The sequence below is a fragment of the Methylobacterium sp. C25 genome (genome assembly GCF_021352225.1).
Taxonomy (GTDB): domain Bacteria; phylum Pseudomonadota; class Alphaproteobacteria; order Rhizobiales; family Beijerinckiaceae; genus Methylobacterium.
In genome coordinates, this window is sequence record NZ_JAAUVI010000014.1 from 53,277 (window position 1) to 103,594 (window position 50,318).

General features: G+C 65.4%; 41 protein-coding genes and 1 tRNA gene (1 of these 42 only partly in view). 20 read left to right on the plus strand and 22 right to left on the minus strand.

All coding sequences use genetic code 11. From position 1 onward, the window contains the following. The 4 genes in view from ada to HCU64_RS22555 are tightly spaced (at most 44 nt apart) and all read right to left on the minus strand, a layout consistent with a single transcriptional unit that may run on beyond the window. Positions 1–840, minus strand: partial view of a bifunctional DNA-binding transcriptional regulator/O6-methylguanine-DNA methyltransferase Ada gene (gene ada / locus HCU64_RS22540; protein WP_233386538.1) — the 5' portion only. Its footprint begins 255 nt before the window's first position; the window shows 840 of its 1,095 coding nt (coding positions 1–840); the start codon lies at positions 838–840; the stop codon falls past the left edge of the window. Between the two features lie 44 nt (positions 841–884). Then, positions 885–1,916 carry a DNA-3-methyladenine glycosylase family protein gene (locus HCU64_RS22545; protein ID WP_233386540.1) on the minus strand — a complete coding sequence of 344 codons (1,032 nt, stop codon included), beginning with the start codon at positions 1,914–1,916 and terminating at the stop codon, positions 885–887. Further along, positions 1,913–2,926: a histone deacetylase family protein gene (locus tag HCU64_RS22550; RefSeq protein ID WP_325170010.1), complete on the minus strand. Its 1,014-nt coding sequence runs from the start codon at positions 2,924–2,926 to the stop codon at positions 1,913–1,915. Before HCU64_RS22550 ends, HCU64_RS22545 begins: the two co-directional genes overlap by 4 nt. Before the next feature lie 38 nt (positions 2,927–2,964). Then, positions 2,965–3,417, minus strand: coding sequence for a DUF3617 domain-containing protein (locus HCU64_RS22555; protein WP_233386541.1), 453 nt, complete (start codon positions 3,415–3,417; stop codon positions 2,965–2,967). Between the two features lie 210 nt (positions 3,418–3,627). Between HCU64_RS22555 and HCU64_RS22560 the strand changes: the two genes are divergently transcribed. Continuing rightward, positions 3,628–4,083 (plus strand): ester cyclase, encoded by a 456-nt coding sequence (locus tag HCU64_RS22560; RefSeq protein WP_233386542.1) that lies wholly within the window; start codon positions 3,628–3,630, stop codon positions 4,081–4,083. A gap of 629 nt (positions 4,084–4,712) precedes the next feature. Here the strand turns inward: HCU64_RS22560 and HCU64_RS22565 are convergent. After that, positions 4,713–4,967 carry a hypothetical protein gene (locus tag HCU64_RS22565; RefSeq protein WP_233386543.1) on the minus strand — a complete coding sequence of 85 codons (255 nt, stop codon included), beginning with the start codon at positions 4,965–4,967 and terminating at the stop codon, positions 4,713–4,715. Between the two features lie 600 nt (positions 4,968–5,567). On the opposite strand from HCU64_RS22565, the gene HCU64_RS22570 reads away from it, so the two are divergent. Continuing rightward, positions 5,568–5,861, plus strand: a complete 294-nt coding sequence (locus HCU64_RS22570; RefSeq protein ID WP_233386544.1) for a hypothetical protein — start codon at positions 5,568–5,570, stop codon at positions 5,859–5,861. Positions 5,862–6,453: 592 nt separating this feature from the next. On the opposite strand, the gene HCU64_RS22575 is transcribed toward HCU64_RS22570, so the two are convergent. Beyond that, a complete protein-coding gene (locus tag HCU64_RS22575) occupies positions 6,454–6,798 on the minus strand; it encodes a hypothetical protein (protein WP_233386545.1) in 345 nt (114 codons plus the stop codon). Between the two features lie 165 nt (positions 6,799–6,963). Further along, entirely contained in the window at positions 6,964–7,818 is an 855-nt protein-coding gene (locus HCU64_RS22580) for a DUF1206 domain-containing protein (RefSeq protein ID WP_233386546.1), read from the minus strand. 365 nt (positions 7,819–8,183) lie between these two features. On the opposite strand from HCU64_RS22580, the gene HCU64_RS25345 reads away from it, so the two are divergent. Together HCU64_RS25345 and HCU64_RS22585 are read left to right on the plus strand one after the other, a co-directional pair. Then, positions 8,184–8,318: a hypothetical protein gene (locus HCU64_RS25345; RefSeq protein ID WP_267922597.1), complete on the plus strand. Its 135-nt coding sequence runs from the start codon at positions 8,184–8,186 to the stop codon at positions 8,316–8,318. A gap of 290 nt (positions 8,319–8,608) precedes the next feature. Continuing rightward, positions 8,609–9,103, plus strand: coding sequence for a MucR family transcriptional regulator (locus HCU64_RS22585; protein ID WP_233386548.1), 495 nt, complete (start codon positions 8,609–8,611; stop codon positions 9,101–9,103). 264 nt (positions 9,104–9,367) lie between these two features. Here HCU64_RS22585 and HCU64_RS22590 read toward each other — a convergent pair whose 3' ends face one another. After that, positions 9,368–9,601: a hypothetical protein gene (locus HCU64_RS22590; protein WP_233386549.1), complete on the minus strand. Its 234-nt coding sequence runs from the start codon at positions 9,599–9,601 to the stop codon at positions 9,368–9,370. Between the two features lie 346 nt (positions 9,602–9,947). Next, a complete protein-coding gene (locus HCU64_RS22595; RefSeq protein WP_233386551.1) occupies positions 9,948–10,130 on the minus strand; it encodes a hypothetical protein in 183 nt (60 codons plus the stop codon). A 175-nt stretch (positions 10,131–10,305) separates the two neighbouring features. Here HCU64_RS22595 and HCU64_RS22600 point away from each other — a divergent pair, with 175 nt between their 5' ends. Next, positions 10,306–10,647, plus strand: coding sequence for a hypothetical protein (locus HCU64_RS22600; protein ID WP_233386552.1), 342 nt, complete (start codon positions 10,306–10,308; stop codon positions 10,645–10,647). Positions 10,648–10,834: 187 nt separating this feature from the next. Here HCU64_RS22600 and HCU64_RS22605 read toward each other — a convergent pair whose 3' ends face one another. The 6 genes from HCU64_RS22605 to HCU64_RS22630 all read right to left on the minus strand — a co-directional run bounded on the left by HCU64_RS22605 (position 10,835) and on the right by HCU64_RS22630 (position 15,797). Further along, positions 10,835–11,047, minus strand: a complete 213-nt coding sequence (locus tag HCU64_RS22605) for a DUF6894 family protein (RefSeq protein WP_233386553.1) — start codon at positions 11,045–11,047, stop codon at positions 10,835–10,837. A 531-nt stretch (positions 11,048–11,578) separates the two neighbouring features. Continuing rightward, positions 11,579–11,836 (minus strand): DUF6894 family protein, encoded by a 258-nt coding sequence (locus HCU64_RS25670; protein ID WP_233386554.1) that lies wholly within the window; start codon positions 11,834–11,836, stop codon positions 11,579–11,581. Between the two features lie 82 nt (positions 11,837–11,918). Beyond that, positions 11,919–12,173 carry a DUF6894 family protein gene (locus tag HCU64_RS22615; protein ID WP_233386555.1) on the minus strand — a complete coding sequence of 85 codons (255 nt, stop codon included), beginning with the start codon at positions 12,171–12,173 and terminating at the stop codon, positions 11,919–11,921. 1,304 nt (positions 12,174–13,477) lie between these two features. Continuing rightward, positions 13,478–14,056 (minus strand): hypothetical protein, encoded by a 579-nt coding sequence (locus HCU64_RS22620; protein WP_233386556.1) that lies wholly within the window; start codon positions 14,054–14,056, stop codon positions 13,478–13,480. 169 nt (positions 14,057–14,225) lie between these two features. Then, on the minus strand, positions 14,226–14,474 hold the full coding sequence (locus tag HCU64_RS22625) for a hypothetical protein (protein WP_233386557.1): 249 nt from the start codon (positions 14,472–14,474) through the stop codon (positions 14,226–14,228). A gap of 927 nt (positions 14,475–15,401) precedes the next feature. Then, the gene (locus HCU64_RS22630; RefSeq protein WP_233386558.1) at positions 15,402–15,797 is read right to left on the minus strand and encodes a hypothetical protein; all 396 of its coding nucleotides are present in this window, start codon (positions 15,795–15,797) and stop codon (positions 15,402–15,404) included. A 260-nt stretch (positions 15,798–16,057) separates the two neighbouring features. Between HCU64_RS22630 and HCU64_RS22635 the strand changes: the two genes are divergently transcribed. The 12 genes from HCU64_RS22635 (at position 16,058) to HCU64_RS22690 (ending at position 32,041) form a co-directional block, all read left to right on the plus strand. Next, positions 16,058–16,339, plus strand: coding sequence for an iron chelate uptake ABC transporter family permease subunit (locus tag HCU64_RS22635; RefSeq protein ID WP_233386559.1), 282 nt, complete (start codon positions 16,058–16,060; stop codon positions 16,337–16,339). Further along, positions 16,339–18,081: an ABC transporter ATP-binding protein gene (locus tag HCU64_RS22640; RefSeq protein ID WP_233386560.1), complete on the plus strand. Its 1,743-nt coding sequence runs from the start codon at positions 16,339–16,341 to the stop codon at positions 18,079–18,081. The genes HCU64_RS22635 and HCU64_RS22640 overlap by 1 nt, the downstream gene beginning before the upstream one ends. Before the next feature lie 159 nt (positions 18,082–18,240). Then, entirely contained in the window at positions 18,241–20,901 is a 2,661-nt protein-coding gene (gene aceE / locus HCU64_RS22645) for a pyruvate dehydrogenase (acetyl-transferring), homodimeric type (RefSeq protein WP_233386561.1), read from the plus strand. 108 nt (positions 20,902–21,009) lie between these two features. Next, positions 21,010–22,299, plus strand: a complete 1,290-nt coding sequence (aceF, locus tag HCU64_RS22650; protein ID WP_233386562.1) for a dihydrolipoyllysine-residue acetyltransferase — start codon at positions 21,010–21,012, stop codon at positions 22,297–22,299. A 53-nt stretch (positions 22,300–22,352) separates the two neighbouring features. Next, the gene (lpdA, locus tag HCU64_RS22655) at positions 22,353–24,185 is read left to right on the plus strand and encodes a dihydrolipoyl dehydrogenase (protein ID WP_233386563.1); all 1,833 of its coding nucleotides are present in this window, start codon (positions 22,353–22,355) and stop codon (positions 24,183–24,185) included. A gap of 259 nt (positions 24,186–24,444) precedes the next feature. Next, positions 24,445–25,764, plus strand: coding sequence for an MFS transporter (locus HCU64_RS22660; RefSeq protein ID WP_233386564.1), 1,320 nt, complete (start codon positions 24,445–24,447; stop codon positions 25,762–25,764). Positions 25,765–25,913: 149 nt separating this feature from the next. Continuing rightward, positions 25,914–27,035 (plus strand): ubiquinol oxidase subunit II, encoded by a 1,122-nt coding sequence (cyoA, locus tag HCU64_RS22665; protein ID WP_233386565.1) that lies wholly within the window; start codon positions 25,914–25,916, stop codon positions 27,033–27,035. A 36-nt stretch (positions 27,036–27,071) separates the two neighbouring features. Then, entirely contained in the window at positions 27,072–29,072 is a 2,001-nt protein-coding gene (gene cyoB / locus HCU64_RS22670) for a cytochrome o ubiquinol oxidase subunit I (protein ID WP_233386566.1), read from the plus strand. 5 nt (positions 29,073–29,077) lie between these two features. After that, positions 29,078–29,707 (plus strand): cytochrome o ubiquinol oxidase subunit III, encoded by a 630-nt coding sequence (gene cyoC / locus HCU64_RS22675; RefSeq protein ID WP_442786003.1) that lies wholly within the window; start codon positions 29,078–29,080, stop codon positions 29,705–29,707. Next, positions 29,704–30,093 (plus strand): cytochrome o ubiquinol oxidase subunit IV, encoded by a 390-nt coding sequence (gene cyoD, locus HCU64_RS22680; RefSeq protein ID WP_233386568.1) that lies wholly within the window; start codon positions 29,704–29,706, stop codon positions 30,091–30,093. The genes cyoC and cyoD overlap by 4 nt, the downstream gene beginning before the upstream one ends. 13 nt (positions 30,094–30,106) lie before the next feature. After that, positions 30,107–30,856, plus strand: a complete 750-nt coding sequence (locus HCU64_RS22685; RefSeq protein WP_325170012.1) for an SURF1 family protein — start codon at positions 30,107–30,109, stop codon at positions 30,854–30,856. Positions 30,857–31,309: 453 nt separating this feature from the next. After that, entirely contained in the window at positions 31,310–32,041 is a 732-nt protein-coding gene (locus tag HCU64_RS22690; protein ID WP_325170014.1) for an SGNH/GDSL hydrolase family protein, read from the plus strand. Between the two features lie 68 nt (positions 32,042–32,109). Here HCU64_RS22690 and HCU64_RS22695 read toward each other — a convergent pair. After that, a tRNA-Val gene (locus HCU64_RS22695) sits at positions 32,110–32,184 on the minus strand. Positions 32,185–32,462: 278 nt separating this feature from the next. Here HCU64_RS22695 and HCU64_RS22700 point away from each other — a divergent pair. From HCU64_RS22700 to HCU64_RS22710, 3 genes are all read left to right on the plus strand, one after another. After that, complete coding sequence (locus HCU64_RS22700; protein ID WP_233386572.1) at positions 32,463–33,767, plus strand: UDP-glucose dehydrogenase family protein; 1,305 nt, start codon at positions 32,463–32,465, stop codon at positions 33,765–33,767. A gap of 447 nt (positions 33,768–34,214) precedes the next feature. After that, positions 34,215–41,627 (plus strand): type I polyketide synthase, encoded by a 7,413-nt coding sequence (locus HCU64_RS22705; protein ID WP_233386573.1) that lies wholly within the window; start codon positions 34,215–34,217, stop codon positions 41,625–41,627. Then, a complete protein-coding gene (locus tag HCU64_RS22710; RefSeq protein ID WP_233386576.1) occupies positions 41,624–43,000 on the plus strand; it encodes an aminotransferase class I/II-fold pyridoxal phosphate-dependent enzyme in 1,377 nt (458 codons plus the stop codon). Before HCU64_RS22705 ends, HCU64_RS22710 begins: the two co-directional genes overlap by 4 nt. An 89-nt stretch (positions 43,001–43,089) precedes the next feature. On the opposite strand, the gene shc is transcribed toward HCU64_RS22710, so the two are convergent. The 6 genes from shc to HCU64_RS22740 form a co-directional block, all read right to left on the minus strand. After that, the gene (gene shc / locus HCU64_RS22715; protein ID WP_233386577.1) at positions 43,090–45,105 is read right to left on the minus strand and encodes a squalene--hopene cyclase; all 2,016 of its coding nucleotides are present in this window, start codon (positions 45,103–45,105) and stop codon (positions 43,090–43,092) included. A gap of 39 nt (positions 45,106–45,144) precedes the next feature. After that, the gene (gene hpnE, locus HCU64_RS22720) at positions 45,145–46,464 is read right to left on the minus strand and encodes a hydroxysqualene dehydroxylase HpnE (RefSeq protein WP_233386578.1); all 1,320 of its coding nucleotides are present in this window, start codon (positions 46,462–46,464) and stop codon (positions 45,145–45,147) included. Beyond that, positions 46,464–47,315: a presqualene diphosphate synthase HpnD gene (gene hpnD / locus HCU64_RS22725; RefSeq protein WP_233386579.1), complete on the minus strand. Its 852-nt coding sequence runs from the start codon at positions 47,313–47,315 to the stop codon at positions 46,464–46,466. The genes hpnE and hpnD overlap by 1 nt, the downstream gene beginning before the upstream one ends. Continuing rightward, positions 47,312–48,211, minus strand: coding sequence for a squalene synthase HpnC (gene hpnC, locus HCU64_RS22730; RefSeq protein ID WP_233386580.1), 900 nt, complete (start codon positions 48,209–48,211; stop codon positions 47,312–47,314). The genes hpnD and hpnC overlap by 4 nt, the downstream gene beginning before the upstream one ends. Further along, on the minus strand, positions 48,208–49,242 hold the full coding sequence (hpnA, locus tag HCU64_RS22735) for a hopanoid-associated sugar epimerase (RefSeq protein WP_233386581.1): 1,035 nt from the start codon (positions 49,240–49,242) through the stop codon (positions 48,208–48,210). Before hpnA ends, hpnC begins: the two co-directional genes overlap by 4 nt. A 100-nt stretch (positions 49,243–49,342) precedes the next feature. Next, the coding region (locus tag HCU64_RS22740; protein WP_325170013.1) for a transketolase C-terminal domain-containing protein at positions 49,343–50,318 on the minus strand (976 nt) is incomplete at its 5' end.

The following is a 50,318-nucleotide window of genomic DNA, read 5'->3' on the forward strand; positions in this document are numbered from 1 at the left end:
GCCGCCGATGTCGAGCGGCAGGTCGAGGCCGCGGCCGGGTGCCTCGACGAAGCCGATGACTTCCGCCACCCATCGCTCGAACGCCTCGTCACCTCCGGAAAGCTCGGCCTTCGGGAAGCGGTCCTGGAGGTCGCGAGCCAGGGCGTCGGGATCGTCCCCGAGAAGGATCGCGCAGACGCCCTTCTCGGTCGCCGCGACCAGGATCGAGCCAAGCGAGCACTCGGCGGCTGCGAAGCGGATGCGGGTGCCGGCGCCACCCTTGCGGTAGGCGGTCGGGGTCATGCCGAGCCGCTCGGAGGCGTTCGCGTAGAACCGGCTGGAGGAGTTGTAGCCTGCGTCGAACACAGCCTCGGTGATCGAACCCGCATCCTGAAGGCCCAAGGCGACGCGGCTGGCGAGGCGGGCACCGGCATAGGCTTTCGGGGTGATGCCGGCGACCTTCTTGAAGATGCGATGGAAGTGGAACGGGCTCATCCCGGCGACCTCGGCGAGATCGTCCAGCGCGGGCATCGTCTCGGCCTCCTCGATCATGCGGCAGGCGCGGGCGACAGCCTCGGCCTGCCGCTCGGCCAGGGCGGGCTCGTTCGGGCGGCAGCGCTTGCACGGCCGGAAGCCAGCGGCTTCCGCCTCGGCACAGGTCGCATGGAAGGCGACGTTCTCGGGCCGGGCCGGGCGCGCCGGACAGCTTGGGCGGCAGTACACACCTGTCGTCCGCACCGAATAGACGAAGCTGCCGTCGGCCTGGGCATCGCGGGCCTTGAGCGCGGCCCACTTGGCGGGATCGTCGGCCGGCGGCGCTACGGGCGCCCGCGGCCGGCGGGTGAGTTCGGCGATCTGCATCGCGGCATCTCCTTGGCTTGGTCGGGGTACCCTGCGGCGCCCGTTCATGGAGAGACCTTCGCCCGGGTGCCCGGGGCCCCGCACCCTGCTCCTTGCTCCGGAATCGTTTTTTTCGATTTCCGGAGTTTCGAGGGCCGCGGCGGAGCCAGCGCAAGTCGGGCGGCGTCATGTGCCCAGAGGTGCAACACGGCGTAGGCCCTCCAAGGCCGCCAAGCCGCCGAACGCACTTCCAGCGCTTTCGCGGTCGGACGTCCTGCCTCGTCCTCAAGGGCGCGCAGCAAGCCGATGTCGCCCGTGGGCAGGGCATCCGCCTCGCGCAATGCCCGCATGGCGATGTAGTGGGCGGTCCAGTCGCCGATCCCGCGCAAGGCCTTGAGGCGCGCCGTGGCTGTGGCGATCCCCTGGCCCGGATCGAAGAGATCCGGCTCCGAGAGGACGGCGGCAGCGACGGCCCGGATGGCGGCACCCCGGGCGCGTGGCATGTTGAGGACGAGCGCCACGTCGGCATCGACGAGGGCGGCGGGCGACGGGAAAATGTGGGTTAGGCCCGATTCGGCGACGTCCCTTGCCATCATCAGTGGTGTGCCGAAAGCCGCGACCAGTTTGCCGGCGAGGCGCGTGGCGGCCGAGACCGAAACCTGCTGCCCGAGGATGGCGCGGACCGCGAGTTCGAACCCGTCCCAGGCCCCGGGCACCCGCATTCCGGGACGGGCCGCCACGAGCTCGGCCATGAACGGGTCCGCCGAGAGTGCGCGCCCGATCTCATTGGGGTCTGCGTTGAGGTCGAACAGGCGCGCGGCCCGTTCGGCGGCGGCGTGGATCGTCCCCGCGACGGTGAGGGCGAGGGCATCGTCGCTCGCGCGCTCGACCCTGACGATCCCGTGCGCCCCACCCGAGGCGACGGTGCGGGCATAGAGACCTCGCCGCGCGGTCTCCACGCCCGGGATGGCGCGGGCGGCGAGATAGGCGTGCACCCCGTCCCAATCGAAGGGCGCCTCGAACGGGAGCCGAAGCGCCGCGGTTGCCTGGATCCGCTTGTCTCTGTCGCTGGCCGGGGGTCGATCCAGAGATGTCATGCGACGCTCGCGGCGAGCGTCCGAACGTGGGCCGCTGTTAAGCGCGCGAGCGCGTCGAGGACGTAGCCGCCCTCAAGCATAGACACGATGCGACCTTCGCAGTGGCGATGGGCGACCTCGGCGATGCGCGAGGTCACCCAGGCGAAGTCGTGATCGGTCAGCCGAAGGCCGCCGAGCGGATCGCCCTCGTGCGCATCGAAGCCGGCGGAGACCAGGATGAGGTCGGGTCGGAAGGCGTCGAGGGCCGGCAGGATGCGCCCCGTCCATGCCGTTCGGAACGGCCCGCTTCCGTCGCCCTCCTCCAACGGCGCGTTCCAGATGTTGCCGGCCCCGGTCTCGGCCATTGCGCCGGTGCCGGGGAACCACGGCATCCGGTGCGACGAGCCGTAGAAGAGATTGTGATCGGACCAGAATATGGCCTGGGTGCCGTTGCCGTGGTGGACGTCGAAGTCGACGACCGCGACGCGCTCCGCGCCGTGCCTCGCCTTTGCGTGCAGGGCCGCAATGGCCACGGCGTTGAACACGCAGAAGCCCATCGCCCGCTCGCGCTCGGCATGATGCCCCGGCGGCCTGACCTGGCAGAAAGCGTTCGCGACGCCGCTGCCGCGGTCCATCACCGCGTCGACCGCGCGCATGCCCGCCCCCACCGCCCTAAGCGCCGCTTCCCACGTGCCCGCCGAGACGATCGTATCGGCATCGAGGCGGACCGGGTAGGTGACGGAGTTCGCCGCCGCGGCTCGGATGCGGTCGAGGTGAACCGGGGTGTGGGCGCGTAGGATGGCGGCCTCGACATCGTTCCGCAGCGATGCCTCCTCACGCCTGAGGGCCGCGAAGTCCGGTCCCGCCAGCGCCTCGTCGATGACGCGCATCCGGGCTGGTCGCTCGGGATTGCCGAGGCCGGTCTCATGCTTGGCGAAGGCTGGGTGGGTGACGAGCAGCGTCCGACCGGCCGGAGGCTCGGCGGCCGTGCCTGGGGTCGCCGTCGCGGCGAGGGCCAAACCACCCGCCACGACCGTCCGCCGGGTCGGTCGGCAAGGATTGGGCGCGCTCACAGCGCCGGCGGCTTGCCGGCGTCGCAGGTTCCGGTCCGGCGGCCGGCCTGGACTTCGGTCATGGTCATGTTCTTCCCGCCCATCTGCATGGCGATGCGACCACGGAAGGAGGCCGGGGCCAGCTGGTAACGCGCGCTGGCATGCGCCGAGTTCTTGCCTTCGCAGGCGATGTCGAAGGTGAGTTCGTTCCCTTCCTGGCGGACGTTCGAGATCGGACAATGGGCGAGCGGGTTGTTGTCGCTCAGGACCGCGATGCCGTGGTTGTTGCCGTTCGCTTCGGAGGTCAGGCAGAGCCGGACCACCTTCTTGCCGGTCATGTCCTCCAGATGGGGCAGTTCGAGCTTCACCTCGATCTCGTAGGAGCCGCCTTCCAGCATCGCGGGCTCGGCCGCCAGGGCCGGCCCGGCAAGCAACGCGGCCAAGCACCATCCAACTCGGATCGACGGCATCGAAACCTCCCGTTTCCGGGGATCAGAACATGGGCGGCCCGCAGAGGCACCCCGGTTCTTGCTCCCGTATCCGCATGTCCCGCGCGCCGCCGTCCGAGTTCGGTCGCAAGAACCGAGGTGCGGCGGGTTTCGGGATGCCTACCCTCCCGGATGACCCAACGCCCGGTGACGCCGGCTTGGGAGATTTCGCAACCGAGAGAGGAGCCCCGCATGTCGAAGGAACAGCAGAACAAGGATGTGGTCGGCCGCTGGTTCAAGGAATACTGGGGCAATCCCTGGAACCCCGGCGTGGTCGACGACCTCGCCGCCCCCGACATCGTGGTCCATTACCCGCTTCACGGCCCGTGGAAGGGCCCGGAGGTCGTCAAACGCAAGATGACCGAGTTCCGCGAGGCATTCCCCGACCTCAACTTCTGGGGCGTGGGCGACCTGATCGCCGAGGGCGATTTCGTGGTCGGCCGCTGGGACGGCGGCGGCACCCATACCGGCCCTGCCTTCGATGACATCGCGCTCGGCTCGCTTCCCGCGAATTCCGGGAAAAGCATGCGCTTCACCGGCACCACCGTGTTCCGGCTGCAGGACGGCAAGATCGTCGAGGAGATCGGCGAGGAAGGAGCCCTCACGGCCCTTCAGGGCCTGGGCATCGTTCCGAAGAAGGCCGCTTGAAGCATGGCCGGCATCGGGAGACCTTTCCGATGCCGATTCTCGGTCCGCGGCATGCGGATGAGGGGCGGAATGAGGGGGCGCGACGCGAAGTCGGCTGGTGTGGGCTGGAGGTCCGACCTGCTCCCGTCGCCCGCGGGCCCCGATCCGGACAGGAGGGCCGTCCGGGCCGCGCTTGACGGCCTAGTCGCCGCGGGATGTGCCGAGTGGCGCTCGCTGGCAGGAGGGGCGACCGAGATCCGTTTGGCGACGGGGCAGCGCTTTCGGCTGGACGACGACGGGATTACCCGTTCGCATTAAATATTTGTGGCTGCTTCCGGCCAGCTTCGGCCTAACGTCCGCTTGAAGATGCTGGCGCTCGAAAGCGGACCGGCAAATGTCCACCCGATTCGGTCGCACAAGCGTGGCCGCGCGGTCCCCGAAAGCAGAAAGAGATTCTATGTGTGCGCCGGTGACAGGGCACCCGTCTTGGAGCCCGAGATCGGCATCGCTGTTGGACAAGTCTTTATCGTACCAGTGCATTTGGCGGCCTTGGCTGCCGGAATGCTGGTAGTCTACCTGATCAGGCTGCCGGGGCGGCTGCGGGGTTTGTTCCGGTTCTGGCCGACGGAGTGAGATGTCGACGGTTCGGCCTAGCCCGACGCCCAGACAAGTCTCAAATCCTCACCGGGACGCGCGTAAGCCGTCAGAACGATCCCCCCGCCATCCTCGTGAACGAACACCGTCGTGAGAGGAGGAGAACACCCGCGCGCCTTCTGCCGTGTCTGAGCTTCTTCGACGAGTTGCTGCACGCGGCGCTCGATCTCGGCGCGATCGGCAAATTCGTAACTGGTTTCTCCCCACTCGATAGGTCCATCGTCGTGAACGTCGAAAATGAAACGGGACACGGCGACACCAGAAGGCTCACACAGCGCGATGCGAGCGGCCTCCTCGCCGGTCGTGGCTGTGGCTAAAGTATACCTTAGGTCGGCCGGGATTGTTCCTAACGCAAAAGTGCCGGGACAGTTTCAGACACCAATCCTAACTCGGAAGTGCTCGATAAACCGCAGGCCATCCCATAGTTCGACGACGTTGCTGCCGCCGGCGGCTTGAGCCAGGGCCATTGCCTCATCATCATCACGAGCAGTGATTTCGCGAACTTCAAGAACCGTCTCGTCAGGTCGCGAACTACGTTCGGTAGCCCGGCGCTTCAGTCAGGGGTTGGGGGCCATCCCACATGAATTCGCTGCTCTCCCATCAGGCAGGAGCACAGTCGTGTCTCTCAGTCGCCGAAGCCCAAGGTTCCTGTACAGCGATGCGAATAGGCTGCGCCTCCAAAGCAGCGCTAGCAACCCCCGGTAACGCTCACGTGATCGCAGTGTGATTTCGCCGTTTAGATCGGAAGCCGTCGCACGGGCGGTAAAGGCTTGTGGAGGACTAAAATCTTTTTTGAACATCTGTTGGCGCGGTCGGTTCTTCCGACATCCCCGAACAAAGGAAAACGCAATATGCGCCTCACGACAATCGCGCTTGCCTCGACGCTCGCCCTCTCGCTGAGCGGAGCCGCCTGGGCTCAAGCCTCGGCGGGCAGCAACAACAGCATGGGCAAGACCAATAGCCAGGAAGGCACCGTCAACAATCCCGGTAGCGTGAACGGCAAGAGCGAGGCCGGCTCGTCCTCGACCGGTTCCATGGAAAAGGGCTCCGGTAAGATGATGAAGGGCGACGCGATGAAGAGCGGAGCCGGCATGCAGAAGGGCGGCCAGACTGGCGGTCCTGCGGAACCGACCCCCGGCCGCTAATCCAAAGCTACGCTAAGGAGAACCGGGCTTCGGCCCGGTTTTTCTGTACCTGCCACACTTGTGGCGAGACGATGGTTTTTCCCCGGAAGCATGTTTGATTGACGTTTGTTTAGCGCCAGGCCGCCGGGTGAGTTTGCGACCGAATTCCGTATAACCGCCAAAAACAAACCCACCGCGACGATCCGGCTGGCAGGAGTGTGCATTGGGGGTCCAATGCTCATTGATGTCTAGCGGATCACCGCAGCGAAGGAAGTAGCAGCCAAGACACAACAAAGCCCGCTACGGGAGCGGTCCGCAGCGGGTTCTGAAGTCAGGCGGAGCAGCACGCACACACCCGAGATCCGGCAACCTGGAACCCTAGCGATTGTTCAGACACAACAAAGGCCGCCCATGTAAGCCAACGGAGCGGCCTTTGAAGCCGGACCCTAAAGGAGAAACGAGCCCAGGCCCGATGAACCGAGGGCGCCGCTGAATGTTCAGCGCAAAAAGAAACCCGCCGCGGCAAGCCGGGGCGGGTCGGAGGGGTGAACGCGCTTGGGGGCTGAATACGTTCTGAGACGTATACGCGTGAGAACGGCTAAGGTTTCAGCGCTCAATCCCTTTTCCGCTTCAAGGCGCTGAGGAAGCGCTTCACGCCTTTTTCATCGCCCCGCTGACCCTCCGCGACGGGCGCCTCGACCTGGATAGGGTCGTCAACCGACTGGTCCGCGTCATTCTCTGCGTCAGGTTCACGAGCCAATTCGTGTAGGACTTGCTCAAGGATAGGTGGCCAGGCCTCGCCGCGGTCGTGAAACAGCCTCGCAGCCTTCGCCAAGGCGTGAACCTGCTCGTCGGTGACCCCGCGTCCCATCATATGGGCATGCAGGATTGCATTGGAGAGCGAGGTCGTGAGATCCGCGACCTCATCCATTCGGTTTGAGGTTGGCTCGGAGGTCATGGCTGCTTCAAAGATCCCTAAGACGTTCTTACGCGCCCGCAGGTGATCACTATGGATATGAAACGCTTAACCCTTTGCGCTGTTGCGGCTGTTGGCTGCATCACCGGGCCGGCGCTAGCCGAATGCAGCGGGCTAGCTGGGCCAGTTACCGAAACATCCGAGAACTCAGCGGCTCATCACTCTGGCAACAGTTTGCTTGAGCTTTGACGTGGCTTCTTCCGCATCAGGTGCATCGATGTGGCGATAGCGAGCCTGCACTAGCCCAAACACCCCGAAGGCAAAAAGTCCCGCAGCCGTCACGGCCAGCAGGACCCAGCCGTAGGGTTGCTCACGCAGCACCTGCAGGGCACCGGCAAGGCCTTTCACTTCAGCAGAGCTGCTATGCACAGCGGCAAGGATCAGAAAGGCGCCGACCAAGCCAAAGACCACACCACGAGCAGCAAACCCCAGCCGGCCCACAGCTACAGCCCACCTACGAACTTCCGCGGGCAAAGAAAGCCTCTCGAGCACATCACCCTTCCAGCCCTTGCGGAGGAAAGCCACGCCGACACCAATGACGACCAAGCCAATCAGTCCGGTCAGCCACTGCCCAAGGGGTTTGCTCAATAGCCACGCCGTCCAATCTTGGATCGCGTTATCATCGCCGCTCTCGCCTCGTTTGCCGAGTGCGAGCTGAGCTGCCGTTAGAGCCAAGCCGCCATAGACGATGCCGCCCATGATATGACCCGCGCGTTGTGCCAAAGCCGTGGCCGAGCTTCCACAACGATCGGCATCCGTGGCGCCTTCAATAATGCGCCAGAGGGCAAAGCCGACAAGGCCAACTGCGATGAGCCCAAGCCAGAGACGTCCATAGGGCTGATCGAGAAGGGCAGCCAACGCACTCTTGTTGCCGCCCGCCTGCCCACCTGCTCCGACCGCTGCGAGAACGGCTAAGCCGCCGACGAGGCAATAGACGACACCTCGCGCTCCGTAGCCAGCGCGTGCCAGCATCTCGAGGGTGCGTCGCTCAAGACGGAACATGGCAGTACTCGGAACCGATAGCCTGACGCCAATGAGAACGACTAGCCGCGAGGGACGTTCCGGCACCGCGTTGGGCCCAACCTTGGCCCGGCGCTGTCCTGATCGCTGAGGCTCCGCCCGAGTGCTCGTACACGCTCGGGCGATAGCCCACTCTGGCCGAGGACCAGCACCGCCATGGTCTGCACGAGCACGCGCTGAGCCGACGCCTCGGCAAACCGCTCCACTGTTTCCTGATTGATTCCCATCAGCACCACCTACCCTTGGGCGTGGCCATGCCCGATCCAGCCTCACCCTGGCAACCGCCCCGGATCATCCGGGCTTTTCGTCCGTTGCTCACCGGCCCTCGAAGAGTCAGGATTGCCACGATGCCGAACCGCTTGGCCCAGACCGAATCGACGCTCGCCACCCCCGACCGCCTGTGGCGGCCCGAGATCAAGCGGCACTTTGGACCCGATGGCGTGCTGCTCCACGGTTTCGGTCATGACGCAAATGGGTCGTAAGGCACGGAACTTCGATCGACGCACGAGGCCCGCCAGCGCGCGATCGTCGAATGGCGGCACGAGCGACGTTCTTAGTCGTGCGTCTTCGTCTCGGCCCTACCGACTATTTAGGGCGACGAGCGACCTGTCACCGTTGATGGGAATAGCTTCAGGAATCGAGAACTTGCAATCCTCACACTCGCGTAGGGAATGGCCGGATGGTTGTGAAAAGTATTTTTTCGGCGCATGGGCTTTTCATGGGGAAGTGCAAGCTCATCTGAGCTTCTAGTTAAACTGACGGACAGTCTAAAATGACAGACATTACGACCGCACAGGCCACTGACGCTGTTTCGCTCGCGGCCAACATCGTTGCGGCATACATTTCGAACAACTCGCTTCCGGCTGGCGATCTGCCCGCGATGCTCGTGAACGTACACCGGGCAGTGGCTGCAGCGGCAGGGAGCGGCGCGACTGACTCTGTGGCCGCGGCACAGCCGGACGAGGTCGAGAAGCCGTCTTCGGCTCAGGTCCGCAAGTCGATCACGCCCGACGCGATCATCAGCTTCATTGACGGCAAGGCCTACAAGACCATGAAGCGCCATCTCGGCACGCACGGGCTCGATCCGCATTCCTACCGCCAGCGCTACGGCCTGCCGAGCGACTATCCGATGGTCGCCCCGAATTATGCCGCCCAGCGCTCCGCGCTCGCCAAGTCGATCGGCCTCGGCCGTCCGGGCGGCCGTCTTCCGGAGGAAGAAGCTGTTGCCGAGGAGCCCAAGGGGCGCGGTCGGCGTAAAGCTGCTTGAGGCAAATCTAGAAGGTCGCCCCGGCTGGGCGGACCAGGCTGGCCAATCTTCGCTCGCAGCGAGCTAAAGCGACGCTGTCCTGCGGTAGGCGGCAAGCCAGCGTCGGCGAATGGCGTCCCGAGATCTCGACAGTATCTCCGCGATGCTATCGACGCCCTCCGCCACCTCAGCCGAAGTGCTTTGTCTCGGGCAAGCCGATCACGTAGGGAGCGCGGCAGCCCTGTTTCTGGCCATGCGATCGACGGTCAAGCTGTTCGCCGGCCATCAATCCCAATGCTGGCTGTCGAGTGAGCAGGCACCCTGCATGTGAGCCTCGATCGCAGTCATCACCGCGTCGAGCGTGAGGTGTCGATGCGAGATGCCCTCCAGTTTGCTGGTTGGCTCAGGCTCGATCTCAAACCCGCTTTCGCGCTTCACGCTCCCGAGGTTTCGGCCAAGCCGGTCCTTGAGGCTCCAGGCATTTCCCTGGGATCCGATCGGCGTGAGAACCACGTCCATAATTTGGGGTGCTCCAACGCAAGATTAAGTCATTTGTCCTGCGTTCAAAACGATGCCTAATTTCCGGCAAGCCGGACAGTCTGCTTGTGAACAAGCCTGCTTGTTCGCGGGTCCACGAGCATGGGACCGCGTTCTCTTCCGCCGCCTTACCGTCCGTCTCGCGCTCAGAGGTAGACCGGCTTGATCGCGGCATAGGATTAGGCGACCGGCCGACGGATGACCTAGAGCGGCACATTGGCGCCCCAATCGCGGCCCCGCCGCCCGATCTGATCGCGGGCTGGCGAGGCGCGTCCGATGTTCGCAGCGGACCGGGGCAATGATGATCCGCTACGGCGCTACGCGCGTCCTATAGTTGCTCCGACAGGTTGGCGTTCGCCGCTACGAGCGGTCCGTCGTCGAGGTCGTTCGGCGGGTCGCCGGGCGCCTCCTCACCTTCCGGCCTGGGCTGATCATCGACCGGTTCGCGGCCTTTGTCGGCCGGCTCCTGGATCGGCTCTTTATTGTCGGTACCGTCGGGAAGATTGAACATCAGGCTCTCCGGTTCGTAGGACAACTCCGCGCGAGCCGAAAATGTGCCGTCGCTTGTCAGGGTATGGACGCCCTCATGGCCCGCCGCGACAAAGCCGCCGGCATCGAGGTCGTGAAGGTCGAGGTGCAGGCGCTGACACGAACGTTGGAGGGCTCGGAATCTTTTTGAACATCTGTTGGCGCAGTCGGTTCTCCCGACATCCCCGAACAATGGAGAACGCAATATGCGCCTCACGACAATCGCGCTTGCTTCGACGCTTGCTCTTTCACTGACTGGATCTGCCTGGGCTCAAGCCTCGGCTGGCAGCAACAACGGCATGGGCAAGACCAACAGCCAGGAAGGCACCGTCAACAATCCCGGCAGCGTAAACGGCAAAAGCGAAGTCGGATCGTCCTCGACCGGCTCCATGGAAAAGGGCTCCGGCAAGATGATGAAAGGCGACGCGATGGAGAAGGGCGGCGCCATGAGGAAGACAGGTCAGGAGCCTTCGCCGGCCAACCCGACCCCGAACCGCTGACAGCGACCTGCGCTTAAGAGAACCGGGCTTCGGCCCGGTTTTTCTTTGCCTGCCACACTCATGGCGAAACGATGGCTTTTGCCCGGAAGCATGATTGAGTGACGTTTGTTTAGCGTCAACGCCTGGGTGAGTTTGCTACCTAATTCCGCAAAGCAAACTCGGCCGACCGGAGAGCAAGCTGGTTGCGCTAAATCGAGAGCCGAAGAAGTTTTGTATTCCTGTCATCTCGAACAACGATCGTCCAACCTTCGGCTTCGCCCAACTTCAAGGTCTCTCTTAGCTCCTCAAGCCCGAGCTCTGCCTGTTCTACTATTTCAGAAATGTTATCAGCTTCGACGCCACACTCATCTCGAATGACTTCGCCGTCCTTTTCTGCGTCAAAGTAATATCGCGATGTCACGGTGCTCTCCCGATTTTTACCTTCACGTCACTCGCAAATCCGAATTCAATTACCGGAAATATCGAAGCCGGCTCGTGAAATGCCTCCGAGAGTCAAGCCAAGTTTCCACAGCTTACGTAGTCAATGTTCGCTTGCTATTCCGACAAATTGAGGCGTACAACCATGGGCTTCTGGGGGAGTAAGTCCGTGATCCATTTAAGTGTCGGCAAACTTACGACTCCTCCCGTGCCTGCGAATGCAGGGCAAAACGCGGTACGAGACCACATTCGTAAGGTTTTGCAGAAACTTGCGGTCCATATTGCCGCAGAGCGAGTCGCCAGAACGTCTTAATCCTGGCGTCGCAATAGTTAATTTTTTTTGAAGAGCGAGCCGGCGCCATCCCAAGAGCCGAAGCTCAAGCCCAATCTCGGGGCCGAAAAGCTCGCACTCGTCATGCTCAGCTTCAAGCCCTGGGCGCTCTTGGTCTGTGACATGCAAACCAATGAGCTCAGCGGCATCCCTATTCGATGATGCGGACGGGTCGGCCGTCCCTCAATCAGGCTTAGGCAAGTCGCCGACCCAGAGGCCAGAAAACATCAACGTCGCCGTGTAGACCGTGACGTTGTGCTCGTTGCGGACAAGCACCGTGTAGGCTTGCTGGTCGCCATCCTTGGGGATCTCGTCCCGTGCGACCTGAGGCAGCGTTTCCATGGCCTCTCGGCGTATAGCAGCATAGCTGCTGCACTCTTGGCCCTCGTCATCTCGCATCAGCGAGTGACCGTCATGGATGTCGAAGAAATGGCGTGGCACCGGAACCTCACGTCAACCAGACCGAGCAACTCTCCGAACCGGGTTAGGTTACGGGTCGTCAGCTGCTTGCGCGTCTGAACAGTTAGATCGGCCGCCAACGCACGCGTACGTCGCCGTTCCGCCACCCATGGGCGCTCATGATGATCGAGCCATTCTCGCCGTAGACGATTACAGTCGCAGCAAGCGCGGCGCTGCCACGAGCTATTTGTCTCGCGCCGGCTTCATTGATCAGCTTCCGGGCGTGGTGCTCTATAGAGACACGGCCCTCGCAGTCGAACTCTTCGTCATCCCAATCGGACGAGTCGCCCTCGTTCACATCGAAAACATAGTGCTGCATGGCGCCGCTCCCGGCGGTAGGCGGGAGCACACGCATCTCTCAGCCGTTGGCGCCTGAGTCGGATGCCAACGATGGTTGCGACATTACGGCATTGTCGATTGCAGACAATCCATTGGGGATGAGGCTACACCTAGCGCGGGCGGGCAGGCGTCGAGGAGCGCCTCCATGCCGGAAACTTGTCCTTGAGACAGGCTCCCGCAGAACGGCGCGGAGCGGACGCGCGCGAAGAGGGTCGCCCGATAAAGCGATGCGGTCATGGTCAAGTCCTCGTGATGGAATGTCTGTTGCCGAGCAGTGCGATTTTACCGCGTGCACCTCCGTGCTTAGGCTGCGGTCAGGATCGACTTGCGAGGCACAAATGCTCGCCAGATTGCTGTCCACCTTCGCTCAGCCGAGCCCGGCCGAGACGGCGGTCGACATTAGGCTCGACGACCTCCCGAAGATGAAACCGCTCTTGCCACCGGCTGCCGTCAACGATGAGGCCCTCGCCGGATTCATTCTGCCACTGGAGCAGGAGCTTGAGGCAGCTGGTTATCTTCGAAAGACCGGGTAACGCATCGATGAGCGCTCGGCCTCATCCAAACGGCCGATCAACCAAAATGCGAATAGAGAATTCGACTACGTAGATTTACGGTTTTTCAGTCATCGACTCGCCTCACGAGGTTGATGACGGCGAGCCGAGCAGTGCCCTTCCCGGAATATCGTTGTTCGGCCCGCTTGAAGATTGATGTCGCGTGCGGCGATCGAGCCGCATGTTTCGAGTTGCTCTGAGGGGGCTCTGGAACCTTTCAGGGCAACAGCGGGTCGGGTGGCCTCTCGACAATGTTGCTCGACCCGCATGAGTTTCCGAGTTGCCCCGGCAGGTAGCCCCAAGCGCCGCGGAGCAACAGCGGGTCGGGTGGTATTGCGAGTCCTGCCCGACCCGCTTGATTTGCGGAGTTCCCCGAGATGCGTCCCCTCGCTTCCTCGGGCGTATAGCGGGTCGAGCGCCTCTTGCAGTCCGGGCTGCTCGGCCCGCTGGCAACTTTGAAGAGCACTCGGCCTCACGCGGCCGGCTGAGGTCTCAGAAGAATTCCGGAAACACGCGGCGGCTACGAACGAGCACCGTCAGCTTCTGCTCGATCTGACGGCGACGGACCGGGCGATGACGTTTCCCCCCAAGCATCGCTCGGCCCGTCAACCATTGATCGCCCAGGGTCGCTGTCTGCATCCGAAGCCGGATGGCCACGCGCTGGCTGTTCAAGTCGATCAGCGTATTGAATGCGCCGAATTCGGCCGCTTAGGTCGGGGACACCCAGCGCTGCTTAGCTGCGACCGCCCCCTCGCAGCGGCGCAGCCTCTTCCCATTCTCGATCGCGTTCCTGCAGAAGACGGGCCCGCTCCTCGTAAATCCTCGACTCCGCCGCGGCAGGATTTTCCTCGGTTGGCCGAGCCGGCTGCGCCTGACGAGGCATGTTCTCCAGCATGAAGTCGGCGAGCGCAGCGACTGCCCTGTCGAGTTGCCTGGTCGTAACCATTCGCGTCTTCAAGCACTCGCGCCGATCTCGCGTGGCGAACGTCGCACAGGTCGCGCCGGTGAGACCCAGTGCCTCCAACGTCTCTGAATTAAATGGGAGCCGATCCGCGGGCATGGCCTGGAGCCTCTGCATCCGGCGCGCTGTGGTCTCCCCCGCCGAATGGAAATCACGCACCCCCGGGTAACGCCTCGCGAGGTCCATCCAGACGTGATTACGGATCGTCGTGATCCGGGCCGGGCCGATTTTCCTCGCCTCGATGAGTTCGACCGGCGTCGCAAGCGCCAGAGCGGCCATGTCCGAGAAGCCGGCCTTTCGCAGGCATCCACGCACGTAGCCGGTCAGCAACCGTCGACCGAACCCGGCCATCACGAGGTGCTCCAGGGCTGCCCCGGAAAGCTCCTCGAAGAGTGGCAGTCGCGCGGCGATCTCGTCAAAGAGCACTGGACCTGCCGCTCTCATCGACAACGGTGCCGCCATGGGCGTCGTCGAAAGCGGCTTCCAATGCTGCAGGGGCGATTGGCTGCGACCATGCCGATCAGTGGAGCTCGTAGCAGTTCACGACGACGCGCTGTGCTCGCGTCACATCGAAAAGAGATGAGCACTGAACGAGATAGTTCGCGTCCTTCTTCCGAAACAGGATGAGCGAGGTGCGGACGTCGAGGTTGCCGGAATAGGCTGCGACCTCCCAGCCGTCGCTCAGAAGGCGCTCGATCGTTGGTGCGTTGCCGGCGGCGGATGCGGCGCATGAGCTCAGGAGGCAGGAGGCGAGACCGATCCAGCGCATCAAATGCTCCCGTTTGTGAAGGATCCGAGCTCGACGAGTTCTATAAGATTGTCGGTTGGCGCGCCTTATCCCGCGGAGCCCTGACGGATTTGCGAATCTCCCTCATGCTTCAGTGCGAACAATGCCGAGAATGAGGAAGCTTTTCAGCACGACATTTGCCCGCGCTGGCCGTCAGCCGCTTCCGCAGCGGTCTCGATCCCGAATAAGAGCGGCTGGGAGAAGCTGCCCGAGCCATTGGCGCGGTAAGTGTCTGTCCAAAGGGCGCCGGCCTGCCTAGAGCATCTGGGTTCGGCGCAAAGCGGACGAATGCGTCCGGCTCAATGAGCTACGTCTCAATCCGGCAGCCGCTTGATCCGGGACAACGCAGCCATTTTTTGAGACAGAGATTTGATCCCCTCTCTGTTATCTCCGCGTTGTCCTCAGGGTGAGGTTCGGGGTGCACCGAAGCGTTATACCGACCGATTTCGGGACAGCGCACTCCGGCGATAAATCACGACGGACAACAGTGGTTTGCGCTGTTCCGGCAATCCGAGGCAGCACGCATGTCGGGAACACACTTCAACAAAATCAATGGTCTGCGTGGGCTTCCCAAGCTGAATGTCGTCGGTTCGATCCCGATCGCCCGCTCCAACTTGCCCGTTGAATGAGCAGCAGTTCCAGCGCCCTACTGCTCATCTCGTGTCACCTAAAAATGCATCGCGTTTTCCACGGTCTCGGTCCAGATCCGACCAAGAGACCACATTAGCCTCTCTGACCGTTCATGAAGAGAGGCTATTAGGAAATTTACTTGATAGGCCGTGAGGCTCGTAAAAATATTGTCGAATATAATATTCGGCAAAATCAATATTATGTGCGAATCTGGTTGTATGGCTTGCGTATTTTTAATGCCGATATAGCTAAATATGTAATCGAGTTTATAGAATAAGATCAATTTCCTATTGATTTGCAGCCGCCGTAGGCAATTTCAACATTCGCGCGCGTCTGGGGATCCAATGTTGCGCGGGCAAAGTTAAATTTGCTTAGATCTATGGTAATGAAGTAAATTCCATTTTGACATTTGATTGAATTCTTCGGCCCATTCTCATTTAGTCGCGGTTTTATTTTTTGACATTCATAAAATTCAGTTTTTCCGGCGGAAATAAGATTCAAATAATCGTCGTTCCAGACTAATGAAAAACGACGTTCTGCAATGGCATTCACAAGAGAGCCATCTGCGGCGGTGTGTTCTTTTAATTTTATTGCAATATCTTCAGAGCACAGGAGCGCATTCTTTAATTGAGCATGCGCGTGCGTTGATGACAGCAACGCAAGTGCAATGCCCATGACAATTCTCATCTGATCACCTGGCGGAGGCGCGAGAGGAGTGAATAGTCAAGTCTACGTAGTTTCCGCCACGGTTGGCAGCCGAAATTTTCGTCAGGTCCACGAGAAAATGATGACACGACACTCCTGCCGTGTCGGTGCGGGTCGCACGTTACGGATCGGCCACTCCGCTCCGGGCCTCGTGGGGGCCGCATGTTGCTCGGCGGCATCGCCCTGGACCCGCCGTCGGGCACCTGTCTCAACGCGATCATGAGCCCGCGATGATCCTCGCCTGGATTGACTGCACCTCGGTGCAGGTCCCGCACCTCGCCGGCTTGGCCCGTGTCGGTGCAATGGCGGCTTATCTGGCGCACTTCGTTGGCTTCGCGCGGGCGCAGAAGCGTCTCCCCGGCTCGATCCTGATCGGCTGCGGCCTCATGGCTGCCGCAGATCTGCTGTCCAGGCTGCTCTTCTACCCCTATCAGATGCCCGTCGACCACTTCGCCTCCCTGGTCGGCGCACCGTATCTGGTCTGGGCTGTGATGCGCCCCTCGAGTTCGTGATGCTGAAGGCCTTCCTCGCCTATTACCGGCCGCACAGGACGCTGTTCCTGATCGATTTCGGCTGCGCCGTGCTGTCGGGCCTGCTCGAACTCGGCTTCCCGCTCGCCGTGAAGGTCTTCGTCGACCGGCTGCTGCCGCAGCAGGATTGGGGATTGATCGTGCTCGCCGCGGCCGGATTGGCGCTGCTCTACGTCGCCAATGCCGGGCTGATGGTGGTCGTCACCTATTGGGGCCACGTGCTCGGCATCAACATCGAGACGACGATGCGGGCGCGGGCCTTCGACCATCTGCAGAAACTGTCCTTCCGTTTCTACGACGGCCAGAAGACCGGGCATCTCGTCGCCCGCGTGACCAAGGACCTCGAAGAGATCGGCGAGGTTGCCCATCACGGTCCCGAGGACTTCTTCATCGCGGTGATGACGCTGGTCGGCGCCTTCGCGCTGATGATCTGGGTCCACCCTCCCCTGGCCTTGATGACGGCGGCGATCCTGCCGGTCATAGCCTTCGTGACGCTCCGCTACGGCGGCCGCATGACGCGCAACTGGCAGTCCCAGTACGGCCGCGTCGGCGCCTTCAACGCGCGCATCGAGGAGAATGTCGGCGGCGCCCGCGTGGTGCGCGCCTTCGCCAACGAGGCGCATGAGCGTGCGCTCTTCGCGGTCGACAATGCCCGCTACCGCGCCACCAAGCTCGAAGCCTACCGGATCATGGCGGCGAGCCTGTCGATCAACTACCTCGGCATGCGCCTCGTCCAGATCATCGTGCTGCTCGGCGGTGCCGCCTTCGTGGTGCGCGGCGATCTCTCGGCCGGCGGCTTCGTCGGCTTCCTGCTCCTCGTCGGCGTGTTCTACCGGCCGCTCGAAAAGATCGGCGCGGTGGTCGAGACCTATCCGAAGGGCATTGCCGGCTTCCGGCGCTACATGGGCCTGCTCGGCACCGAGCCGGACATCGTCGATCGTCCCGATGCGATCGTGGTCTCGGGTCTGCGGGGAGACATCCGCTTCGAAGGTGTCTCCTTCGGCTACAGCCCGGACCGGCCGGTGCTGCAAAACCTCGATCTCGCCGTCGGCGCGGGCGAGACCGTGGCTTTGGTCGGGCCTTCGGGCGCCGGCAAGACCACGCTCTGCTCGCTGATCCCGCGCTTCTACGAGGTCGAGGCCGGCCGCGTCACGGTGGATGGTCACGACATCCGCGACTGCACCCTCGCCTCTCTGCGCGGGCAGATCGGCATCGTGCAGCAGGACGTCTTCCTGTTCGCCGGCACGATCCGCGAGAACATAGCCTATGGCCGGCTCGATGCGAGCGAGGACGAAGTCCTGGACGCCGCGCGGCGCGCCCGCCTCGGCGAGTTGATCGCCGGCCTGCCCGAGGGGCTCGACACGGTGGTGGGTGAGCGCGGCGTGAAGCTGTCGGGCGGCCAGAAGCAGCGCCTCGCCATCGCCCGCGTCTTCCTCAAGAACCCGCCGATCCTGATCCTCGACGAGGCGACCTCGGCGCTCGACACCCAGACCGAGCGCGAGATCCAGGGCGCGCTCACCGAGCTCGCCGTCGGCCGGACCACGCTGGTCATCGCCCATCGGCTCGCCACGGTGCGCCACGCGGATCGCATCGTCGTCGTGACCGAAAACGGTGTCGTCGAGCAGGGGCGTCACGACGCGCTCCTGGCCGCAGGCGGATACTACCGGCGCCTGCACGCAGCCCAGTTCGCCGCGGACGAACAGCCGCTCACGGCGGCCGAGTAGGCGCGGATCCCGGGGTTCGAACGCGCTCGAAGGTTGCATTCACGATCGGATGCGCGGGGAAGTTCGTTTCACTATCCCGTTGATAGGCCTCGCATTGTCGGGATCGCTGCCGTAACCTCTGTTAAACCGCCCATCCGAAGGGCGACAGGGAGGACACCGATGGAGCGCAGTCGCGACCTTGATCCGGTCGAGACCCGAGAGTGGCTCGAGTCTCTGGATGGCGTGCTCGATGTCGAGGGGCCGGACCGAGCGCATTTCCTGATCGGGCAGGTGGTCGAGGAGGCCCGCAAGCGCGGCGCTCCGGTGCCGTTTTCCGCCAACACCGCCTATCTGAACACGATTCCCGTCGACAAGCAGGACCCGCATCCGGGCGACCGCCAGATCGAGCACCGAATCCGCTCGGCGATCCGCTGGAACGCCATCGCGATCATCCTGCGGGCGAACAAGGAATCCTCGGAGCTCGGTGGCCATATCGCGAGCTTCCAGTCGTCGGCGACGCTCTACGACACCGGCTTCATGCACTTCTGGCGCGGTGACAACGACGAGCATGGCGGCGACCTGATCTACGTACAGGGCCATTCCTCGCCCGGCATCTACGCCCGCGCCTTCCTCGAAGGGCGCATGACTGAGGAGCAACTCCTCGGCTACCGCCAGGAGGTCGACGGCAAGGGCATCTCCTCCTATCCGCATCCCTGGCTGATGCCGGATTTCTGGCAGTTCCCCACCGTGTCGATGGGCCTCGGCCCGCTGATGGCGATCTATCAGGCGCGCTACCTGCGCTACCTGCATCATCGCGGCCACGCCAATACCGACGGCCGCAAGGTCTGGGCCTTCATGGGCGACGGCGAGATGGACGAGCCGGAGAGCCTCGGCGCCATCTCCATGGCGGCGCGCGAAAAGCTCGACAACCTGGTCTTCGTCATCAACTGCAACCTGCAGCGGCTCGACGGACCGGTGCGCGGCAACGGCAAGATCGTCCAGGAGCTGGAGGCCGATTTCCGCGGCGCCGGCTGGAACGTGATCAAGTGCCTGTGGGGTTCGGGCTGGGACGCGCTTCTCGCCAAGGACACCACCGGCATGCTGGCGCGCCTCATGGAGGAATGCGTCGACGGCGAGTACCAGGACTTCAAGTCGAAGAACGGCGCCTATATTCGCGAGAACTTCTTCGGGAAGTACCCGGAGACCGCGGCTCTCATCAAAGACTGGTCGGACGAGGACATCTTCCGCCTCACCCGCGGCGGCCATGACCCCTCGAAGGTATTCGCGGCCTATTCCGCCGCCTCGAAGCACAAGGGCCAGCCGACGCTGATCCTCGCCAAGACCGTCAAGGGCTACGGCATGGGCGAGTCGGGCGAAGGCCAGAACATCACCCACCAGCAGAAGAAGATGGGCGAGGCGGTGCTCCGGCAGTTCCGCGACCGCTTCGGCATCGAGCTGACCGACGACCAGATCAAGGAGATCCCGTTCATCCGCTTCCCGGAAGGGAGCCCGGAGATGAACTATCTCAAGGCCCGGCGCGCCGCGCTCGGCGGATCGCTGCCGGCCCGGCGGCGCAAGTCGATCAGCCTGGAGATCCCGCCGCTCTCCGCCTTCGGGGCACAGCTCAAGGAGACCGCAGGGCGCGAGATCTCGACGACCATGGCCTTCGTGCGGGTGCTGAACACGCTCCTGCGCGACAAGAACATCGGCAACCGCATCGTGCCGATCGTGCCGGACGAGAGCCGCACCTTCGGCATGGAGGGCATGTTCCGCCAGTTCGGCATCTTCTCCCAGGTCGGCCAGCTCTACCGGCCGGAAGATGCCAACCAGCTCATGTACTACAAGGAGGACGAGAAGGGTCAGATGCTCCAGGAGGGCATCAACGAGCCCGGCGCGATGTCCTCATGGATCGCGGCGGCGACCTCGTACTCGACCTCGAACGCGCCGACGATCCCGTTCTACATCTACTACTCGATGTTCGGCTTCCAGCGGACGGGCGACCTCGCCTGGGCGGCCGGCGACATGCGGGCGCGGGGCTTCCTCGTCGGCGGCACAGCCGGGCGCACGACGCTGAACGGCGAGGGCCTCCAGCACGAGGACGGCCACAGCCACCTGATGTCGGCGACCATCCCGAACTGCGTCTCCTACGATCCGACGTTCTCTTATGAAGTCGCGGTGATCGTTCAGGACGGCCTGCGCCGGATGTATGCCGAGCAGGAGGACGTCTTCTACTACCTCACCATCATGAACGAGAACTACGAGCATCCCGGCATGCCCGAGGGTGCCGAGGCCGGCATCATCAAGGGGATGTACCTCTTCAAGGAGGGCAAGGGCCGCAAGGACGGCCCGCGGGTCCAGCTTCTGGGCAGCGGCACCATCCTGCGGGAGGTGATCGCAGCGGCCGAGATGCTGGAGACCGAGTACGGCATCGCCGCCGACATCTGGAGCTGCCCGAGCTTCACGGAGTTGCGCCGTGACGCCATGGCGGTGGAGCGCTGGAACCTGCTCCACCCCACCGAAACTCCCAAAAAGTCGCATGTCGAGACCTGCCTCGAGGGCCGCGCCGGTCCCGTGATCGCGTCGACCGACTACATGCGGCTGTTCGCCGACCAGATCCGGCCTTATGTGCGCGGCCGCTACCGCGTGCTCGGCACCGATGGATTCGGCCGGTCGGATTACCGTGTGCGCCTGCGCGACTTCTTCGAGGTCGACCGGCGCTGGGTCACGGTGGCGGCGCTCCACAGCCTCGCCGCCGACGGGGCGATCCCCATGACCAAGGTGGCGGACGCCATCAAGAAATACGGCATCGACCCGGAGAAGCCCGGCCCCTGGACGGTGTGATCGTCATCGCCCGAACACGTCCCGGACGCCCGTCCGGGACGGACCACCTGAAAGCGCTCAGATAGATCCCAGGGTCCGATAGAGACCCGTCGACGAGGGAGATTGCACGTGGGTATCGAGGTCAAGATTCCCGACATCGGCGATTTCGCCGATATCCCGATCATCGAGATCTTCGTGAAGGAGGGCGACACGATCGGGCCGGACGACCCGCTGGTCTCGCTCGAATCCGACAAGGCGACGATGGACGTCCCCTCCCCGCAGGCGGGTGTGGTCGAGAAGATCCTGATCAAGATCGGCGACAAGGTCAGCGAAGGCGCGCCGATCCTGCTGCTCAAGGGCGAAGGCGCTGCTGCCTCGGCCCCGGCGGCGGCCGATACCGCGGCCGTCGCCGCCAAGCAGGAGCCGGCTCCGGCCGCTGCTCCGTCTCCGGCTCCCGCAGCGCCGGCAAGCCAGGCGCCGGTGTCGAGCGCGCCCGATTTCTCGAACGTCCATGCCAGCCCGGCTGTGCGCCGCATCGCCCGCGAGATGGGGGTCGACCTCAACGCGGTGAAAGGCACCGGCGAGAAGGGCCGCATCACCAAGGACGACGTGAAGGGCCAGCTCACCCGCTCGGCCGGTCCCGCCGCTGCCGGCGGCGGCGCGGTCATGGCGTCGGGCGGCATGGGCATCCCCGAGATCCCGGCGGTGGACTTTTCCAAGTTCGGGCCGATCGAAACCAAGCCCATGGCGCGGATCAAGAAGATCTCCGGGCCGCACCTGCACCGGTCCTGGCTCAACGTGCCGCTCGTCACGCATACCGACGAGTCTGACATCACCGACACGGACAAGTACCGCAAGGAACTCGACGCGATCGGCAAGGAGAAGGGCTACCGCGTCACGCTGCTGGCCTTCCTGATCAAGGCCGCCGTCTCGGCGCTCCGCCAGCATCCGGAATTCAACTCCTCGCTGAGCCCGGAGAAGGACGCGCTGATCCTCAAGAAATACTACAATATCGGCGTCGCGGTGGACACGCCGGACGGGCTCGTCGTGCCGGTGATCAAGGATGCCGACCGCAAGGGCATCATCGAGATCAGTCAGGATCTCGGGGCGATCTCGAAGAAGGCGCGCGACGGCAAGCTCGGCGCCGGCGACATGCAGGGCGCGACCTTCTCGATCTCGAGCCTGGGGGGCATCGGCGGCACCAACTTCACGCCGCTGGTCAACGCGCCGGAGGTCGCCATCCTCGGCGTGCCGCGCTCGAAGATGACGCCGGTTTGGGATGGCACGGAGTTCAAGCCGCGCCTGATCCTGCCGCTGAACGTCTCCTACGACCACCGCGTCATCGATGGAGCGCTCGGAGCGCGCTTCACCCGCCACCTCGCCCACGTCCTGGAGGACCTCCGCCGCCTCGTCGTCTGACGGGGCGATCGCGCGAATCCACGGATATGGCTGACAAGGCGTGAGGTGAGGCAATGAGCAACGAGGTCAAACTTCCCGATATCGGAGACTTCAAGAACGTCCCGGTCATCGAGGTGAGCGTCAGCGCGGGCGACCAGATCTCGGTCGACGACGTGCTGATCGTGCTCGAATCCGACAAGGCGACCATGGACATCCCCTCCCCGGTCGCGGGGACGGTCGCCGAGGTGAAGGTGAAGCCGGGAGACACGGTCACCGAGGGCGACCTGATTCTGGTCATGGCCGAAACCGCCGGAAGCGGCGCACCGAAGCCGGGTGTCGCCGCTGCCGCGTCGGCTCCGGCCGCTGCCGGACACGGCGCGGGCGAAGGCCAGGCCGGCTACGGCTCCTCCGCCGCAGGTGCCGGCAACGGTGCCGCTCCGGCGGTGCCGGCTCCGCAGGCCGCCGCACCCGTGGCTGGCGAGGACATGCATGCCGAGGTGCTGGTGCTCGGCGCCGGACCCGGCGGTTACACCGCTGCCTTCCGTGCGGCCGATCTCGGCAAGAAGGTCGTGCTGATCGAGCGCTGGCCGATGCTCGGCGGCGTCTGCCTCAACGTCGGCTGCATCCCGTCGAAGGCGCTGCTGCATGCGGCCAAGGTCATCGACGAGACCCATGCGATGGCCGCCCACGGCATCAGCTTCACCGCGCCGCAGATCGACATCGATAAGCTGCGCGAGTGGAAGGACGGCGTGGTCAAGCGCCTGACCGGCGGCCTCGGCGGCCTCGCCAAGCAGCGCAAGGTCACGGTCGTGACCGGCACGGCGAAGTTCGTCAGCCCGAACCAGATCGAGGTCGAGCACGAGGGCACGAAGAAGGTCGTCGGCTTCGACCAGGCGATCATCGCCGCCGGCTCCGAGCCGATCCAGATGCCCTTCATCCCGCACGACGACCCGCGGGTGATCGATTCCACCGGCGCGCTCGAACTCGACGGCATTCCGAAGCGGATGCTCGTGATCGGCGGCGGGATCATCGGCCTGGAGATGGCGACCGTCTATCACGCGCTCGGATCGAAGGTGACGATCGTCGAGCTGATGGACCAGATCATCCCCGGTGCCGACAAGGACATCGTCACGCCGCTCGCCAAGCGCATCGGCAAGCAATACGAGGCGATCCACCTGAAGGCGAAGGTCACCAACGTCGAGGCGACCCCCGAGGGCCTCAAGGTCACCTTCGAGGGTGGCTCGGCACCGCCAACCGACACCTTCGACAAGATTCTCGTCGCGGTCGGGCGCCGTCCCAACGGCAAGCTGATCGCGGCCGACAAGGCGGGCGTCGTCGTCGACGAGCGTGGCTTCATCGCCGTCGACAAGCAGATGCGCACCAACGTGCCGCATATCTTCGCCATCGGCGACGTGGTCGGCCAGCCGATGCTCGCCCACAAGGCGGTGCACGAGGGCAAGGTCGCGGCAGAGACGGCGTCCGGCAAGAACAGCTTCTTCGACGCGAAGGTGATTCCCTCGGTGGCCTATACCGATCCGGAAGTGGCCTGGGTCGGCCTCACCGAGAACGAGGCCAAGGCCAAGGGCATCAAGGTCGGGAAGGGTGTTTTCCCCTGGGCGGCATCGGGCCGGTCCCTCTCGCTCGGGCGAGACGAGGGCATCACCAAGGTGCTGTTCGACGAGGCCACCGACCGCATCGTCGGCTGCGGCATCGTCGGCCCTTCGGCGGGCGACCTGATCGCCGAGGCGGCGCTGGCCATCGAGATGGGCGCGGATGCCGAGGATATCGGGCTGACCATCCACCCGCACCCGACCCTCTCTGAAACGGTCGGCATGGCGGCGGAGGCCTTTGAGGGCACGATCACCGACCTCTACATGCCTAAGAAGCCACACCCGCGCACGACCTGAGCCGCGCAAAACCGTCGCATGGGGTCGAAGCGGCGGCCGGGCGAAAACGCCCGGCCGCCGCATTTTTCTGCAGGGGATCAAGCGGATCGGTTGCTGCCTAAGCATGGCAGCGGCCCGTCGGTGCATGTGCACTGCAACAAGCGCATCCCCCTTTTGCCATTTTGGAGCATTGCGCTAGGCATGGGGATGCCGCACGAGGCGGTGCTTTCGCACGTCCCATCGAGCGAGCCGGTTTCCGGCTGTGTCTCTGGAGCCCACCATGGCCCAATCAGCTGCGCTCGAGCGCGACGCCCAGCAGGTCCATACCGACCACAAGGTCGCCCCCGGCGAGATCGCTATCGGCGTCGTGATCGGCCGGGCCTCCGAATATTTCGACTTCTTTGTCTTCGGCATCGCCTCGGTGCTGGTCTTCCCGAAGGTGTTCTTCTCCTTCGAGCACGACGCGCTCACCGCTACGCTCTATTCCTTCGCCGTCTTCGCCCTGGCCTTCGTCGCCCGCCCGATCGGCACGGTGATCTTCATGGCCGTCGACCGCCGCCATGGTCGCAGCGTCAAGTTGACGACCGCCCTCTTTTTGCTCGGTAGCTCCACGGCGGCGATCAGCTTCCTGCCGAGCTACGAAAGCATCGGCTATGCTGCGATCTGGCTGCTGGCGGGCCTACGCATTGCGCAAGGACTGGCGCTGGCCGGAGCCTGGGACGGTCTCGCATCGCTTCTCGCTCTCAACGCTCCGCCGGACCGCCGCGGCTGGTACGCAATGATCCCGCAGCTCGGCGCGCCCCTCGGCTTCATCGTCGCTAGCCTGCTGTTCGCGTTCTTCATCGTGAATCTGTCCAGCGAGGACTTCCTCGACTGGGGCTGGCGCTTCCCGTTCTACTGCGCCTTCACCATCAACGTCGTCGCCCTGTTCGCGCGACTCAGCATCGTCGCCTCCGACGAGTTCAAGGCACTGATGGACCAGCGCTCCCTCGAGCCGGTGCCGGTCTTCGAGCTGCTCCGGCGCCATGGGCTGCATGTCTGGATCGGCGCTTTCGTGCCGCTCGCGGCCTTCGCGCTGTTTCACCTCGTGACGATCTTCCCGATCAGCTGGCTCGCGCTTTTTGCTGACCGGCCACCCGGCGAGTTCCTGATCGTGCAGTGCTCGGGCGCTATCGTCTGCGCGGGCGCCATCGCCGCTTCAGGCCTGATTGCCGACCAGATCGGCCGCCGCAACACGCTGATCCTCTCCGCATGCCTGATCGGCCTGTTCGCGATCGGTAGCATCATCGCCCCGCTGATCTTCGGCGAGAGCGCCATCGGGCAGACGATCTACGTCAATGTCGGCTTCATGATCCTCGGCCTCGCCTACGGGCAGACGGCCGGCGCAGTCACCTCGCGACTCGGCGCGCGCTATCGCTATACCGGCGCGGCGCTGACGTCCGACCTCGCCTGGATGTTCGGCGCGGGCTTCGCGCCGCTGGTCGTGCTGTTCCTGGCCAGTCGTTACGGGCTCGCCATGGTCGGCCTGTACCTGCTCTCGGGCGCAGCCTCGACGCTGCTCGCCCTGTTCCTCGACCGTTCCGAGATGCGCCAGATGTAAGCGCGAGCGCCATGCGGGCGGCGTGCGCGCCGCCCTCCTCACCGATAGGAAGCGCCGCCCCGGAACGCGGCAAAGAGATGGGTTCCAATCCCGTGGCCATCCCCGCCCCTAATCGCCTGCAAAGCCCCTCCCCCGCCCGGCCGCGTCGCGTGCCGATTCGGCGGCTCCTCCAGGGGGGGCTGCTGCCGCCGCTCTTCGCCCTGCTCTCGGGCTGCAACTTCGTGGTGATGCAGCCATCCGGCGACGTCGCGATCCAGCAGCGCAACCTCGTGCTGGCCTCGACCGGCCTGATGCTGCTGATCATCTTGCCGGTGATCGGGCTGACGCTCTGGTTTGCTTGGCGCTACCGGGCCTCCAACGAGAATGCGACCTACGATCCCGACTGGCACCACTCGACCCAGCTCGAAGTGGTGATCTGGACCGCGCCGCTGATGATCATCATCGCACTCGGCGCGCTCACCTGGATCAGCACCCACACGCTCGATCCGTTCCGGCCGCTTGGACGCCTCGCGCCGAACCGCCCAATCCCGGCCGAGGTCAAGCCGCTACAGATCGAGGCCGTGGCGCTCGATTGGAAGTGGCTGTTCTTCTACCCGGAACTCGGCATCGCCACGGTGAACGAGCTGGCTGCGCCGGTCGACCGGCCGATCAACTTCAAGCTCACGGCGACCTCCGTGATGAATGCCTTTTACGTCCCTGCACTCGCCGGCATGATCTACGCGATGCCGGGCATGGAGACGAAGCTGCATGCGGTGATCAACAAGGAGGGCGTCTACGACGGGCTCGCGTCGCAATACAGCGGTAGCGGCTTCTCTCGGATGACCTTCAAGTTCCACGGCCTGTCGAATGACGGTTTCGACAAGTGGGTCGACAAGGTGAAGCAGCAGGGCACGGAGCTCAGCCGCGATGCCTATCTCGAGCTCGAGAAGCCCAGCGAGGCGGTGGCTCCGCGCTTCTACAAGTCCTACGACAGCGGCCTGTTCACCGCGATCGTCAATCTCTGTGCGCAGCCCGGCAAGATGTGCATGCACGAGATGATGATGATCGATGCGGCGGGCGGTGCCGGCAAGGACAGCGCCGAGAACCGCGAGCGGCTCCAGTACGACAACCGCCGCATTCTGCATGGCGAGGAGGCGCCCGGCGCCACCGTGCCCGCGACGAGCCGCGCCCCGCGCAGCGACGACGCCAAGGATAGCAAGACCGACCCCGGTCAACCGGGTCCGGACATGAACCAGGACAAGGCTGCGCCGGCGCAGCGTCATCACCATTGATCAGGCGTTCCGCCGGCACCGTATCGAGACGATCCCATGGCTGACTCGGATCTCATGAACCTTGTCTTCGGGCGCCTGCGCCTCGACGACATCCCCTACCACGAGCCGATCTTGCAGGTGACCTTCGCGGGCGTCGCGGTCGTCGGTCTCGCCGTGCTCGGGGTGATCACCTATTACCGCTTCTGGGGTCCGCTCTGGCGCGACTGGGTGACGAGCGTCGATCACAAGAAGATCGGCATCATGTACGTCATCCTGGCGATCGTCATGCTGCTGCGCGGCTTCGCTGACGCCCTGCTGATGCGATCCCAGCAGGCCATCTCCTTCGGCGAGAACCAGGGCTATCTGCCGCCGCACCACTACGATCAGATCTTCACTGCCCATGGCGTGATCATGATCTTCTTCGTGGCGATGCCCTTCGTCACCGGTATGATGAACTACGTCGTGCCGCTGCAGATCGGCGCGCGCGACGTCGCATTCCCTTTCCTGAACAACTTCTCGTTCTGGATGACGGTGTCCGGAGCGATCACGGTGATGATCTCGCTCTTCGTCGGTGAGTTCTCCCGTGCCACCTGGCTCGCCTATCCGCCGCTCTCGGGAGCCGACATGAGCCCGGGGGTGGGGGTCGACTATTATATCTGGGGCCTGCAGATCGCGGGCATCGGGACGACGCTCTCAGGAATCAACCTCGTCGCCACCATCGTGAAGATGCGGGCGCCGGGCATGACGATGATGAAGCTGCCGATCTTCACCTGGACCTCGCTCTGCACGAACGTGCTGATCGTCGCTGCCTTCCCGATCCTCTCCGCCGTTCTCGCGCTGCTGACCCTCGACCGCTACGTCGGCACGCACTTCTTCACGAACGACCTCGGCGGCAACCCGATGATGTACTTCAACCTCATCTGGATCTGGGGTCATCCGGAGGTCTACATCCTCATCCTGCCGGCCTTCGGTATCTTCTCCGAGGTGACCTCGACCTTCTGCGGCAAGCGGCTCTTCGGCTACGTGTCGATGGTCTACGCCACGGTGGTCATCACCATCCTCTCCTACCTCGTCTGGCTGCACCACTTCTTCACGATGGGCTCCGGCGCCTCCGTGAACTCGTTCTTCGGCATCACGACGATGATTATCTCGATCCCGACGGGAGCGAAGATCTTCAACTGGCTTTTCACGATGTTCCGCGGCCGCATCCGGTTCGAGGTGCCAATGCTGTGGACCATCAGCTTCATGGTGACCTTCACCATCGGCGGCATGACAGGCGTGCTCCTTGCCGTGCCTCCGGCCGACTTCGTGCTGCACAACTCACTGTTCCTGATCGCGCACTTCCATAACGTGATCATCGGTGGCGTGCTGTTCGGCATGTTCGCTGGCGTGAACTACTGGTGGCCCAAGGCCTTCGGCTTCAAGCTCGATCCGTTCTGGGGGAAGGTGTCGTTCTGGTTCTGGACGATCGGCTTCTATGTCGCGTTCATGCCGCTCTACCTGCTCGGCCTGATGGGTGTGACCCGCCGCGCCAACCACTTCGACGATCCCTCGCTCCAGATCTGGTTCGTGCTGGCAGCCTTCGGTGCAGTGCTGATCGCGATCGGCATCGGCGCGATGCTCACGCAGTTTGCCGTCAGCATCCGGAACCGCGAGAAGTTGCGCGACGTGACGGGCGATCCGTGGGGCGGACGCACGCTCGAGTGGTCGACCTCGTCGCCGCCGCCCGAATACAACTTCGCCTTCACGCCGCGCATCCACGATCTCGATGCCTGGTACGACATGAAGCGCCGTGGCTACGCCCGCCCCAGTGAGGGTTTCAAGGCGATCCACATGCCCAAGAGCACGGGCACGGGCGCCATCATCGCGGCCTTCAGCGTCACGTTCTCGTTCGGCATGATCTGGTACATCTGGTGGATGGCGGCACTCAGCTTCGTCGCCATGATCGCCGTCGCGATCGTCCACACCTTCAACTACGACCGCGACTTCGACATCCCGGCCGACACCGTCGTGCGGACCGAGGGTGAGCGGACCGCTGCGCTCGCGGCCATGGCCTGACACCGATGACGATGCACACCGACACCGCTCCTCCCGGCGCCGAGGCCCCGGTCTTCTACGAGACCGAGGAGCACGCCCACGAGGCCAGCACCATGCTCGGCTTCTGGATCTACCTGATGAGCGATTGCCTCATCTTCACGGTCCTGTTCGCCACCTACGCCGTGCTCGGCCGCAATTACGCGGCCGGTCCATCCCCCAACGACCTGTTCGACCTCAAGCTCGTCGCGCTCAACACGGCGATGCTGTTGTTCTCCTCCATCACCTACGGCTTTGCGATGCTGGAGATGGAGAAGGGGGGGCTCAAGGCGATGCAGCTCTGGCTGGTCGTCACGGGCCTGTTCGGCGCGGCCTTCATCGGCATCGAGCTCTATGAGTTCTCGCACCTGATCCACGAGGGAGCGACGCCGCAGCGCTCGGCCTTCCTGTCCTCGTTCTTCGCGCTGGTCGGCACGCACGGCCTGCACGTGACCTGCGGCATCGTCTGGCTGATCGTGCTGATGATTCAGACCGCCCAGCGCGGCCTGATCCCCGAGAACAAGCGCCGGCTGATGTGCCTGTCGATGTTCTGGCACTTCCTCGATGTCGTCTGGATCGGCGTGTTCACCTTCGTCTACCTGATGGGAGTCGTGCGATGAGCGCTGCCGGCGAAGCAGTCCATCACGATCATGACCACGGTCATGGCGGCCAGGCGCATGGCTCCTTCAAGGGCTACGTGACGGGGTTCGTGCTGTCGGTGATCCTGACCGCGATCCCGTTCTGGCTCGTCATGGGCGACGTACTGAAGAACCCGGTCTGGACCACGGTCCTCATCCTGGCCTTCGCCGTGGTGCAGATCGTCGTCCACATGGTCTACTTCCTCCACATGAACACCAAGTCGGAGGGCGGTTGGAGCATCCTGGCGCTGATCTTCACCGTGACCCTGGTGGTGATCACTCTCACCGGCTCGATCTGGGTCATGCATCATCTCAACACGAACATGATGCCGATGTCCCCGCACGACATCCTGCATCATCAACCGTGAGGCGCGGGCGGGCGTGAGCGACGACGTCTCGCCGCCCCGCTCCCGCGGCGCGCTCGTCGCGATCAACCTGCTTGGCCTTGTTCTGGTCGCAGGCTTCCTCGGCCTAGGGATCTGGCAGGTGCAGCGCCGGGCATGGAAGCTCGACCTGATCACCCGCGTCGAGGCGCGGGTCCATGCCGAGCCCGGCCCAGCGCCTGGGCCTTCCGATTGGCCCCGCATCGGTGCCGAGGCTGACGCCTACCGGCATCTGCGGCTCACCGGCGTTTTCGAGCACGACCGCGCTACTCTGGTTCAGGCCCTGACGGCGCTTGGCGGCGGCTACTGGGTGTTGACTCCGTTCCGCTCCGATCTCGGCTTCACCGTGCTGGTCAATCGCGGCTTCGTGCCGGCCGACCGGCGCGATCCTGCCGACTGGCGGCAGCCTGGGGGCACGGTGGCGCTGACCGGCCTCCTGCGCGTCAGCGAGCCCGGAGGCGGTTTCCTGCGCGCCAACGATCCGGCCGCTGGGCGCTGGTATTCTCGCGACGTCGCGGCGATCGCGCAGGCACGCGGGCTCGCCGAGGTCGCCCCCTATTTCATCGATGCGGATGCCGGACCGGATCCCGCCCAGTTACCGGTTGGCGGATTAACTGTCGTCTCCTTCCGCAATGAGCACTTCGTCTATGCGCTGACCTGGTTCGCGCTTGCGGCGATGACGCTCGGCGCACTCGCCTATCTCGACCGTGAGGCGCTTGCGGGCGGGCGGCGAGGCACCGCCGGATAAGTCGCCCATTCGGGCGCGTTTGGATTCCGTGCACGCGGCGGAGTCATTCCCCGTATTTTTGCTTAGCCCGTATTATTCTTAATGCATTTTCATTGCCCGCAATCGGCATTTCTCGTATTTCGAGAGCAGCCTGCGGGTCGAATCGGTGAAGCTTCCGTCAAGACTCGTCTTTACAACGACAGTTGCGACGAAGCGGAAAGCGGCACGCCGGACTCGTCTGGAAGACGACAGGGCGACAGACCGCGACGGAGACAATGCAATTCGATCGCATTGGCCTCCGCAACAGTCCCGATCGCCGCAAGGCATCAGTATCCGTCCGGCGGAGCCGAGGACGGATCGAGGGCGGGGGCGGACGTGGCGCGTGATCTCGATGGGATTTGGTTGACGATTGCCGGGTCTGCGGCCGGCTGGCGGCGAGTCGCCCGCGCGACGCTGCTGCTCGCTGGCCTGAGCATGTCCTCGACCGCAGTTTTCGCCTACGCCGATTTTCTGCCCGACGCCTTTGATCTGGGCGTCTTCGATATCGACGTCCCACACGACAACGCCCTGCCGCACGTGGCCCGACAGGTCGCCCATGGCGAGCCGCTCCGCATCGTGGCGTTCGGCTCTTCGTCGACCGAGGGCATCGGCGCGAGCACGCCGGCAGCAGCCTACCCTGCCCGGCTCGAGGCGGTGCTGAAGGGCGCCCTACCCCACCTTTCGAACAGCATCAGCGTGCTCAATCGCGGCATTGGCGGCGAAGCCGTCGACGAAATGCTGGCCCGGCTCGACCGCGACGTGATCCGCGAGCATCCCGACCTCGTCATCTGGCAGACCGGCAGCAACGACGCGCTGCGCGGCATCTCGCTCGATCACTTTCGCGAGGAGACGGAATCGGCCGTGCGCCGCATCCGAGAGGCCGGCATCGACGTGGTGCTGATGGAGCCGCAATGGTGCCCGCGTTTCGACGCGACCCCAGGTGCCTACCGCTTCCGTGACGCCGTTCGGCAGATCGGCGTGAGGCTCGACGTGCCGGTTATCCGCCGCTCGTCGCTGATGCGCGACTGGATCGCCCGGGCGAAGCTCACCCATACCGAGCTGTTCTCGGCCGACGGCCTCCACATGGCTGACCGCGGATACGATCTGCTCGCCCAGGCTGCGGCCGAGGACGTGCTACGCGCCGCCGCCGTGCCCGTCGCCGACTGAAGCTGCCCAAAAACGAAAAAGGGCCCCCTAGGGACCCTGAACCGTCATCGGCCGCCAGATCGGCGGGATGGTGGGCGCGACAGGGATCGAACCTGTGACCCCTTCCATGTCAAGGAAGTGCTCTCCCGCTGAGCTACGCGCCCGGCCTTAGTCCGAGGACCCCGGCAAGGCGGCGGCTATAACCGCTGCCGCACGGCCGTGCAAGCGGAGGTTCGCACGGTTTTTGCGGATTCGATCAAACAGCCTCGGCCCGTGGCGCCCACGGTCGCGCCGTCGGGCAAAATCGACCGATCGAGACACCTCGCGCCGCACGGTCATATGGCCGAGATGCGCGTGTGCTTTGCCCGGCTCAGGATTGCCGCTACAGGGTAAGGCGCAGCAGGGTGGCGGCATCGGCTCTCTGCGTCTTGGAGGTCGCCTCTTGCGTATCGCGATGATCGGTTCGGGCTATGTCGGCCTGGTCTCGGGAGCCTGTTTCGCCGATTTCGGCCACGACGTGATCTGCGTCGACAAGGACCCGGGCAAGATCGAGGCGCTGCAAGAGGGACGTATCCCGATCTTCGAGCCGGGCCTCGATGCGCTGGTCGATGACAATGTCCGCCAAGGACGCTTGTCCTTCACCACCGAGCTTGCTGCGGCGGTCTCGGGCGCCGATGCGGTGTTCATCGCGGTCGGAACGCCTTCGCGGCGAGGCGACGGCTTCGCCGACCTATCCTTCGTCTACGCCGCCGCCCGTGAGATCGCGGGAGCGATCACCGGCTACACCGTGGTGGTGACCAAGTCGACGGTTCCGGTGGGCACCGGCGACGAGGTCGAGCGGATCATCCGCGAGTCCGCTCCAGAGGCCGAATTCGCAGTGGTCTCGAACCCCGAATTCCTGCGCGAGGGCGCGGCGATCAACGACTTCAAGCGGCCCGACCGCATCGTCATCGGCACCGAGGATGACCGCGCGGCGGCCGTGATGAACGAAGTCTATCGCCCCCTCTACCTCAATGCCGCGCCGATTCTGGTGACCGGACGTCGGACGGCCGAGCTGACGAAATACGCGGCCAACGCCTTCCTCGCCACCAAGATCACCTTCATTAACGAGATCGCCGACCTCTGCGAGCAAGTCGGCGCCAACGTCCAGGAAGTCGCCCGCGGCATCGGCCTCGACAACCGCATCGGCAAGAAATTCCTGCATGCCGGCCCAGGCTACGGCGGCTCCTGCTTTCCGAAGGACACACTCGCTCTGGTGAAGACTGCCCAGGACCATGGCGCTCCGATTCGCATCGTCGAGACCGTGGTCGCGGTTAACGATCAGAGGAAGCGCGCCATGGCCCGCAAGGTGATCGCGGCTTGCGGCGGGTCGGTGCGCGGCAAGACCATCGCCCTGCTCGGGCTGACCTTCAAGCCGAACACAGACGACATGCGTGATGCCCCTTCGCTCTCGATCGCCGCTGGGCTCCAGGATGCCGGAGCGCGGGTGCGCGCCTACGATCCCGAGGGCGTCGACCAGGCGCGCCCGCTTCTCTCGGACGTCACTTACGCGGACGACGCCTATCACTGTGCCGAGGGAGCAGATGCCCTTGTGATCGTCACCGAGTGGAACGCCTTCCGTGCGCTTGACTTCGCGCGGCTTCGGGCCTCGATGTCCGAGCCCGTGCTTGTCGACCTGCGCAACATCTACAGTCGAAGCGTGGTCGAGCAGCACGGCTTTCGCTATTCGAGCATCGGCATCGCATGACGGACCGCGCGGCCAGTCCTGTCTTCGATTGTTTCGCCGCTCTCCGCCTTGTTGGCAGTGGATCAATTGTGGCCGTTCGTCGTCGACTGTGTCGTTCGGGTCTCAGGATGCGCTCCAAGACTGATTGGCAGGTGGGGTCGTCGCTTGAACAAGGTCATCGCGCGTGCATCGCCTGAATTTTGTGCTTGCATGACCCGCGTGACGCGATCCTGGATTGAAAACACGCTTGCCGAAGTGTTGCGACGGCTCGCGAGAACGGGTTTTCGATCGTGATCCATTAGTTTGATGAAGCTGGGCAACATGGCAGCTCAATTGGCTGCCGGGTCCTGGTCTTCGTCGCAGCGGCCTCGGTGACCATACCGATGCCACAGTGAGGGGCGATGCACCCCCGCCGGACAGGCCGCCAAGGGCTTGCCGTACTCCTTCACGAGCGTGTGCGAATCGAACGTGACAAAACGTACTGACATCGCGATCATCGGTCGTGCCTGCCGACTTCCCGGGGCGTCGAGCGTCGACGGGCTGTGGCAGCTTCTCAGTGAAGCGCGCTGCGCGGTCTCGACGATCCCGGCAGATCGCTGGCCGCTGGAGCGCTACGGGCATCCGCGCGCAAACGAGCGTGGCAAGAGCTACACCTGGGCCGCGGGTGTCATCGACGACGTCTGGTCTTTCGATCCGGGCGTGTTCGGCATCTCGCCGCGCGAGGCCGAGCAGATGGACCCGCAGCAGCGGCTCCTGCTCGAGTTGACCTGGGAGGCCTTGGAGGATGCCGGCATCGCGCCCTCATCGGTGGCGGGCCGCGACATCGGCGTCTTCGTCGGCGCATCGTCTCTCGATTACGGCAACCTGCGCATCCTCGACACCTCGTCAGGCGATGCCTACGCCGCGACGGGCAACGTCCTGTCGATTCTCTCGAACCGCATCTCCTACATCTACGACCTGAAGGGACCGAGCTTCACCCTCGATACGGCCTGCTCGTCCTCCCTCGTCGCCCTCGATACGGCCCTCGTCGCGCTGAACAGCGGGCAGGTCGACACGGCGATCGTCGCCGGCGTGAACGTGCTGGCGAGCCCGTTCAACTTCATCTCCTTCTCCAACGCAACGATGCTCTCGCGGACCGGCCTGTGCCAGGCCTTCTCCGCCAATGCCGACGGCTATGTTCGCGCCGAGGGCGGCGTCGTGCTGGTGCTGCAGACCGCGAAGGCGGCTGCGCGCGACGGCAACGTGGTGCGCAGCGTCATCGCCGCCAGCGGCGTGAATTCGGATGGGCGCACTTCCGGCATTTCTCTGCCCTCCGGCACGGCGCAAGGAGTTCTGCTGGAGCAGGTCTATCGTGAGGCCGGGATCGGGCTCGATTCCATCGCCTTCGTCGAGGCGCACGGCACCGGCACGCCGGTCGGAGACCCGATCGAGGCGAAAGCGATCGGCTCGCGGCTCGGTAAGGGTCGTAAGGCGCCACTCCCGATCGGATCGATCAAGACCAATATCGGCCATACCGAGCCGGTCTCGGGTCTCGCGGGCTTGCTGAAGGCCAGCCTCGCCCTTGAGTACGACCTGCTGCCGCCGTCACTGCACTCGGCCGAGCTCAACCCCGACATCCCATTCGCTGAGCTGAACCTTTCCGTGAACCGCGCGCCGCTGGCGCTGCCGCGCGGCAAGGCAGAGCGTTTCGCCGGCGTGAACTCCTTCGGGTTCGGCGGTACCAACGCGCACGTCGTGCTGACCGACCCGGCCCCCGTCGCGGCAGCGGCCGGCGATGCGCCTGAGCCCGAGATCCTGCTGTTGTCGGCTCAGAGCCGGGCGGCACTGAACGACCTCGCGCTCGATTACGCCGATCGGCTGGAGGCTGCCGCCCCAGCCGAGGCCGCGCGCATCGCCGCGGCGACCGCCCACCGCCGGGATCGGCTGTCCACCCGCCTCGCCGTGCCGTTTGCCGACAAGGCTGACGTCGTGCGCGCTCTGCGCGACGTGGCCGAAGGCGCGGATTCCGATCGCGCCCTCGTTGGTACGGCGGCAGAACGCTCGGCCGAGGCCGTCTTTGTCTATTCCGGCAATGGCAGCCAATGGGGCGGCATGGGCCGCGAGGCCTACGAGACCAACGCCGTCTTCGCCGCCACCTTCGACCGGGCCGACGCTCTGTTCGCGCCGCTTTCGGGCTGGTCGCTGAAGGAAGCGATGTTCGCCGACGATATCGAGGAGCGGCTCTCGCTCACCCGGATCTCCCAGCCCCTGATCTTTGCCATCCAGGCGGCCTCGACTGAGGCGCTCCGCGCGCAGGGCCTGAAACCGGCTTATGTCCTCGGGCACAGCGTCGGCGAGATCGGTGCCGCGCAGGCCGCAGGCATCCTCAGCCTGGAGCAGGCGGTGAAGGTGATCTTCCACCGCAGCCACCACCAGGAGACGACGCGCGGCCTCGGCTCGATGGCCGTCCTGCTCGGCCCGGTCGAGGAGATGGAGGCCTTCCTCGCCGATTATCCAACCCTCGACATTGCCGCCTACAACAGCCCCAAGGCGATCACCGTTGCCGGGCCGGTCGACGCGATCGAGGAGGCGATGAAGGCGCTGGCGCGCAAGCGCCGCCGTGGGCGCAAGCTCGACCTGGAATACCCATTCCATGGCCGGCTCATGGACCCGACCGAGAAGCCGCTGCTGCGTGATCTCGCCGGCCTGAAGGCCGCGGCCGGCCATACGCCGATGGTCTCCACCGTCACCGGAAAGATCGAGCCGGGCTCGGCCTACGCAGCCGGCTACTGGTGGCGCAACATCCGCGAGCCGGTTCAGTTCTGTGAGGGGCTCCAGGAGGCGGCTCGCCAGGGCGCGCGCGTTTTCGTCGAGGTCGGCCCCCGCGCCACCCTGCTCTCGCATGTCGGCGATGCCGTCGAGCCGCTCGGCATTGAGATCGCCACTGTTGGCGTGATGCACCGCAAGCCGGCGGGCGGTGACCCGATCGGCAAGGCACTCGCAGCTGCGCTGGTCGCCGGCGCTGCCGTCGACGAGACCAAGGTGTTCGGGCCGAACCCGGACGGCGCAGTTCCGCTGCCCAGCTATCCCTGGCAGCGCCGGTCCTTCCGCCTCGCCGAGACGACCGAGGGTGTCGGCGGGATGACGCCGCGCGCCTATCACCCGCTCGTCGGCTCGCGCGTGGCGCCCGATGGCCTGGAATGGCACGGCGCTCTCGACGCTCGGCTGGTGCCGGAGCTCGATGATCACCGCATCGAGGGACAGGTCATTCTGCCGGGCGCGGCCTTCGTCGAAATGGCCCTGCAGGTGGCTCGCGAGGCGCACCGCTCCGAGACTGTCGTGCTCGCCGACCTGGAGATCCAGGCGCCGATGGTCTTCGCCGAGGAGTCGCTGCGCGAGGTCGCGGTCCGACTGTCCGGCTCGGGCAACATCGTCCAGATCCTCAGCCGGCCGCGTCTGACCCAGACCCCCTGGCAGTTGCACGTCACCGCCAAGGTCGTCGATGGCGACTTTGCCCCGGCCGAGCGCCGCGCCGTCGAACTTCCCGCTGATCATGCCGTTGCTGGCGCCGACCTTTACCGTCGCGCCGAGGCCTCGGGTCTCGGCTTCGGCCCGAGCTTCCGGCAGGTCGCGCTGTCTGCGCGCCTCGACGAGACCACCATCATCTCCGAGCTACAGCCGGCCGAAGCCGATGACCGCTACGGCCTCGTGCCCTCGCGACTCGACTCCTGCTTCCACGGCCTGATCCTGCTCTTTGCCGAGTTGCTCGGTGAGGATTCGGCCAAGGCCTACGTCCCGGTCCGCTTCGGCGAGATCCGTCTGAACCGGCCGGGTGCGGTGATCCACCGTGCCGTGATCAATACGCGCCGCTGCAACGAGCGCTCGATTCTTGCCGACTTCACTCTGCTCGACGAGGCCGGTGAGGTCATCGCAACGATCCGCGAGGGCCGCTTCCAGGCGCTTCGCGCCAAGGGCGGCAGTGATCTTTCGGCCTACGCAATCGCGCAGACGACCGAACTCGCCTCCGTGCCCACCGCGGCCGCTCTCGATCGCCAGCCGGCCATCGCCGAGATCGTGCGGCCCAGTGCCGCGAAGGCCGTCCTCCCCGACGAGGAGCCCCTCGGTCCCGGCCAACTGCTCCTCGAAGGCTGGGCCACGACGCTTGCCTACCGCCTTGCCGAAGGCCTGTCGCAGGGCGGCCGGGTCGATCCTGCGAAGCTGCCGGCGGAGCTTCGCCCCTGGCTGCTCAACGCCCTCCAAGCCCTGGAGAGCAGCGGTCTCGCCTCACATGACGGCAAGGCGTGGCGGGTGCGCGGCGATGTGTCGTTGCCGCGTCCCGAAGAGATCATGCGCTGGATCGCGGCGGATCACCCCGAGCTCTCCGCCGAGCTCGTGCTGATCGCCGACGTGACGGCCCTTGCCGGCCGTCTGCTCGCCGGATCGCCGGACACGGCCGCGAGCTTGCCGCAGGCGGCGCTCGACGCTTTCGTGATGCGCAGCGCCATGGCCCGCGCCTCCGCCGAGGTGATCGCGCGGGTGGTCGAGGCGGCCCGCGAGGCCCTCCCCCGCGACCGGGCGCTGCGCATCCTGCAGGTCGGCTTCGGCCCCCTCTCCAGCAAGGCGGCCACCTTTGCCGAGACGATGCAGGCACAGATCAGCGTGTTCGAGGCCGACCGGCGTCTCGCCGAGCGTGCCCGCCTCGCCCTGCCCCGCCGCGTCTCCGTGATCGAGGCCGTCGAGGATCTGGCCCCCGCTTCCTTCGATCTGGTTCTTGCGAGCGATGCTCTGCACCGCGCAGACCGCGACCTGCTCGCGGCCGTCGGCGGCGCTGTTGCGACGGGTGGTCTGCTCTTGGCCGCTGAGCCGACCAACGCTTTGTTCCGCGACATGGTCTTCGGTCTCGATGCCGATTGGTTCGAGGGCACCGCTGATATGCCGCATAGTCGCCTGGAGGACGTCGCCGGCTGGCAGCGCGTTCTGAGCGGGGCCGGCCTAGTCGGGGTCACTGCCGATCGCGCCGCCTCCGCCAACGGCAACGACCTGCTGCTCGTGGCCGAGGCTCCGGTGCGCGCGGTTCCTCCGCACGGCCAGAACTTCGCCTTCGTGATCGGCTCCGAGGACGCCTTCGCTGCCGAGACTGCCTCCTCGCTGGCGACCCTGCTCGTCGCCTCGGGCGTGCATGTCTCGATCATCCTTGATTCCGAGCAGTCGTTGCGGGAACTCGAGCGCGAGAACCCGGATACGGTGGTGTTCCTGGCCGGAGCCTTCGGCCATGGCGGCGAAGCAGCCGAGCGCCTGCGCGATCGATGCCTCAGCCTGAAGCGCTGCGCCGAGCATCTCGGCAGCCGCCAGACCCGTCTCTGGGTCGTGGCTCCCGGCGCGACGCGCGACCGCGGTGGCTATCACGTGGCGATCGAGGCGGGCCTGTGGGCCTTCAGCCGCACGCTCGCCAACGAGACCGCCACGCTCGACGTGCGCCGTGTCGACCTCTCGCAGTCTCTCACCACCGAGCAGGCGTCTCAGCGCCTTTGCGGTCTCATCCTGTCCGGCACGCCGGAGACGGAGATCGTGCTCGACGAGGACGGTACCCGGGTGGTGCGCTTCCATCCCGGTCTGCTGGCCCGCCGCGTCGGCGCAGGTGCCGAGGCGGCTCCCGCGGCACGGCTGGAGCGCAGCAATGCCGGTGGCCTCAACGAGATGGAATGGGGCCCAGCCGAGCGAGCCGCTCCTGCCTCGGGTGAGGTCGAGATCGCGGTTGAGGCCACCGGCCTCAACTTCCGCGACGTGCTCTGGGCGCTCAATATGCTCCCGGAGGAGATCCTGGAGGACGGCTTTGCCGGTCCGCGACTCGGTCTCGAAGTCGCCGGTCGTGTCGTCTCGGTGGGTGCCGGCGTGACCGACTTCGCGGTGGGCGATGCAGTCGTCGCCTTCGCGAAATCAGGCTTCGCCACGCATATCGTCGTGCCGGAGATGGTCGTCGCGCCGATGCCCCTCGGCATGAGCCCGGCAGCTGCCGCGACGATCCCAGTCGCCTTCCTCACGGCCTATTACGGCCTCGTTTCCTGCGCGCGGCTTCGCAAGGGTGAGTGGGTGCTCGTCCACGGTGGCGCAGGCGGCGTCGGCCTGGCGGCGCTTCAGGTCGCCAAATGGAAGGGCGCCCGCGTCATCGCCACGGCCGGCTCGCGCGAGAAGCGTGCACTGGTTGAGGCGCTCGGGGCCGAGCACGTGCTCGACTCGCGCTCTCTGGCCTTCGTCGACGACGTCCGCCGCATCACCGGCAACGGCGTCGACGTGGTGCTCAACTCGCTGTTCGGTGAGATGATGGAGCGCTCGCTCAACGTGCTGAAGCCGTTCGGCCGCTTCGTCGAATTGGGCAAGCGCGACTACGTCGCCAACACCCATATCGGCCTGCGCCCGTTCCGCCGGAACCTGTCCTATTACGGCGTCGATCTTGACCAGGTGCTCCAGCACCAGGGCGAAGACGGTGCGCGCATGTTCCGTGAGGTCATCGCGCTGTTCTCGGAAAGCGGCCTCAAGCCGCTTCCGTATCAGCCCTTCACCTCGGACGAGGTCTCTGACGCCTTCCGGCTGATGCAGCAATCGGGGCATGTCGGAAAGATCGTCATCACGCCGCCGAAGGCGGGCAGCGTGGCCCGTGCCCGCAAGGCGCCGTTCGCGGTGTCGGACCAGGGCGTCCACCTGATCACCGGCGGTCTCGGCGGGTTCGGCATCGAGGCAGCACGCTGGCTGGCCGATCGCGGCGCCCGGCACCTGCTGCTCGTCGGTCGTTCGGCCAAGCCCAATGATGAGGGCCGGGCCGTCATCGCCGAGCTGAAGGCCAAGGGCGTCGCCGTCGAGGTGAAATCCTGCGATCTCACCGACCGCAAGGCAGTCGAGGCGCTGCTCGGCGGCATCGACAAGGCCGGCAAGACGCTTGCCGGCGTGATCCACGGTGCGATGGTCCTGCAGGACGGCTTGATCTCCAACCTGGAACCGGAGGCCCTGGAGGCCGTGATCCGCCCGAAGGTCATCGGCGCCCAACTGCTCGATGCGGCGACACGCGAGCGCCGGCTCGACTACTTCGTGCTGTTCTCTTCGGCGACCACCTTCATCGGCAATCCTGGACAGGGTGCCTACGTTGCCGCCAACGGCTTCATGGAGGGGCTGGCCCGCCAGCGCCGCCGGCTCGGCCTGCCGGGCCTCGCGGTGGCGTGGGGGGCGATCGGCGACGTCGGCGTGCTAGCCCGCAACAAGGCGGTGATGGAGACGCTGGCTGGCCGCGTCGGCGTCACCCCGATGGATGCCCGCCACTGTCTCGACCTGATGGCCGAGGCGCTCGGCGCGCAGGGGCCGGCTCCCGACGAGGCCGTGGTCGCCATCGCGGCGATGCATTGGGGCAAGGCGCGCGAGCGTCTCGCGACCCTGCGCTCGCCGAGCTATGGCGATCTCGGTTCCGATCAGCAGGCCGAGGCGGGCACCGTCGCGGCCATCGACATCGCCGCCCTCCTCAAGCGCAACGACGTCGATACGGTCCGCAAGACCGTCGCCGACGCCATCGTGGAGGACATTGCCCGCATCCTGCGCCTGCCGAAGGACGACATCAGCCGCACCCGACAACTTTCGGAGATCGGCCTCGATTCGCTCATGGGCGTCGAGCTCGGCGCGAGCCTGCAGGAGCGCTTCGCCCTCGACGCGCCGCCGGCCGGAATCTCGTCGGGCCTCACGGTGAACGAACTCGCGGACACGCTGATTCAGGCCGTCGCGACCCCGGTCGACGAGAATGCGGGTGCCTCGCTGGTGCTCGCTCAGAAGCATCTCGGCGATCTCGACGCCGAGACGCTGACGCCGTTCAAGGACCTCGTCGAGCAGAATACGGCCGAGATCAAAGAGATCCTGTCATGACCCGATCGACACGGCCCGACGAGGAGGGCCGCGCGGCGCTGGCGAGCTTCGTCACGAACCGCCTCGGACGCACTCCCGTGCGCCCAGCACCCGAGCCAGCCGAGACGAAGAGCGATACGCCGGACTCTCCTCAGGATTTCGAGAAGTTGGCCGGGTATCGCGAGCTGAAGCTGCAGCGCTCCGCAGCTGACCTGATCGGCGTCGCCAACCCGTTCTTCCGTGTGCACGAGACTCGTGCCGGCGCGACGACGCGGATGGAGGGGAAGACCTGCATCAACTTCTCGTCCTACGACTATCTCGGCCTTAACGGTCACCCCGCCGTGAGCGGGGCCGCGCGCAAAGCGATCGAGGCCTACGGCACTTCCGCCTCTGCCAGCCGGATCGTGGCGGGCGAACGCCCGGGTCACGGCAAGCTGGAAAAGGCGCTCGCCGCCCATTATGGCACCGAGGCCTGCGTGGTGATGGTCAGCGGCCACGCAACCAACGTCACCGCGATCGGCGCTATCCTCGAACCTGCCGACGTGATCTTCCACGACGCGCTGATTCACAACAGCGTGGTGACCGGCGCGCAGCTCTCGGGGGCGCAGCGGCGCTCCTTCTCGCATAACGATCCGACGGCTCTTGAAAAGCTGCTGGAGGCTACCCGTCACGAGCACCGCCGGGCGCTGATCGTGGTCGAAGGCCTCTACAGCATGGACGGCGACGCGCCGGACCTCGCGGCCTTCGTCGAGCTGAAGCGCCGCTACGATTGCTGGCTGATGGTCGACGACGCCCACGGGCTCGGCGTGCTGGGCCGGACTGGCGCTGGCCTGCACGAGCATTGCGGCGTCGATGCCGACGACGTCGACATCTGGATGGGCACGCTCTCCAAGACGCTCTCGTCCTGCGGCGGCTACATCGCCGGGCCGGCGGTTCTGATCGAGTACCTGAAATGCACTGCCGGCGGCTTCGTCTACAGCGTCGGGCTTTCCCCGCCGCTGGCGGCCGCGAGCGACGCGGCACTGGCCGTGATGCTCGCCGAGCCAGAGCGGGTCGAGCGCCTGCGGCGCAATGGCAACCAGTTTCTTGCACTCGCGAAAAAGGCGGGCCTCAATACGGGGACCAGCCTCGGTCTCGCGGTGATCCCGGTGATCGTCGGCGATTCGCTGAAGGCCGTGACGTTGTCGAACCGGTTGTACGGGCGGGGCATCAACGTCCAGCCGATCATCCATCCCGCGGTGCCGGAGCGCGCCTCGCGGCTGCGCTTCTTCATCACATCCGAGCACACGGCCGACCAGATCAAGGAGACGGTTTCCGCGATCGCCGAGGAGCTGTCCGCGCTGGAGACCGGGAGCACGCTGATCGAGCAGCTCATGGCGCGCCGCGGGGTCTGAGATCGTTTCCAGTCGAAGATCACTCCAACGAGAAAGGCCCGGACCATGAGGTCCGGGCCTTTCTCGTTTCTCGGTTGATCGCGTGCGGCTCAGATGCCGTAGGCGACTTTGCCGGTGTTGCTCTTCTTGAGGTTGCGAAAGCGCGCCATCGCCCAGAGCGGGAAGAACTTCGGGTAGCCGTGGTAGCGCAGGTAGAACACCCGCGGGAAACCGGTCGCCGTGTAGCGCTCTTCCGACCAGAAGCCATCCGCCCCTTGCGTCCGTGACAGGAAGTTGATGCCACGGGCGACCGCCGGGTCATCGACTTCGCCCGCCGCCATCAGCGCGAGCAACGCCCAGGCCGTCTGGGAGGCGGTGGATTTGCCGGGCTCGAATTCGGGATTGATCTTGTAGCTCAGCGCGTCCTCGCCCCAGCCGCCATCCGGGTTCTGGATGCGGATCAGCCAGGCTGCGGCCTTCTTGACCTGCGGATGGCTCCGATCGACGCCTGCCGCGTTCAGCGCGCAGAGCACCGACCAGGTGCCGTAGATGAAGTTCATGCCCCAGCGGCCGTACCAGCTGCCGTCGGTCTCCTGATCGTTGAGCAGGTAGGTCACGCCGCGATCGAGCGCCCGGCTCGTCTCGCGGGTCTCGCCGAGCTGGGAGAGCATCGAAACGACACGCGCGGTCACGTCCGCCGTCGGTGGGTCGAGCAGCGCGCCGTGATCCGAGAACGGGATGTGGTTCAGGTAGTGATGATTGTTGTCGGCATCGAAGGCCGCCCAACCGCCATCTGCGCTCTGTAGGCCCTCGACCCATTCGCGGGCGCGGGCGATCGAGGCCGAATAGTCGGGCATGTCGCTGACGAGTCCGTGCTGGCGCATGGCGCGATCCATCGCCATCACCACCACGGCAGTGTCGTCGAGATCCGGATAGTGCGGGTTCGCGTACTGGAAGGCCCAGCCGCCGGGGCGCACGTCGGGCTTGGCTGCTGCCCAGTCGCCCTTGATGTCGAGCACCTGGAGGGGCTTCAGCCAGTCGAGCCCGTCCCTCGCCGTGGCCTCGGCCTGCGCGCCACCGGCTTCGAGCAGGGCGTGGCCAGACAGGGCCGTATCCCAGACCGGCGAGACGCAGGGCTGGACATAGGCCTCGTCCTCCTTCTCGACGACGAGCTTCTCGATGGCCTCGCAGGCGATCTTCACCTGCGGATGGTCCTTCGGATAGCCGAGCACGTCGTACATCAGCACCGAGTTGACCATGGCGGGGTAGATCGCGCCGAGGCCGTCCTCGCCGTTGAGGCGTTCGCTGACCCAGGCCACGGCCTTGTCGATGGCGCGCTGGCGCGGCGTCTTTGGGAAGTAGTCCTGGGTCTTCTGCAGCACGCGATCGATGGCGCCGAAGATTGGCGTCCACGGCCAGGCGGCATGGGGCGAACCCGGCCAGTGGCGCACGGAGGCCGGCGGTGTCACGAAGAGTTCCTGCACACCAATTCCACGGGGGTTCTTCGCCAGCGGCTTCTTCGCCTGCAGGACGAACAGCGGCACCATCACGGTGCGGGCCCAGTAGGAGACCTTGTCGAGGTGGAACGGGAACCACTTCGGCAGGTGCATGATCTCGACGGGCATAACCGGCACCGCCGTCCAAGGTACCTCGCCGTAGAGCGCGAGCATGAACCGGGTGAAGACGTTGGCATTACTGGCGCCGCCGCGGCTGAGGATTGCCGCGCGCGCCTTGCGCATGTGCGGAGCCTCGATGTCGTCGCCAACCATCTTGAGCGCAAAATACGCCTTCACGCTTGCGCTCATGTCAAAGGCGCCGTCATGCACAAGCGACCAGCCGCCATGTTGCGGCGACTGGGTGCGGCGCAGATAGGCTCCGATCTTCTGCTCCAGGCCGGGCCGGACTTCGGTATCGCGGAACTGGTGGAACAGGATGTACTCGGAGGGGATGGTCGCATCGGCTTCGAGCTCGAAGCAGATATGGCCGTCACTCTGAGACAGGTTCGACAGGGCGCGGGTCGCGGCCTGGATGCCACGCTCGACCGTTTCGAGCGACACGTCCTGCGTCCGTGCGCGCTGCAGCGATTCGACCTTCGAGTCGATCCTGTCGACAGCAGCCTCTCGCATCGATCCGGTCTCCGAAGTCCTCATGCTCGTCGTCATGCGTCAAGCAGCCCCAACGTGCCTGTGTCCGATCGCACGCGCCGAAACGGACAAGCTTGTCCGACCATTAAGCGCGAGCACGGCATTTTTTCCCGAGCGGATCGCACCCTCGATGGTCGAGGGCAGTCCGGTCGCCGTCCAATCGCCAGCCAGCACGAGATTGTCGTAAGTGGTCGCCGGACCAGGACGACGCGCAGCCTCAGCGGGCGTCGCCGCGAAGGTCGCTCGCTTCTCCTTGACGATCTGCCAGCTAGGCAATTCCCGTGCAAGTCCGTGCAGATCCGCGATCTCGCGCCAGATCTGGCGGGCGAGATCTTCGCGGGGCACGTCGAGCAGATGATCCGCGCCGCTGATCGTCACCGAGAAGCGGTCGGGATATGCGAAGAGCCATTCGGTCAAGCCGCCGACGATGCCGAGCAGAAGCGGGCTGCCGGGCGGCGGCACGGCCACGAAATGCGCGTTGACGATCGAACGGTGATCCTGCGGCGTGGGCAGGCCGGGCATGAGATCGGCGGCGACCCAGGGCGGCACGGCCAACACCACGGCATCGCCCGGGCCGATCTCAGTCGGCTCGTCGGTGAAGTCGAGGCGGGTGATGTGGCCGCCGCGCATTTCCAGACCGCGCAGGCGCCGGCCGAAACGGATCTCGGCGCCGCGCCGCGAGAGATAGGAGAGCGCCGGGTCGACGAAGGCTGTCGAGAGGCCGTCCACGGCAACCAGCGGGCGGCAGGCCTGGCCGCCGGCGCCGAGGGTCTCGCGCAGGATCGTCGCGGCGAGGCCAACATCGCTTTCGCGTGGGTCGGTGTTGAGAGCGGCAAGCAGGACAGGGTGCCAAAGTCGCTCATAGAGCAGACCTTCGCAGGCAATCGTCTCGCCGATCGTGCCGGCCTGTCCGGGTTTCTTGCCGGAGGCAGCGAGCATTAGTGTCAAAGGGGCGAGGTAGTCCCGCGGCCGGCTGCCCGGCACGCGACGCGAGGAGGCGAGCACCCACCAGGGCAGGCGTCCGGCATTGGGTCGCAGCGTCCAGCGCTCGCCATTGCGTAGATCCGCGAAATCGAAGGTGGCCTCGTCCGGACCCTGCAGGGCGTTGGCCGGCGCGCCGATGGTCTTCAGGAAGGCGAGGGCCGAACGGTTGCCCGACAGCAGCAGGTGGTTGCCGTTGTCGATGGTCAGGCCGAGGGACGGGTCGAAATACGAGCGGCAGCGGCCGCCGGCATGCTTGGCCGCCTCGTGCAGCACCACGCGCCGGCCGCCCTCGGCGAGACCGACCGCAGCCGCGAGGCCGGCGAGCCCGGCGCCGACGACGTGAACGGTGCCGCCCATCAGACGATCCCGTGCCTCAGGGCGACGGCGAGGAGCGCCAGCTTGCCCGGCTTCACGCGCTCGCGCGGCGCGGCCCAGCCGCGCTTGATCACCGCTTCGAGATAGAGACGGTAGGCGGCCGCCATCAGCCGCGCGGCCTTGGTCGGCGCCCGCGGATTGCGGCGGATGATTTCCCAGGTGGCGCGATAATGCGCCTCGGCCTCGGCCGCGACGCCTGCGCAGACCTCGGCGAGCCGGGGATGGGCGAGCGCGCTTTGGGGCGTCGGATCCTGCAGGCCGACGGCCTGGAATTTCTCCAGCGGCAGGTAGAGCCGACCGCGTTCGGCATCCTCGTCAATGTCGCGCAGGATGTTGGTCAGCTGGAGCGCCCTGCCCTGGTGCCAGGCGAGCTTGATGCCGTCCTCCTCCGCCATGCCGAAGATCCGCACGGAGAGCCGGCCGACGGCGCTGGCGACGCGATCGCAATAGAGGTCGAGCTTGTCCTCGCTCGGGGCAACGATGTCCTCGACGGCATCCATCGCCATGCCGTCGATGACGTCCTGGAAGTCCTGGCGCTTCAGGCCGTACTGCTTGACCGGGCTGACGAGCGGCTGCACGCGAGCGGGCGGCTTGCCGGCATAGAGCGCATCGATATCCGCGCGCCAACGGTCGAGTTCGGCCGCCCGAACCTCGCGGGCACCCCCATCGTCGGCAACGTCGTCCACGGCGCGGCAGAAGGCATAGACGGCATACATTGCGTCCCGCCGCTCAGCCGGCAGAAGCCGCATCGCCGTATAGAACGACGAGCCGGCAGCCGGTAGGTTTTGGGCGTCGCTGCCCGGTGCGTCGACGGAGTTCGCGGTGGCGCTCATCGTCTGGCCTCCACCGTGGTCATACCGTTGGATTTGCTGCGGAATGGCCTGCGGACCAACGTCGAAACGATGCCGCCGAGTGCGGTCATCGCAAAGCCGGTCTTGCTGTGGTGTACCTTCTGCGAGAGCGGGTCGCGCGTCAGCAGCCCGCGCGTCAACACGACAGCGAGACGGTGGATCGCCGCGATCTCGAGACTGAGCCGGAGGTCGTCGATCAGGCCCGGCAGCGGAGCGCCCTCCTCCAGCAGGTCGAGCGTGCGCTGCGCCAGCTCGCGGATCGCCGCGAGGAGCTGCGGCGAGGCGGTGGCCGCACCGAGCATCGCGACGTCCGCCCCGTGCTTCCGCAGGGTCTCCTCGGGGAGATAGACGCGGTCGAGATTGCGAAAATCCTTGCCGCAATCCTGGAGGTGGTTGAGCACCTGCAGCGCCGCGCAGATCGCGTCCGAGGTCTTCCAGACCCGCGCCGGGTCCTCGCCGTGGATGTCGAGCACGAAGCGTCCGACCGGCATGGCCGAGTAGCGGCAGTAATGGATCAACTCGTCCCAGTCGGCGTAGCGGTTCTTCCGCGCGTCCATGCGGAAGGCGTCGAGGAGTTCGAGCGCGTGGGTGGGTTGCTGATTGTGTACCGCCAACTCGCGCTTGAGCGGCTCGGCCTCCGGATCGGACGGTCCCTCGCCGGTCAGCGAATCCGCGAGCGCGTCAAGCATCGCGATTTTTTGCTCGGGCGACAGCTCGGCATGGTCGGCAATGTCGTCGCCGGCACGGACGTAATTGTAGAAGGCCAGGATCGCCCCGCGATACCGCGGATGGATCAGGTGGGACGCGACGGGAAAGTTCTCGTCCTTGTGGCCCTTGCCCGAGCGCGTCTCGGTGGCCGTGGTCGGGGCGGCGCTCATCGCGAGCCCTTCATGTAGCCGGCCTGCCGGAACCACTCGATCGCGCCTGACAGGCCCTCGCGATAGGGACGAGAGGTGTAGCCGAGCTCGGCCCGCGCCTTCGCGTCCGAGAAGAACATCTTGTACTTCGACATGCGCACGCCATCGATCGTGGCGAGCGGCGCCTTGCCGGTCACCCGCGCGACCTGCTCGGAGATGAAGGCGATCGGGTAGATCACGGCGTAGGGCAGTTTCGTGATCGGGGGCTTGCGGCCGACCATGCCGGCGATGTCGGCGAGCATCTGCGCGAGCATCACGTCCTCGCCGCCGAGGATGTAGCGCTCGCCGACGCGGCCCTTGTTCAGCGCCAGCAGATGGCCTGCGGCAATGTCGTCGACATGGGCGAGGTTGAGGCCGGTATCGACGAACGCCGGGATTTTTCCTTGCGCCGCATCGAGGATGATCCGGCCTGTCGGTGTCGGCTTGACGTCACGCGGGCCGATTGGGGTCGACGGGTTGACGATGACGGCGGGCAGGCCCTCGCGGTCGACCATCTCCTCGACCACACGCTCGGCCACGACCTTGCTGCGCTTGTAGGCGCCGATGGCGGTCTCGGGTGTCAGCGGCCGGGTCTCATCGGCGGGCGTGCCGTCGAGATGCGGTTTGATGGTGGCGACGCTCGACGTATAGACGACCCGCTCGACACCGGCCTTCAGCGCCTCCTCCATCAGGATGCGCGTGCCGTCGCGATTGGTGCGAACGATCTCTTCCATGTCCGGCGCCCAGAGCCGGTAATCGGCCGCGGCGTGGATCAGGTAGCGCTGGCCGCGCATCGCCGAGGTCACGGCGGTGCGGTCGCGCATGTCGGCCTCAACGATCTCGACGTCGGACCAGGTCAGGTTGGTTCGGGGCGAGGAGGCGCGCACCGTGATGCGTACCCGGAATCCGGCCGCGCGAAACACGTCGACGAGGGCGGCCCCGAGGAAGCCGCTGGCGCCGGTGATCAGCACGGGCCCCCGTTCGAATGGGCCGCTTGAGGTCGGCTCTGTCATGTCTCTCGCGTCGACCATGAGGAAAACGCCCGGACCGAGCCGATCCAGGCGTTCACGAAGCGCGGGGCGCTTGTCTCACCGATAATGCGGCGCAGCAAGCTTAGGCGAGGCGCAGGTGGCCTGCGCGGCTGTCCTGTTGTGGCAGTGCGCCCTTCACCGTTGCGATGATGCCCTCGGCATCGAGGCCGGCCTGGGCGTACATCTTCTCGGGCTTGTCGTGATCCTGGAAGCTGTCGGGCAGCGTCATGGTGCGGACCCGGACATTGCCCGCATCGAGCGCGCCCTTGGCCGACAGGAGATGCAGCACCATCGCCCCGAAGCCGCCGGTCGAGCCCTCCTCGACCGTCACCAGAACCTCGTGAGATTGGGCCAGATCGAGGATCAGGTCCTCGTCGAGCGGCTTGGCGAAGCGCGCATCCGCCACGGTGACGGCGATGCCGGCCTTCTCCAGTTCCTCGGCCGCCTTCAGCGCTTCCGCCAGACGCGTGCCGAGGGTCAGCAGGGCGACGCGGGCATTGGCGGGACGACGGATCACCCGGCCGCGGCCGATGGCCAGGACCTCGCCCTGCTCCGGCAGCTCGATGCCGACACCCTCGCCACGCGGATAGCGCAGCGCGATCGGGCCGGTATCGTGCGCGTGGCAGGTCGCCACCATGTGCACGAGCTCGGCCTCGTCGGCGGCCGCCATCACCACGAAGTTCGGCAGGCAGCAGAGATAGGCGAGATCGAAGGCACCGGCATGGGTGGCGCCGTCCGCGCCCACCAGTCCGGCGCGGTCCATGGCGAAGCGGACCGGCAGGTTCTGGATCGCCACGTCGTGCACGACCTGGTCGTAGCCGCGCTGCAGGAAGGTCGAGTAGATCGCCACGAACGGCTTGTAGCCCTCGGTGGCGAGACCCGCGGCAAACGTCACCGCATGCTGCTCGGCGATGCCGACGTCGAAGGTCTTGTCCGGGTGCGCCTTGCCGAACAGGTCGATGCCGGTGCCGCCGGGCATCGCCGCGGTGATCGCCACCACCTTCGGATCGCTATCGGCCGCCTTGATCAGGCTCTGGCCGAAGACCGCCGTATAGCTC

Coding starts and splice junctions, on each gene's coding strand:
- HCU64_RS22545 (WP_233386540.1), bottom strand. CDS start 1,916: ATGACATCTCTGGATCGACCCCCGGCCAGCGACAGAGACAAGCGGATC.
- HCU64_RS22555 (WP_233386541.1), bottom strand. CDS start 3,417: ATGCCGTCGATCCGAGTTGGATGGTGCTTGGCCGCGTTGCTTGCCGGG.
- HCU64_RS22560 (WP_233386542.1), top strand. CDS start 3,628: ATGTCGAAGGAACAGCAGAACAAGGATGTGGTCGGCCGCTGGTTCAAG.
- HCU64_RS22570 (WP_233386544.1), top strand. CDS start 5,568: ATGCGCCTCACGACAATCGCGCTTGCCTCGACGCTCGCCCTCTCGCTG.
- HCU64_RS22575 (WP_233386545.1), bottom strand. CDS start 6,798: ATGACCTCCGAGCCAACCTCAAACCGAATGGATGAGGTCGCGGATCTC.
- HCU64_RS22580 (WP_233386546.1), bottom strand. CDS start 7,818: ATGTTCCGTCTTGAGCGACGCACCCTCGAGATGCTGGCACGCGCTGGC.
- HCU64_RS25345 (WP_267922597.1), top strand. CDS start 8,184: ATGCCGAACCGCTTGGCCCAGACCGAATCGACGCTCGCCACCCCCGAC.
- HCU64_RS22585 (WP_233386548.1), top strand. CDS start 8,609: ATGACAGACATTACGACCGCACAGGCCACTGACGCTGTTTCGCTCGCG.
- HCU64_RS22590 (WP_233386549.1), bottom strand. CDS start 9,601: ATGGACGTGGTTCTCACGCCGATCGGATCCCAGGGAAATGCCTGGAGC.
- HCU64_RS22595 (WP_233386551.1), bottom strand. CDS start 10,130: ATGTTCAATCTTCCCGACGGTACCGACAATAAAGAGCCGATCCAGGAG.
- HCU64_RS22615 (WP_233386555.1), bottom strand. CDS start 12,173: ATGCAGCACTATGTTTTCGATGTGAACGAGGGCGACTCGTCCGATTGG.
- HCU64_RS22620 (WP_233386556.1), bottom strand. CDS start 14,056: ATGGCCGGGTTCGGTCGACGGTTGCTGACCGGCTACGTGCGTGGATGC.
- HCU64_RS22625 (WP_233386557.1), bottom strand. CDS start 14,474: ATGCGCTGGATCGGTCTCGCCTCCTGCCTCCTGAGCTCATGCGCCGCA.
- HCU64_RS22630 (WP_233386558.1), bottom strand. CDS start 15,797: ATGGGCATTGCACTTGCGTTGCTGTCATCAACGCACGCGCATGCTCAA.
- HCU64_RS22635 (WP_233386559.1), top strand. CDS start 16,058: ATGATCCTCGCCTGGATTGACTGCACCTCGGTGCAGGTCCCGCACCTC.
- HCU64_RS22640 (WP_233386560.1), top strand. CDS start 16,339: ATGCTGAAGGCCTTCCTCGCCTATTACCGGCCGCACAGGACGCTGTTC.
- aceE (WP_233386561.1), top strand. CDS start 18,241: ATGGAGCGCAGTCGCGACCTTGATCCGGTCGAGACCCGAGAGTGGCTC.
- lpdA (WP_233386563.1), top strand. CDS start 22,353: ATGAGCAACGAGGTCAAACTTCCCGATATCGGAGACTTCAAGAACGTC.
- HCU64_RS22660 (WP_233386564.1), top strand. CDS start 24,445: ATGGCCCAATCAGCTGCGCTCGAGCGCGACGCCCAGCAGGTCCATACC.
- cyoB (WP_233386566.1), top strand. CDS start 27,072: ATGGCTGACTCGGATCTCATGAACCTTGTCTTCGGGCGCCTGCGCCTC.
- cyoC (WP_442786003.1), top strand. CDS start 29,078: ATGACGATGCACACCGACACCGCTCCTCCCGGCGCCGAGGCCCCGGTC.
- cyoD (WP_233386568.1), top strand. CDS start 29,704: ATGAGCGCTGCCGGCGAAGCAGTCCATCACGATCATGACCACGGTCAT.
- HCU64_RS22690 (WP_325170014.1), top strand. CDS start 31,310: ATGTCCTCGACCGCAGTTTTCGCCTACGCCGATTTTCTGCCCGACGCC.
- HCU64_RS22710 (WP_233386576.1), top strand. CDS start 41,624: ATGACCCGATCGACACGGCCCGACGAGGAGGGCCGCGCGGCGCTGGCG.
- shc (WP_233386577.1), bottom strand. CDS start 45,105: ATGCGAGAGGCTGCTGTCGACAGGATCGACTCGAAGGTCGAATCGCTG.
- hpnE (WP_233386578.1), bottom strand. CDS start 46,464: ATGGGCGGCACCGTTCACGTCGTCGGCGCCGGGCTCGCCGGCCTCGCG.
- hpnD (WP_233386579.1), bottom strand. CDS start 47,315: ATGAGCGCCACCGCGAACTCCGTCGACGCACCGGGCAGCGACGCCCAA.
- hpnC (WP_233386580.1), bottom strand. CDS start 48,211: ATGAGCGCCGCCCCGACCACGGCCACCGAGACGCGCTCGGGCAAGGGC.
- hpnA (WP_233386581.1), bottom strand. CDS start 49,242: ATGACAGAGCCGACCTCAAGCGGCCCATTCGAACGGGGGCCCGTGCTG.